Below are 55,837 nucleotides of genomic sequence, written 5' to 3'. Positions count from 1 at the left end.
CACCCACCCCCCGCCCGCTCCTCGCCCCGGTTCCCGTCAGCCGCCACGCCGACCACCACCGCGCCGGCGCACACCACCCCCGCCGCCGGCACCGCCCACTCCGTCAGCAGGGTGCAGGCCAGGACCAGCCCGGCCGCCACCGGCAGCACGCCCTGTCGCCAGCGCCTCGGGTCCACCTGGTACCGCCGCACGTGCAGCGCCCAGACCGACACCAGGTAGATCGCGGTCGGGACCGTCGCTGTCGCGGCCGCGCCCAGGCTGGAGATGGGAGCCTGGTCCACGACGTCCTCGACGGCGATCTCGATACCGGCGCCGATGCCCGCCACGGAGGCCAGGACGACGTAGTGGCCGTAGCCCCACAGGAAGGCGCGGCGGCTGGTGGTGAGGCCGGCGTGGACCGGGACCGCGAAGTAGATCCACCAGGCCGAGAAGACGATCAGCAGCCCACCGCCGGCCAGCGGCAGCAGCTCGGTCAGCGCGTCGTGCTCGTCCACCGCCGACTTGACCGCGATCGTCGCCGCCGAGATGGACTCGCCGAGCACGATGATGGTGAACAGGCCGTACCGCTCCGCGATGTGATGCGGATGCCAGGGCGTCATCGCGCTGCGCTCGGCCCAGTACGGAACGCTCAGCTCGCAGGCGGCCAGCGCGAGGAACACCCAGGGGCGCTGCCCGGCCGGCGTGAACAGCAGGGCCACCCAACCCGCCTGACAGGCCAGCACCCCGCACCCGTACCGCAGGGCGGTCCGCCGTTCCGGGCCTCGCGACGCGCGGGCCGCCCGGAACCACTGCGAGCTCAGCGCCACCCGCATGATCACGTACCCGACCCAGACGACGAGGTAGTCCTCCGCCTCGAAGGCGTGGCGTACCCCGGCCGCGAGTACCAGCACCCCGGCGATCTGCACCAGCGTCGTCACCCGGTACAGCACGTCGTCGTTGTCGTACGCCGAGGCGAACCAGGTGAAGTTCATCCACGCCCACCAGACGGCGAAGAAGACCATGGCGTAGTTGAGCAGCCCGGGCCCGATCCGCTCCTCGGCGAACGCGCTCACCAGCTCCGCCCCGGCCTGGCCCACCGCGACCACGAAGCAGAGGTCGAAGAGGAGCTCCAGGGGCGTCGCGACCCGGTGTTCCTCGTCGCGCCTGCGAGCGACCATCGGCAGCAACGGGGAGCGGAACGGCAGCGGGGGCGGCGACGTCATGGCGCCCACCCCAGCAGAGCGGCCCCCGACTGCCGTGGAGCCGCGCCAGGAGGCACCCCAGGGCGCGGGAGGGGAGGCGGGGCGCCGGCCGGGTCGACGACCGGGTGGACGGCCGCCCGCCCCGCCCTGGGCCGGCAGCCGAGGCCACCGCGTCCCGGGGTGGCGGACCACACCGGCGCACACCCCGGCGTGCGGGCCCCCGCCGGAAGTACGCTGGAGCCATGAGTACCGCCCAGACCCCCGACCCGCGCGATCCCAAGGACGTGCTGGACTTCGACGACCCGCTGAGCCGACCGTCCTCGGACGACACCGACCGGGGCTGGGGCGAGTCGCCGGCGAGCAGCGGTTCCGCGGCGGACCTGGCGCGCTTCCTCGACGAGAAGCCCCCGCACCACATCTGAGCCGGGGGCCCCGTGTGCCCGCCGCCGTCCCCCGAGCGCCCGCCCCGGCCACGCCGCCACCGGCCCGCCCGGCGGGCCACGGTGGTGGCGATCTCCTCGGCTGCCGCGAGTGCCGTGGCAGCCTCCCGGATCAGCCCTGCGGAGGCTGCGGCCCCGTGGTGCCGGGCCCGTCCTCGCGCGACGCCGGACCGGCGGTGCCCGAACGCTGGGCGACCAGCTCGTCCCGGATCTCCTTCAGCACCTCCAGCTCGCTGACCTCCATGGCCTCGGCGACGCCCTCCTTCTCCGCCTTGCGGGCGGCCTGGCGAGCCAGGTACTTCGCCATCGGCAGGACCATGAGGAAGTACACGACGGCCGCCGTGATGAGGAAGCTCAGGGTGGCGCTGAGGACGTTGCCCCACATGATCGGGATGCCCTCGACGACCTCCCCCGTCTCCTGGTTGTACTTGCACGGCCCGGAGAGGCAGGAGCTGTAGCGGTTCAGGTCCTGGGTGCCGATCGCGCCGACCAGGGGGTTGATGACCCCCTCGACGACCGAGTTGACGATCTTGGTGAACGCGGCGCCGATGACGACCGCGACCGCCAGGTCGATCACGTTGCCGCGCATCAGGAACGCCTTGAAGCCGTCCAGGAGGCTCGGTTCCTTCTTCTCGCTCACCACGGGGCCCTTCTTCGCTGACGGTTCTGGAGGAATCAGCTCCGCAACCTACGCCAGCGTTGGGCCAACCTGTCCAATCGCATCCCACGATCGAGGGACTTGACGAACAGGCGGTGAGCAGTACGTGAAGCACCCGCAGTGGGTTCAGCACACCGTCACCACCAACTGCGTCCCGGACCCGGCTCCGGAAGCCGCCGGCACACCCATCGCCGCGCCCGCCAACGCCTCCGCCGTCGCGCGACGTACCCGCAGCAGCACCAGCCCCTGACGAGAGCCACCGGGATCATCGAACTCCGGCCACGGCGCCTCGCCGGCCGACCCTTCCCCACTCGCCCCCGTCTCCCGCGAACCGTCGGGCACGGCGGCGCCCGGTACGCGCAGCACCTCCGCACAGGACGCGATCCGACGAGCCCTGGGCCCGCGACCGCCGCCCGCGTCGTCCGGCGGCGGAGCCAGCACGTCCACCCGGTCGCCGGGTCGCAGAAGGCCGGGCGTACCGCCATCAGCCAGGCGCACGGGCGCCGTCACGAAGCGCCCGGCAGCGGAAGCCGACGCGCCAGGGGCATCAGTCCCGGCCACCTCGACGCGCTCCGACGCCGTGGCGCCACCCGCCGCCTCCGCGCCCGGAGCGTCCCGCGACGCCTGAGCCCCCGGCACCGCCCACCACACGGCACCCACCAGCAGCCCCGCCACCAGGACCCACCCCCGCCACCGCCCCGCCACGCCAAGGCGCGCCCCGCCACGGACCCGCACCGGCGCGAAGGGAACGACCCGGCCGGGCGGTGGCACCCCGTACCCGGGCACGGCATGGGGCCCGTCGACGTACAGGGAGAGGTCACCGGTCGGCGGCGCCTGGGCAGGCGGCCCGGTCGGGGCGGACTGCGGAGAGCCATGAGCCTGCGGAAGCCGCCGCGCGGCCGAGGCGGGGGAGTGGCCGGGCCGGACCACAGCGTCGGCCGGACCGGGCGAACCGGGAGCCGTGGCCGAGGCGAGGGGCGCGAGGGCCACGGGAATGCTGTCGGGAGCGTAGGAGGGCACCGGAGGCACCGCCTTCCGTGAGGGGAACTGGCTCCCTCACGATGCGGCCCGGCCAAGCCCGCTGCCGGAGGTTGGGGACGGCGGCGGGATTGTGGACAACTCCGGCACCCGAACGGGACGTTCCGCCCCGCGCCCCCACTCGGCCCCCTCCCCAGCCCCGCCGACGCGCACACCCTGACGCCCGAGCCACCACCCGGACGAGCCACGCCCGGGTGGTGGCCACCCCGTCCCAGCCATACGCCCCGACTCGGACCCCGCTCTGCGTTTCGACGCGGACCCGGCTCTACGCCCCCAACCCGGACCCGGCTCTACGCCCCCAACCCGGACCCGGCTCTACGCCCCCAACCCGGACCCGGCTCTACGCCCCCAACCCGGACCCAGCTCTACGCCACCGACCCAGACTCAGCCCACCGTTCCCGGCCCAGACCCAACCCGGCGTCCCCACCCCGACCCAGCCCAACGCCCCGCCCCAAACCCCGACCGCCCCCGCCCTCAAGCCACCCCGATCCCCGTCTCCCGCCCCCCGAGCGCCCGCGCGCAAAGGCACCCCCGCTCCGGTCCCGCCGGCAGCTCCGCGACCGTGTCGAAGAGGACCGCGCGCAGTCGCTCGATGTTGGCGGCGAAGACCTCCAGGACCTCGTCGTGGGAGACGCCCTCGCCGGTCTCGGCGCCCGCGTCGAGGTCGGTGACGAGGGTCAGGGAGGTGTAGCAGAGCTCCAGTTCGCGGGCGAGGGCGGCTTCCGGGTGGCCGGTCATGCCCACCACGGACCAGCCCTGTGCCTGGTGCCAGAGGGATTCCGCGCGGGTCGAGAAGCGCGGGCCTTCGACGACGACGAGGGTGCCGCCGTCGACCGCGTCCCAGCGCCGGCCCTGGGCCGCCCGCAGTGCGGCCTTGCGTCCGACGGGGCAGTAGGGGTCGGCGAGCGAGACGTGGACGACCTCGGGGACCCGCTCCCCGCCGGGGGCCTGGGGGTCCTCGACGGGCAGGCCGTCGTAGTACGACTGGACGCGGTTCTTGGTGCGGTCCACGAACTGGTCCGGGACGAGCAGCGTGCCCGGCCCGTACTCGGGGCGCAGCCCGCCGACCGCGCACGGGCCGAGGACCTGGCGGACGCCGACCGAGCGCAGGGCCCAGAGGTTGGCGCGGTAGTTGATGCGGTGCGGCGGGAGGTGGTGGGCGCGGCCGTGGCGGGGGAGGAAGGCGATGCGCCGGCCGGCGACCTCACCGAGGAACAGGGAGTCGCTGGGAGCCCCGTAGGGGGTGTCGACCTGGACCTCGCGCACGTCGTCGAGGAAGGAGTAGAACCCGGACCCGCCGATGACCCCGATCTCCGCCAGGGGGGCCGTGCCGCCGTCGTCCGCTGTCGTCTGCGCCGTGTTCACCATGGCCGTACGGTAGCGGCCCGCAGGGCCGGGCACGCCGACGACCCCGCCCGCCGGGCCGGAGCCGGGCGGACGGGGTCGCGGGAAAGAATCAGGCGGTGGCCGTGCTGGTGGAGCCGGAGCCGGAGGAACCCGATCCGGACGAGGCCGAACCGGAGGACGACGCGGCCTTCTCCGAGGAGGAGGACGAGGAGGACGACCCGGAGGCGGCCTTCTCCGACTTCTCCGCGGGCTTCGACGACGAGGCGGGGGCGCTGCTGGACGAGGCTCCCCGGCTGTCGTTGCGGTAGAAGCCGGATCCCTTGAAGACGATACCGACGGCCGAGAACACCTTCTTCAGGCGGCCCTCGCAGCTGGGGCACACGGTCAGCGCGTCGTCCGTGAACTTCTGCACCGCCTCGAGGCCCTCGCCGCACTCGGTGCACTGGTACTGATACGTCGGCACTTGCTTCCTCCTGGCACTCTCACTCATTGAGTGCTAACGACGATCCATAGTGACGCATTCCGCGCCCTCAGTCCACTGCCGCCGGGGTTCGGTGACCGATACCACGCCCGGTTCCGCCGGACGCCACCGGCCCGCGCCCCGCGCCACCGGGCCTCGGCACCAGCCGGGAACGCAGCGCCACCAGCACCACGAGGGCCAGCACCGTCCCGCCCAGCGGCACCGCGAACCCGGCCCGTGCCCCGAAGGCGTCGGCCAGCGCGCCCGAGGCGGTGACCGCCCCGGCCTGCCCGAGGGCGACCGCGCCGGTCAGCCAGGTGAACGACTCCGTACGGGCGCCCGGCGGGACCAGGCTGTCGATCAGCGTGTAGCCGGTGATCAGGGCCGGGGCGACGCAAAGCCCGGTCAGCAGCCCCGCCACCGCCAGCGGCGCCAGCGAGGGCATCGCCCACAGGGTGGAGGCGGTGACGGCCAGGGCCGCGTAGCCCACCAGGAGGCGGCGCTGGGGCGGGGCCGACCAGGCGACCACGCCGTAGACGATGCCGGCGAGGGTGTTGCCCGCCGCGAAGACGCCGTAGAGCAGGCCGTTCATGCCCGGGTGGCCGGCTTCCTCGGCGAAGGCGGTCAGGGAGACCTGGAGGCCGCCGAAGACCGTGCCGATGCCGAGGAAGGCGACGGCGAGGACGCGGACGCCGGTGACGGAGAGGGCGGAGCGGGAGGCTCCGGCGGTCGCGGCGCCCGGGGCCGGGCGCGGGGTGACCTCGGGCTGGGTGGAGCGCTGGGCGGCGAAGAGGAGGCCGCCGAGGAGGGAGAGGGCGCCTTCGGCGGCGAGGCCGGCCGCCGGGTGGACGCCGGTGCAGAGCGCCGTGGCGATCACCGGGCCGAGGACGAAGGTCAGCTCGTCGGTGACCGACTCGAAGGCGGCGGCCGTCCCCGCGAGCGGGGTGTCGCCGAGCCGGGCCGCCCACCGTGAGCGGACCATCGGCCCGATCTGCGGCACCGAGGCACCGGTGGGGACCGCCGCCGCGAAGAGCGTCCACAGTGGGGCGCCGGTCAGGGCCAGCACGGTGAGGAGGGCGACCGCGGCCGAGTGCAGCAGGACGCCCGGTACGAGGACCGCGCGCTGCCCGAAGCGGTCGGCGAGCTTGCCCGCCTGCGGGGCGAGCAGCGCCATGGAGACACCGGCGACGGCGGCGACCGCGCCGGCCACGCCGTAGGAGCCGGTGGTGTGCTGCACCAGCAGCACCAGGGAGATCGTCAGCATCGCGAACGGCAGCCGGGCCGCGAAGCCCGGCAGCAGGAACGTCCAGGCTTTCGGGGTGCGCAGCAGCTGTCCGTATCCGGGGCGCTTCGTGGGGCGATCGCCGGAGGGGTCGACAGTGACCGTGGATTCCACGGCCCGTCCCTTTCTGCCGCCTGAGGGCGTGCCCGCTGGCGGGCGCCGAGAGCTGTCCACTAACGCGCGGAACTGCGGTAGATGCCGGGCCACCCGGTGGGGAGGACTCCACGGCCGCCATACGGTCGCGCCAGCTCCGCGTCAGGCAGAGTTGGTCGGTTCAGGGTTCGTTCATCGTACAGCCGGCGGCGGGGCAAACCTGCCCACAAGCCGCCGGTACGGGACCGGGCCCGCCCCTCGCCGGAGGCGGGCCCGGGGCTCACGTCTCCTTGCCGGAGGTGCCCAGCCAGCCCGCGAGCTTGCCGCCGCGGCCCACCGCCCGCAGCCGTTCCTCGGCCGAGTCGCGGACCGGGTCGGTGGCGACGACGAGGAGTTCGTCGCCGCGCTGGAGCAGGGTGGAGGGCGTCGGCACGAAGCTGTGGCCGTCGCGGACGACGAGGGTGACGGCGGCGCCGGTGGGCAGCCGCAGCTCGCTCACCTCCACGCCGTGCATCCGGGACTTCTCCGGTATGGCGACGGAGAGGAGATGGCCGCGCAGCCGCTCCAGCGGGGCCGACTCCACGCCCAGGTCGGCCGCCTCGGCCTGGTCGCCGAGGCCCAGCCTGCGCGCGAGCCACGGCAGGGTCGGGCCCTGGACGAGGGTGTAGACGACGACCAGGATGAAGACGACGTTGAAGAGGCGTTCGCTGCCGCGCACCCCCGCCACCATCGGGATGGTCGCCAGGATGATCGGCACCGCGCCGCGCAGCCCCGCCCAGGACATCAGCGCCTGCTCGCGCCAGGGCCGTTTGAAGGGCGTCAGGCTCACGAAGACGCTCAGCGGACGCGCCACGACCGTCAGCACCAGGCCGATGACGAGCGCCGGCAGCACGTCGCCCGCCAGTTCGTGCGGGGTGACCAGCAGCCCCAGCAGCACGAACATGCCGATCTGCGCGACCCAGCCGAGCCCTTCGGCGAAGCCGCGGGTGGCCGGGGCGTGCGGCAGCTTGGCGTTGCCCAGGACCAGGGCGCACAGGTACACCGCGAGGAAGCCGCTGCCGTGGGCCATCGCCCCGGCCGCGTAGGCGGTGGTGGCGATGGCGAGGACCGCGATCGGGTACAGGCCCGAGGCGGGCAGGGCGACATGGCGCAGGCCGACCGCGCCCAGCCAGCCGACGGCGAGGCCGATCGCGGCGCCGATCGCCAGCTCCAGCAGGATTTCGCCGATCAGGACGTACCAGTGCTCGATGGGGCCGGCGGTGCAGAAGGCGAGGACCAGGATGACCACCGGGGCGTCGTTGAAACCCGATTCGGCCTCCAGCGTGCCGGTGATGCGGGACGGCAGCGGGACCCGGCGCAGCACCGAGAAGACCGCGGCGGCGTCGGTGGAGGAGACGACGGCGCCGATGATGAGGGCCTGGCGCCACTCCAGCCCCGCCAGGTAGTGGGCGGCGCTCGCCGTCACGCCGACGCTCACCGCCACCCCCACCAGGGCGAGCGCGGCGGCCGAGGGCAGCGCCGGCCTCATCTCCTTCCAGGAGGTGCCCAGTCCGCCCTCGGCGAGGATGACGACCAGGGCCGCGTAACCGATGACCTGGGTCAGTTCCGCGTCGCTGAAGGAGAGATGGCCTATGCCGTCGACGCCCATCGCGACGCCGATGCCGAGATAGACGAGCAGGCTCGGGAGGCCGCTGCGTGAGGAGACCCGTACCGCCGCGACGGCGACGAGCAGCACGAGCGAACACAGGAGCAGAAGCTGGTTGAGATCGTGGACAGTCAGTGGCCGTTCCTTCCCTGCGGCGGAACCCTGCGGCGGACCCTGCGGCGGAACACAGTGCGCGAGGTAGTTCGTTACCTTACCTAATCGTTAACGGGTCCTTGACGGTGATTGCCGCGAATCGTGCGCCGGGGTCAACACCCCGCACAGCGCCCGCCGCCGCACGAGCCGCCCAACGACCGTCCCCACCTGGGGCGAACGGGTTCCCCACTCCGCGTCCTGCCCGCCCGGGCGCTGCGCCTATGGTTGCTCCAGCACTCCTCAGGCCCACGCGGACCGCATGCCGCTCGAAGGACAGCAAGGACAGCGATGCCCTCCACCACCACCGCCTCATCCGGCCATGCGCCCGGCAGGAGAAAGGGTCGCCGAGCCCGCCGAATCGTCCTCGTCCTGGTCCTCGCACTCGTCGCGGGTGTCGGGTACGGCGCGTACTGGGGCGTGAGCACGGTCCGGTCGGCCTTCCCCGAGACCAAGGGAAGCCTCGAACTCGACGGCCTCAGCGCCCCGGTCGAGGTCCGCCGCGACGGCAACGGCCTTCCCCACCTCTACGCCGACAGCGACGAGGACCTCTTCCGCGCCCAGGGCTACGTCCAGGCGCAGGACCGCTTCTGGGAGATGGACGTCCGCCGGCACACCACCGCGGGCCGCCTCTCCGAGATGTTCGGCGAGAGCCAGGTCGACACCGACGCCTTCCTGCGCACCCTCGGCTGGCACCGGGTGGCCAAGCAGGAGTACGACACCAAGCTGTCCAAGAGCACCAAGGCGTACCTGCGCGCCTACGCCGACGGCGTCAACGCCTACCTCTCCACGAAGAGCCCCGAGGAGCGCTCCGTCGAGTACGCGGCGCTCGGCTTCACCAACGACTACGAGCCCGAGCCCTGGACGCCCGTCGACTCGGTCGCCTGGCTCAAGGCCATGGCCTGGGACCTGCGCGGCAACATGCAGGACGAGATCGACCGCTCCCTGCTGACCAGCCGCCTCGGCCCGGCCGAGATCGCCGACCTCTACCCGGACTACCCGGTCGACCGGAACCAGCCCATCGTCGACAAGGGCGCCGTCGACCCCGCCACGGGCAAGTACGACCCGTCCGCGACCCCCACCGAGAACGCCGGGGACGCCGGAACGGGCGAGAACGCCGACGGCACCGGAAACGGAACCGGAACGGGGGCCGGAACGGGGGCCGGAACGGGGGCCGGAACTCCGGGCGCCGGTACGGGCACCGGAACCGGAACCGAGGGCGGGATAGACACCGGCGCGGACGCCGGTACCGGCACCGGCACCGACCCGGGCATGCAGAGCCAGCTCTCCGGCCTCTCCGACGTCCTGGACAACGTCCCGGCCCTGCTCGGCCCCAACGGCAACGGCATCGGCTCCAACTCCTGGGTCGTCGCGGGCGAGCACACCACCACCGGCAAGCCGCTGCTCGCCAACGACCCGCACCTCTCGCCGCAACTGCCGTCCCTCTGGTACCAGATGGGCCTGCACTGCCGCAGCGTCTCCGAGAAGTGCCAGTACGACGTCTCCGGATACACCTTCTCCGGGATGCCCGGCGTGGTCATCGGCCACAACGACCAGATCTCCTGGGGCATGACCAACCTCGGCGCGGACGTCACCGACCTGTACCTGGAGAAGGTCAGCTCCGGCGGCTACCAGTACGGCGGCAAGACCGTCCCGTTCGAGACCCGGCGCGAGACGATCAAGGTGGCCGGCGGCAAGAGCCGCACCATCACCGTCCGCGAGACCAACAACGGGCCGCTCGTCTCCGACCGCAACGACGAACTCGGCAAGGTCGGCAAGAAGGCGCCCGTCCAGTCCGCCGCCCCCGACCGCGGCGACGGCTACGGCGTCTCGCTCCGCTGGACGGCGCTGACCCCCGGCCGCTCCATGGACGCCGTCTTCGCCCTCAACAAGGCCACGGACTTCAAGGAGTTCCGCTCCGCCGCCGCCCTCTTCGAGGTCCCCTCGCAGAACCTGATCTACGCCGACACCGAGGGCAACATCGGCTACCAGGCGCCCGGCCGCGTCCCGGTCCGCGCCAAGGGCCACGACGGCACCCTCCCGGCCCCCGGCTGGGACCCGTCGTACAACTGGAAGGGATACGTCCCGCAGGACGCCCTGCCCTACGAGTACAACCCGGACCGCGGCTACATCGTCACCGCCAACCAGGCCGTCGTGGACGCGGAGAAGTACCCGTACCTCCTCACCGAGGACTGGGGGTACGGCGCGCGCAGCCAGCGGATCAACGACCTCCTGAAGTCGAAGACCAAGGACGGCGGCAAGATCTCCATGGGCGACATGCGCACCATGCAGCTGGACGACTCCAGCTCCATCGCCAAGCTGCTCACGCCGTACCTGCTGAAGATCGACGTCAAGGACAGCCACGTCCGCGAGGCGCAGAAGCTGCTGGAGGGCTGGGACTACACGCAGACCGCCGAGTCGGCGCCCGCCGCCTACTTCAACGCCGTCTGGCGCAACATCCTCAAGCTCGGCTTCGGCAACAAGCTGCCCAAGGAGGTCCGCGTCAAGGGCCAGTGCCTCAACGTCGAGCCGGCCAGCCAGACCGGTCCCGAGGACGAGACCCGCAAGGTCCGCGAGTGCGGCGAGCGCTCCGCCGACTCCGCGCAGCCCGACGGCGGCGACCGCTGGTTCGAGGTGGTCCGCCAGCAGCTGGAGAAGGAGGACAGCGAGTGGTGGCAGTCCCCGGCCACCCGCACCGACGACGCCACCAAGACCCGTGACCAGCTCTTCGAGCGGGCCATGGAGGACGCGCGCTGGGAGCTGACCGCCAAGCTCGGCAAGGACATGGACTCCTGGAACTGGGGCCGGCTCCACCAGCTGACCCTGAAGAACCAGACCCTCGGCACCAGCGGCCCGGGCCTGGTCCAGAAGATCCTCAACCGGGGCCCCTGGGACCTCGGCGGCGGCGAGGCCACCGTCAACGCCACCGGGTGGAACGCCGCCGCCGGCTACGACGTCATCTGGGTGCCGTCCATGCGGATGGTGGTCAACCTCGGCGACCTCGACAAGTCCGAGTGGATCAACCTCACCGGCGCCTCCGGGCACGTCTACAGCCCCCACTACACCGACCAGACGGAGAAGTGGGTCAAGGGCGAACTGCTGCCCTGGGCGTTCACCGACAAGGCCGTCAAGAAGGCCACCGAGGACACCCTGGTCCTCAAGCCCTGACCCCGAGCACCACAGGGCACCCGGAGCCCCCGCGGCCGTACGCCGGCCGTGGGGGCTCCGCGCGTGCCCGGACCGTCAGCCGCGCCCGCGTACGCGGTGCGCGCCGGAGGGCGTGACCACCACGTGCACCGGCCGGTCGTGCGGCTCCGCCGGCACCTCCACCAGCAGCTCGTGGTCGTGGAGCAGGACCAGCAGGGCCGGCTCGGCCCCCGCCGCCGCCAGCCGCGCCAGCACCCGGTCGTAACTGCCACCCCCACGGCCCAGCCGCGTCCCGGCCCGGTCCGCCGCCAGCCCCGGCAGCAGCACCACGTCCGCCCCGGTCACCGCCTCGGGGCCCAGCCGCGGGCCCGAGGGCTCGCGCAGCGTCATCCTCCCCGCCCGGCCCACCTCGGCCAGCGCGTCCGGGCCCTCGTACTCAGCCCAGTCCAGATCGTCGTCGGGGAGCAGGACCGGCAGCAGCACCCGGGTGCCGCGCCGCCGCAACTCCTCCAGCAGCGCCCCGGTGCCGGGCTCGCCGCCGACCGAGACGTAGGCCGCCACCGTCCGGGCCCCGGCCAGCTCGGGCAGGAGAAGGGCCCGCCCGGCCAGAACCGTGGCCACCTCCCGCGCGTCATCTCCAGTCAACCGGGATCTCACCTCCAGGAGCTCCCGGCGCAATCTGCGTTTGGCAGCATCGATTCCGCTCATACGTTCCCAACCTCCGCAATCGGTATGTATGCGCGCCATTTTGTCGGATCAGCAGATTTCCGGCACGCAGCGGTTATGGTGAGCGGCATGACTGAGTCGAACGCCAGGATCAGCAAAGCGGTCGTCCCCGCCGCCGGCCTCGGGACACGCTTCCTCCCCGCCACCAAGGCCACGCCGAAGGAAATGCTTCCTGTCGTCGACAAGCCGGCCATCCAGTACGTCGTCGAGGAGGCCGTTGCGGCCGGGCTCTCCGACGTCCTCATGGTCACCGGACGCAACAAGCGCCCTCTGGAGGACCACTTCGACCGCAACTACGAGCTGGAACAGGCACTCAGCCGCAAGGGCGACGAGGCCCGCCTCGCCCGCGTCCAGGAGTCCAGCGACCTCGCCACCATGCACTACGTCCGCCAGGGCGACCCGCGCGGCCTCGGCCACGCCGTCCTGTGCGCCGCCCCCCACGTGGGGAACGAGCCCTTCGCCGTCCTCCTCGGCGACGACCTGATCGACCCCCGGGACCCGCTGCTCGCCCGCATGGTCGACGTCCAGGAGCGCGAGGGCGGCAGCGTCATCGCCCTGATGGAGGTCGCCCCCGAGCAGATCCACCTCTACGGCTCGGCCGCCGTCGAGACCACCGGCGAGGACGACGTCGTCCGCGTCACCGGCCTGGTCGAGAAGCCCGACCCCGCCGACGCCCCCAGCAACTACGCCGTCATCGGCCGGTATGTCCTGGACCCCTCGATCTTCGGCATACTGCGACAGACCGAGCCGGGCCGCGGCGGCGAGATCCAGCTCACCGACGCGCTCCAGAAGCTCACCGAGGACGAGAAGGTGGGCGGCCCCGTGCACGGTGTGGTCTTCAAGGGCCGCCGCTACGACACCGGCGACCGGGGCGACTACCTGCGCGCCATTGTCAGACTGGCGTGCGAACGTGAAGACCTGGGCCCCGACTTCCGGGCCTGGCTCCGCAGTTACGTCACCGAGGAGATGTAGCACCTTGAGCAGCACGACTGAGCAGGCCACCGGCGCGCGCACCTGGTCGGTGGCCGAGCACCTCGACGACATCCTCACCGCGGTCCAGCCCCTGGAGCCCATCGAGCTGAACCTGCTCGACGCCCAGGGCTGCGTCCTGGTCGAGCAGGTCACCGTCCCGGTCGCGCTGCCCCCCTTCGACAACAGCTCCATGGACGGCTACGCGGTCCGCGCCGCCGACACCGAGCGGGCCTCGGAAGCCTCCCCGGCCGTCCTCACCGTCATCGGCGACGTCGCGGCCGGCTCCAGCGGCACCGAGCTGACCGTCGGCCCCGGCCGGGCCGCCCGCATCATGACGGGCGCCCCGCTGCCGCCCGGCGCCGACGCCGTGGTCCCCGTCGAGTGGACCGACGGCGGCACCGGCGCCGGGCCCGCCCGCACCATGGCCCCGCACAGCGCCTCGCCCCAGGGCTCCGGCGGCCAGGTCCGCGTCCACCGCCCGGTCACCCCCCACGCCCACGTGCGGGCCCGCGGCGGCGACGTCTGCGCCGGGGACGTCGCCCTGGAGGCCGGGACCGTCCTCGGCCCGCCGCAGATCGCCCTGCTCTCCGCCATCGGCCGCCCCGCCGCCCGGGTCCGGCCCCGCCCACGCGTCGTCGTCCTGTCCACCGGCAGCGAACTGGCCCAGCCCGGCGAGGAACTGGCGGCCGGCCAGATCTACGACTCCAACAGCTTCGCCTTGGCCGCCGCCGCCAAGGACGCGGGCGCCATCGTCTACCGCGTCGGGGCCGTCACCGACGACGCCGAGACCCTCCGCGCCACCATCGAGGACCAGCTCATCCGCGCCGACCTCCTCGTCACCACCGGCGGCGTCAGCGTCGGCGCGTACGACGTCGTCAAGGAGGCGCTCACCTCCGTCGCCGAGGAGGAGCCCGAGGAGCGGGAGGGCGAGGACGCCGAGGCCACCGAGGGCGCGGACGCCGAGCAGGCCGTGCACCGCGCCCACGTCGACTTCCGCACCCTCGCCATGCAGCCCGGCAAGCCCCAGGGCTTCGGCACCATCGGCCCCGACCGCACCCCGATCCTCACCCTCCCGGGCAACCCGGTCTCCTCGTACGTCAGCTTCGAGCTGTTCGTGCGGCCCGCGATCCGGGCCATGATGGGACTGGCCGACCTCCACCGGCCCGTCGTCCGCGCCACCCTGCTGCCGCCGCACGGCGCGGGGGACGAGGAGCCCGCGCCGCTCACCTCGCCCGAGGGGAAGCGGCAGTTCCTGCGCGGGACGTACACCGGCGGCGAGCGGCCCGAGGTGCGGCCCGTCGGCGGCTCCGGCTCCCACCTCATCGGCGCCCTCGCCCACGCCGACGCGCTCATCGTCCTCCCCGAGACGGTCACCAAGGCCGCCTGGGGCGGCGAGGTCGAGGTCGTCCTGCTCGGCTGACCGGCACCCGGTGCGGGTACGGTGGTCGCCCACACAGGCCGACATGGGCGCGGTGGGCCGCGGACCGGGAGTCGCACAGCACATGACAGCGTTTACGCCGGGGGAGACCCCCGGCCCCTCGCAGCAGGACCAGCTCACCCACCTCGACGAGGCCGGCGCGGCCCGCATGGTCGACGTCTCCGCCAAGGACGTCACCGCCCGCACCGCCCGCGCCTCCGGCCGGGTCCTCGTCGCGCCCCGCGTGGTGGAACTCCTGCGCGGCGAGGGCGTCCCCAAGGGCGACGCCCTCGCCACCGCCCGCATCGCGGGGATCATGGGCGCCAAGCGCACCCCGGACCTGATCCCGCTCTGCCACCCGCTGGCCGTCTCCGGCGTCAAGGTCGACCTCGCCGTCACCGACGAGGCGGTGGAGATCCTGGCCACCGTGAAGACCACCGACCGCACCGGCGTCGAGATGGAGGCGCTCACCGCCGTCACCGTCGCCGCGCTCACCGTCGTCGACATGGTCAAGGCCGTCGACAAGGGCGCCGTCGTCACCGACGTCCGCGTCGAGGAGAAGACCGGCGGCAAGTCCGGCACCTGGCAGCGCCCCGCCGAAGGCCCGGCCGCATGAGCGCCGCACTCCGCGCCCTCGTCGTCACCGCCTCCAACCGGGCCGCCGCCGGCGTCTACGCGGACACCGGCGGCCCCCTCATCACCGAGGCCCTCACCGCCCTCGGCTTCGCCGTCGACGGCCCCCGCGTCGTCCCCGACGGCGACCCGGTCGCCGAAGCCCTCGCCGCCGCCGTCGCCGACGGCTACGACGTGGTCGTCACCACCGGCGGCACGGGACTGAGCCCCACCGACCGCACCCCCGAGGCGACCCGCCCCCTGCTCGACCGCGAGATCCCCGGCATCGCCGAGGCCATCCGCGCCGAGGGCCTCGCCAAGGTCCCCACCGCCGCCCTCTCCCGGGGCCTGGCCGGACTCGCCGGACGCACCCTCATCGTCAACCTGCCCGGCTCCACCGGCGGGGTCCGCGACGGGCTCGCCGTCCTCGGCCGCCTCCTGCCGCACGCCGTCGACCAGATCCGGGGCGGCGACCACCCCGCCGGACCGCCCGCGCCGGGGAGGGCCAGCTGAACCCGCCGTACTGGCCGGTCGAACTCCGCGAGGGGGACGTCCTGCTCCGGCCGATCCGGATGCGCGACCAGCGCGCCTGGCGCGAGGTCAACCGCCGCAACCGCGACTGGCTGCGCCCCTGGGAAGCCACCATTCCGCCGCCCACCCCCTTCGGCCCCGTCATCCACCGCCCGACCTACCGTCAGATGGTGCGGCACCTGCACAAGGAGGCCGGGGCGGGTCGCATGATGCCCTTCGTCATCGAGTACCGGGGCCGCCTCGTCGGCCAGCTCACCGTCGCCGGGATCACCTGGGGCTCGATGTGCTCGGCCCACGTCGGCTACTGGGTCGACCAGGAGGTGGCCGGCCGGGGCGTGATGCCGACCGCCGTCGCCGCCGCCGTCGACCACTGTTTCCGCGGCCTCGGACTCCACCGGATCGAGGTGTGCATCCGCCCCGAGAACGGCCCGAGCCGCCGCGTCGTGGAGAAACTCGGATTCCGCGAGGAAGGGCTGCGTCCGCGCTATCTGCATATCGACGGAGCCTGGCGCGACCACCTGGTATTCGCACTCACGGCCGAGGAAGTGCCCGACGGGGTCCTGCGCCGCTGGCGCCGCGCCCGTCCGCACCCCACCGCCTGACCCGGGAAGCCGCCCGCGCCCGCCAAAACCGCACACCACGGCCATGATCCCGAGAATACGAATAAGCGTTCGAATTCTTTAGGGATCGATCACCCGACAGTCGCGGAGCGCATTCGTTCGGTCACATCTGTAGGAAAAAACTCTGGAGATATCAGCCGGATCGTGCGACACACCGGCCCAATTGGCGGATGGCCCCAACGAAACCCCTCTACCGTGTGAGTTGTGAGCAGCAGCGGCCTCATTTACGCAGTCATCGTGGGGGCCTGGGCCGCCTACTTGGTGCCCATGTGGCTCCGCCGGCAGGACGAGCTGAACGAAGCCCGGCCGACGGAACGCTTCAGCACCGCCATCCGGCTCCTGTCCGGACGTGCGGGGATGGAGCGGCGCTACGCCAAGGGTGCCGCCCAGGCCGCCGCCGGTACCGGCGAGCCCTCGGGCGAGGGCGAACCGGCCGACGGCGCGGCCCGCGCCCCGGACACCGCGACCGGTTCGGTCGACGTCCGGTCCTTCGCCATGCCCCCGGTACGCGAGGAGCCCGCGCCGCCGCGCCGCACCGCGCCCCGGCCGCCCGAGCCGGAACCGCAGGAGGACGACCCCGAGCCGCAGCAGGCCCCCGCCCGCCGTCCCGCCGCGGCCGGCGACACCGCGCGTGCCCGGCGCTCCAAGGTCCTCGCGCGCCGCCGCCGCACCACGATGCTGCTCTTCCTCGCCTTCACCCTCGGCGCGGTCGCCGCCGCCGTCGGCGGCCTCGCCCTCCTCTGGGCCCCCACCGTCCCCGCGATCCTCCTCAGCGCCTACATCGCCTACCTGCGCCGCCAGGAACGCCGCCGCTTCGTCTACGCGATGGACCGCCGCCAGGCCGAGGCCGCCGCCCAGCACCTGCGCGAACGGGGCCGCACCCAGCGCCACACCGCAGAGCCCGCCGACGAGGCCGACGAGCCCGCCCCCGCCCCCGACCCGGAGCGCACCGCGCTGGCCGCCGACCGCAGAGCACTGGTCGAGCAGACCGACCACGCCGAATGGGTCGACCAGCAGCGCGCCCGTCGCCTCCCCGCCGACGGCGAGAGCTGGGACCCCGTCCCCGTCCCGCTCCCCACCTACGTCACGGCCCCGGTCGCCCCCCGTGCCACCCCGCCCGTCGACCTCGGCGCCCCCGACACCTGGAGCTCCGCCCGCTCCAGCGCCGCCCCGGACGCCGCCGGAGGCGAGGCCCCCGCGGGCGAGCCCCCCGAGGAGCCCGCCGAAGCCGCCCCGGCCCGCCGCGCCGCCTCCGCCCGCCGCTCCCGCGAACGCGGCCGCACCCCCCTCTTCGACCAGTACGACGAGGGCGACCGCCCCCGCGCCGCCAACGAATGACCCCCACCCCCGGCCACCAGCCATCGGATTACCGACCACCCCGATCGGGGTGCTAAAGTTTCACCCGTTGCAAGGGCCTGTGGCGCAGTCCGGTAGCGCACCTCGTTCGCATCGAGGGGGTCAGGGGTTCGAATCCCCTCAGGTCCACGCAAGTAAGAGCCCCTTCCAGGGTTTCCTGGGAGGGGCTTTTTGCTGTGTGTGGCGGCAGTACTCGGTCCGGCCCCGTGCGGTGAGCCGAAGTGACATGCGGTGTCCGCCAGTGCACCAGCAGGTCAGGAAGTCGGCGTTTCACTTCCAGAACAGCAAGTCAGTTCTTGCCTGCGCGCTTCCGGATGTCCGTCGCCAAGAAGATCCCCAGCATCAGCACGGCCATGCTGATGCCGAAGGAGAGACTTTCGGACCAGGTGTCTTCCCGACCGGGCAGACCTTGCCGCCGTGGAGCACCGAAGGGGTGCAACCTCGCGAGCGACTGGGAGCGGTCCGTTGACCGCGTGAGTGACCGTTTCCGGCTGCCTTGCCGCCCGGGGCGGCAGCGCTCCGGTTCGGCTCGGTTCACAGGCTGCGGGGCGGGATCGCGCCGTCGCCCATGCGGAAGCCGAGGAGGCTGATGGCCTCCGCGTCGACGTCGTCCGGCTCCGGGTATCCCTCCTGGATAAAGCCGCAGAGGGAGCGGAGGGCGTCCTCGCCCAGCTCCAGAGGGTGGAAGGGGAGGGGATAGGGGTCTTGCTCCTCTCCCGGCCAGGGGATGACATCGGCGGGGCGGTCGCCGGCCCAGTAGGGCTGTTCGAAGGGGAGCGGGGTGCCGATGTTCTCGATCACGCCGCTGTCGGGGGACAGGCTCAGGGAGCGGAGCAGGTGGCCGTCCTCCCACACGGCGAAGGCGAGCCAGTCGACCACGCTGTGCATGGCGTGCAGTACGAGGCGCCGACCCGCGCCTGCCGCTACGAGGTGCTCTGGAAGCTGTGACGGGGAGTCGATCATCAGCCGCCGGTCGGCCAGGACGTCAAGGCCCGGCCAGCTGCCCGCGTAAGCCCTTCCGGGCGGTGGGTAGACGCCGTTGTAGAGGGTCGAGCCCTGCCACCGCTCGATCGCTGCGTCAGGGTACGAGCGCCGCACCAGTGCCGACGTGCGGTCGGGGCCCGGCGCTTCCGCGTGGCGCAGCAAGCCGGGTATGTCGCCGTCGGCGTACATGAGCAGTCCTGTCTTGGCTCCCATGGTTTCTCCTCGGGTCAGGCCGTGGGGCGGTCGTCGACCGCGTAGCCCAGCTCCCGCGCCCGTAGCGCCACCGCTGCGAAGTCGGCCGTGGGGGAGAGGGCGGTCACCGTCTCGCGGGTGAGGGGTACGCCGGACTGGATGGTGGCGACGGCGGCGCGGGTGACGGGGCGTTCGAAGTAGTCCTCGGCGTAGGCGACGTAGGTGTCCGGGGTGCCGTCGGTGAGGAGGTCGAAGAGCCAGTCGGCGCCGTCGGATTCGTCGGCGGTGAAGGTGACCGGGCCGCAGCTCCAGGTGGGGGCGTTCTTCTCGCGCCACACGCAGACCGTGGCGTCTAGGAACTCCTCGAACTGGAACTCCGGGTCCTCGGGGTAGTGCGCGAGGGAGGGCGGGAGGCCGTCGAGGAGGCCGGGCCAGTGGGCGCGGGGCCGTACGCGCCAGGGGGTGGCGGCGCACTCGTGGTCGAAGCCGTGGAGGAAGACGCCGGCCGGGTCGAAGGCGATGGCGTACTGGTCGCCGCTGCCGTTGTCCATGAGGGCGAGGTCGACGCCCGGGCGCCACTCGGGGAAGAACGTGTGGGTGGGGAGGTCCGGGTCGAGGAGGGCGTCGAGCAGGGCCAGGGCCCGGCAGCGGGCGCGCAGGACCTCCGGGTCGGGGAGCGCGGTCACCAGGGTGTGGACGGTCATGGTCCGCATTCAACCGGCGGGCACTGTCAGTGGGGCCTGGCAGGCTGGCCGCACTGAGCACGTGAGGGGGAGACCATGGGGACTTGGGGTGTCGGGCCGTTCGACAGTGACACGGCCGCGGACTTCTGCGGCGAGGTGGACGACGTGGCCGTGGGGGAACGGGAGCAGGCCGTACGCACCGCGCTCCTCGGCGCGGCCGACGTACCGGACGGCGTGGAGCTCGACGCGTGCGAGGCGGAGCGCGCGGTGGCCGCGGCCGCCCTCGTCGCCGCGCAGTGTCCGGGAGGGGAGCCCGCCGATTCCGCGTACGGGCCGGACGAGCCGCTTCCGGACCTCACCGGCCTGCGCGGGCTCGCCGTTCAGGCCCTCGGACGCGTGCTGACGGAGCCCTCCGAGCTGTACGAGCTGTGGGCCGAGTCGGGCGGCGAAGACTGGGTCGCGGAGGTGCGGCGGCTGGAGAACGTGCTGCTGCCGCAGCCGGCCGGGGAGCAGCCGGGGCTGTTCCGGTGAGCTGGGACGTGCTGTTGGTCCGTCTGCCCGGCGAGGTCACCTCGGTGTCCCAGATGGCTCACGACTACCAGCCGGCGCCGCTCGGCCCGCGTCATGACGTCCTCGCGACGGTCGCCGGGGTGCTCCCCGGGGCCGATCTGTCGGACCCGGCCTGGGGCGTGCTCTCCGGGCCCACCTGGTCCGTCGAGCTGAGCATCGGTGCGGCGGACCCGGTGGATTCGATGATGCTGCACATCCGGGGGGCGGGTGACGAGGTGCTGACCCCGGTCTTCGAGCTGGCCGGGGCACTCGGGTGCAAGGTGTTCGACTTCTCGGCGGGGGATCTCATCACGCCGGGAGGAACGTCCGGCTGGCACGGCTTCCAGCGGTTCCGGGACCGGGTGACGGGGGAGGGCCGGTGACCGGCGGAGGGGCCGGTCAGTCCTCCGCGTCCCTTACCAGCAGGGCGAGTTGGACGCGGTTGGCCGCGGACAGTTTGGTGAAGAGGGCGGTGGTGTGGGCCTTGACGGTGGCTACGGAGATGTGGAGGCGGGCGGCGATCTCGGGGTTGGAGAGGCCCTCGGCGATGGCGTGGGCGGTGTCGCGTTCGCGGTCGGTGAGGGTGGCGAGGCGGCGGCGGGCGGCCTCGCGGGCGGCGGTGCGGGCGTCGGAGGAGTGCGGGCCGGTGGCGGCGGCGATGACGCGGGCGGTGACCGAGGGCGAGAGGACGGGCTCGCCGGCCGCGACCGTGCGGACCGCCTCGGCGATACGGGCCGGCGGGGTGTCCTTGAGGACGAAGCCGAGGGCGCCCGCGCGCAGCGCGCCGAGGACCAGGTCGTCGGCGTCGAAGGTGGTGAGCATGAGGACGGCGGGCGGGGAGGGGCGGGTGAGGAGTTCCCGGGTGGCGTCGAGGCCGTCGCGGCCCGGCATCCGTACGTCCATCAGGACCACGTCCGGGCGGTGCAGTTCCGCCTCGGTGAGGGCGGTGTCGCCGTCGGTGGCCTCGGCGACGACGGTCAGGTCCGGTTCGCCGTCGATGACCAGGCGCAGGGCCAGCCGGACCAGTTGGTCGTCGTCGACGACCAGGACCCGGATCGGCGTGGTGGTCTGTTCCTCGTGGCCGGCCACGTCATGTCCTCTTCCCCCGGTGGTCCGGCCAGGGTAGCCGTGCGGTGAGGAGGTGGCCGCCGTCCGGGGCCGCGCGGTGGAGCAGTTCGCCGCCGGCGAGGGTGACGCGTTCGGTGAGGCCGAGGAGGCCGTAGCCGGAGCGGGGGAGGACGGCGGTCCGGGCGGTGGCGGCGGGGGAGTTGCGGACCGTGACGCGCAGGCCGTCGCCCGGGGCGCCTTCGACGGTGACGTGGACGCGGGAGCCGGGGGCGTGTTTGGCGGCGTTGGCCAGGCCCTCCTGGGCGACGCGGTAGCAGGTGCGGCCGGCGGTGTCGGGCGGTTCCCCCGAGACGGTGCCGGCCAGCGTGACGTCGAGGCCGGCTGCCTGGGCCTCGGCCACCAGGCCGGGGATCAGCTCCAGGGAGGGCTGCGGGGGTTCGGGGCGGTCCGGGTCGGAGCGGAGGACGCCGAGGACGTCGCGGAGTTCCTCCAGGGCCTGGTGGGAGCTGTCCACGATGGAGCGGACCAGGACGCGGTTCTCCTCGGCGGTGAGGTCGCCCCGGTGGTCCAGCACCCCGGCGTGCAGGGCGACCCGCGAGATCCGGTGGGCGACCACGTCGTGCATCTCGCGGGCGATCCGGGTGCGTTCCTGGGCGCGCGCCTGGGCGGCCCGCGCGCTCTGCTCGCGCTCCGCGCTCCGGGCCCGCTCCCGCAGCGAGGCGACCTCGGCGCGCCGGGCGCCGACGGCCAGCCCCACGGCGATGGCGATGCCCGCGCTCGCCGCCGTCAGCAGGAGCGGCAGCCAGGCCGGCGGGGGTGCGAGGCGGATCGGGTAGAGGTCGATGTTGTACTGGGCGGCCGCCACGTACGCCGCCGTGACCGTGGCGGTCCACGCCGTGCGGCGGTGGGCGGCGATCGAGGTGAGGGCGAGGAAGGCGGCGCCGGCGGCGAGCGTCGAGGCGGCCGAGGCGAGGACCACCACCAGGGCGACCGGGAGCGGGAACCGGCGCCGCCAGACCAGCGCGACCAGGCAGCCCACCGCCACCAGCGGATCGCCGACCGCGAACCAGTACCCGCCGTCCGTGACGTGGCCGCGCGGCAGCTGGCCCGCGGTCAGGAGCCAGAACGGGATGCCCAGCGCCGCTGCCGCCAGCAGCCGCCAGCTCTGCCGCAGGCCCCCGTGGCGGGGTGCGGCCTCGGAGGACGTCGTCACCATGCCGCCATTGTGGCGAGCCCGCCCGGCCCGCACAGCCCCCTTGAGGAGGGGCCGCCCTCGACCGAAGTCGTAGCCGCGTCCCGACCCGGGTCGGGGGTGGTCCGAGCCCGTCGGCCGATGTGCGCGGCGGGGTCCCGCCGCCACGCTCGTCGGGTAGCCCTGACCGATTCCTCGCCCCCAGGAGGTCCCGATGCCCTTGCGCAGAATCACCACGCTCGCCCTCGCCCTCTCCGCCACGGCGGCCACACTGACCGCCCTGCCGGGAGCCGCGGCGGCCCGCACCCCGGAGTCCCTGCGGTGGAAACCGTGCGCCGAGGAGCAGCGGCAACCGGCGGAAACGCCCAAGGACGGCCAGGACGCCAAGGGCGGCGAGGGCGCGGAGGTGCCCGAGTTGCCGCCGCTGGAGTGCGCGACGCTCGACGTCCCGCTGGACTACGCCGATCCCGGCGGGCGGCAGATCGAGATCGCCGTCTCCCGGCTGGCGAGCGAGAAGCCCGAGCGGCGCCGGGGGGTGCTGCTGACCAACCCGGGCGGCCCGGGCATCGGCGGGCTCGGTTATCCGGCCATTCTCGCCGCCTCCGGCCTGCCGCAGAAGGTGCGCGACGCCTACGACCTCATCGGCTTCGACCCGCGCGGGGTGGGCCGCAGCACCCCGGTGAGCTGCGGGCTGACCCAGGAGCAGCAGGACCGGGGCAACTTCCCCACCTGGGCGCACACCCCGGGTGACGTCGTCCGCGAGGCGGAGGGCGCCCGGGAGATCGTCGAACGGTGCGCCGCCTCCCCGTCGGCGCCGCTGCTTCCGCACATCGGCACCGCCGATGTCGCCCGCGACATGGACCGGATCAGGGCGGCCCTCGGCGAGGAGCGCGTCTCGTACCTCGGCGCCTCCTACGGCACGCAGCTCGGCACCGCGTACGCCTCGCTCTTCCCGGGGCGCGGCGACCGGATCGTGCTCGACAGCAATCTGGGCCCCGGCGGGTACGACCACCGGGCCATGCGGCTGTTCGCCCGGGGACTGGAGGACCGCTTCCCGGACTTCGCGGCGTACGTCGCCGCCCACCCCGAGTACGGGCTCGGCACCACACCGCGGCAGGTGCGGGCGACCTACCAGGAGCTGGCCCGGCGGCTGGAGCGGGAGCCGGTCCAGGGCTGGGACGGGACGGCCTTCCGGGGAGTCACCTTCGACCGGCTCTACGTCGACGCCAACATGCCGGAGCTGGCGAAGATCTGGCAGACGCTCGACACCGGCGGGCCGGTGCCGGAACAGCCGCCCTTCCCCGGCGTGGAGCCGTTCATGTCGGCGCGGTTCGCGGTGATCTGCGGCGACTCCCCGTGGCCGCGCACGATCCGGGAGTACCAGCGGGACGTGCGGGCCGACAGCAGGCGGTACCCGCTGCTCGGCGGCTCCACGGCCAACATCGGGCCCTGCGCCTACTGGCCGCGCTCCTGGGTCAAGGAGCCGGTGCGCGTCGACGACCAGGGTCCCTCCAACGTCCTCCTCGTCCAGAACGAGCGCGACCCGGGCACCCCGCTCGCCGGGGCGAAGGCGCTGCGGCGGGCCTTCGGCGACCGGGCCGTGCTGGTCACCGCCGACCAGGGCGGCCACGGGGTCTACCCGTTCGGCGTCAACGGCTGCGCCAACGACGCCGTGACCACGTACCTGACCACCGGGCAGCGGCCCGCGCGGGACCTCGCCTGCGCGGCCGAACCCGCCGAGTGAGAGGGAGCCACCGATGTTCGGGGAACGGCGGCGGCGCAAGGCCCTGCGCCGGGTGGAGCCCGGTGACGGGCGGGTACTGAAGCGGTTCCGCTGGTGGCAGCTGCCCTTCCGGGCTCTGCTCCACCTGCGGCTGACCGAGGCGGACGGCACGGTGGCGGTGTACTCCGTCGACGTGCGGCACGGGCAGAACCAGTCGTCCGGCGAGGTCAGGGCCGATCTGTACCGTGAGGGCCTGCGCCAGGCGCGGTGCCGGCTGCCCGCCGTCCTCCCCGTCCCCGGCGGCCACGTCGAGGTGGCGATGAGCGGCTTCGGCCTGAAGCGCTGCCACTACGTGACCGACGGCGGCGACGAACACCAGCTCACCCCCGATCCCGCCTCCGCCGAGGGCCGCCGGGCCCGCTTCGACCGGAGGCACCCCGCGCTCAGCCGGGGCGTGGGGTGGCTGTCGGCGGCCGTGCTCGGGGCGGCGCTGGTGCTCCTGCTCCTCCAGACGGCCGGCACGGTCTCGGAGGCGGAGCCGGTCGCCCGGCACCTCGGCACCTTCACCTCCCCGGTACGGCTGGGCTGGTGGGGCAATGGAGCCGTGGCCGTCACCAGCCTCGCCGCCGCCACCGAACGCGCCCTGCGCCTGCGCCACCACCGGCTGCTCGACGGGGCCGCCGGATAGCAGGCGCCTCATCTACGCTGCCCCCATGGGGACTTACGAGGTCGACGGTGTGAAGCTGGCGTACGAGGAGTGGGGCCCGGAGGGCGGGGTGCCGGTGGTGCTGGTGCATGGGCACCCCTTCGACCGGAGCCTGTGGCGGGCGCAGGCCCAGCGGCTGGCCGGGGCCGGCTGCCGGGTGGTCCTGCCGGACCTGCGCGGGTACGGGGAGAGCCAGGTGGTGCCGGGGGTGACGCCGTTCCCGGTCTTCGCCGGTGACGTGGTCGCGCTGCTCGACCGGCTGGGGATCGCGGACGCCGTGGTCGGCGGGGTCTCCATGGGCGGCCAGATCACCATGGAGATCCGCCGCCTGTACCCGGAGCGGGTGCGCGCCCTGGTGCTGGCCGACACCTCCTACCCGGCCGAGACCGAGGAGGGCCGCACCGGGCGGCTCGCGCTCGCCGAGCGGCTGCTCGCCGAGGGGATGGGCGGGTACGCGGACGAGGTCATCGGCAAGATGGTCGCGCCGTACAACGTCGAGGCGAAGCCGGAGGCGACCGCGCACGTGCTGCGCATGATGCGCGCCACCGACCCGGAGGGCGCCGCCGCCGCCCTGCGCGGCCGGGCCGACCGCGAGGACTACGAGGCGACGCTGGCCGGGGTGAGCGAGCCCGTGCTGATCGTGGTCGGCGCCGACGACGCGTTCACCACGGTCGCGGACGCCGAGGCGATCCGCCGCCTGGTCCCGCACGCCACCCTCACCGTGATCGACGGCGCCGGGCACCTGCCCCACCTGGAACAGCCGGAGGAGACCGGGCGGGCGCTGGTGGAGTTCGTCACGGGGCTGGGCTGAGCGGGCACCGCCCGGGTCAGGCCGTGGCCCCGGCCGGCTGCGGGCCTGCCGGGGCGGGCGCCGGGTGGAGCGGCTTGGCGTAGCAGCGGCTCAGTTCGTCGAAGCGGTACAGGCCGAACTTGGCGCACGGGGTGTAGCCGCTGGAGGCGTAGAGGTTCATCGCCTCCGGCTGCTTCGTGCCGGTCTCCAGGACCATGCGGGTCCGCCCGGCGGCCCGCGCGTCCTCCTCCAGGGCCGCGAGGATGCGCCGGGCCAGGCCGTGGCCGCGTGCCTCGCGGATGACGAACATGCGCTTCAGCTCGGCGTCGCCGTCGGCGTACGCCTCCTCGTTGGCGTCCTGGGAGCGCCAGCCGCCGGAGGCCACCGGGCGGTCCCGCTCGTCGTAGGCGAGCAGGTACAGGCCGCGCGGCGGGGCGAACATGCCCGGGTCGAGCCAGGTGGCGTCACCGTCGTCGCCGTACCGCTCGGCGTACTCGAGCTGGACCTCGTCGTTGAGCTTGACGGCGTCGGGGTGGTCGAAGGCGACCGGACGCAGGGTGTGCATGGTCATGCGGATCAGCGTACTTCTATGCGGGGGAGGCTGGGGATGCGGGGAGCCCGGAATGTCAGACCCCCTGGGTAGGGTTCCGGGATGCTCACCGTCACCACTGCGAATGTAAACGGCCTCCGCGCCGCCGCCAAGAAGGGCTATGTCGAGTGGCTCGCCGCCACCGACGCCGACGTCGTCTGCCTCCAGGAGGTCCGCGCCGAGGAGTCCCAGCTCCCCGAGGCCGTACGGGCTCCGGAGGGGTGGCACGTCGTCTTCGCGCCCGCCGCCGCCAAGGGCAGGGCCGGAGTGGCGTTGCTCACGCGGCGCGCGCCGGAGCGGGTGAGGACCGGCTTCGGCAGCGCCGAGTTCGACACCAGCGGCCGGTACGTCGAGGCGGACCTGCCCGGCGTGACGGTCGCCAGCCTCTACCTGCCCTCCGGCGAGGTCGGCACCGAGCGGCAGGACGAGAAGGAACGGTTCATGGCCGAGTTCCTGGAGTACCTGAAGGAGCTGCGGGCCAGGGCGGCGGCGGACGGCCGCGAGGTCGTGGTGTGCGGCGACTGGAACATCGCCCACCAGGAGGCCGACCTGAAGAACTGGAAGGCCAACCGCAAGTCCTCCGGCTTCCTCCCCGAGGAGCGCGCCTGGCTCGACCGGGTCTACGCGGAGGCCGGCTACGCGGACGTGATGCGCGCCCTCCACCCGGAGCAGGCGGGCCCGTACTCGTGGTGGTCGTACCGGGGGCGCGCCTTCGACAACGACTCCGGCTGGCGCATCGATCTGCACGTGGCCACTCCCGGCCTCGCCGCCCGTGCCGTCAAGGGCCAGGTGGAGCGGGCCGCGACGCACGAGGAGCGGTGGTCGGACCACGCGCCGGTGACGGTCGTCTACGGGTGAGGGCGGCGGGCGTCCGCGGGTGAGCGGGCGCCCTCGCTACGCGTCCCCGTCCGGCTTCGCCCCCGGCTCCCGCAGGGCGGCGAGGTGGCGGTCCATCGCCAGGGAGAGTTCCGCCTCGACCACGCTCTTGGCCAGCGGGCGGAGGCGGTCGAGGTCGGCGCCGGGGGCGTGGGTGGCCATCGTGTCCAGGAAGAGCGAGGCGAGGGCCTCGGCGTGGACCCGGACGCGTGAGCCGGCCTCCAGGACGGCCGCGAGCGGGACGCCCTCGCGGATCAGGGCGACCGAGACGTCCAGCAGACGGCGGCTGATGTGGACGATCTCGTCGCCGTCGGTGGCGAGGTAGCCGAGTTTCAGGGCCTCGGCGAAGTTCTCCGTGGTGACCTCGCCGGCGAAGGCGTCGGCCAGCTCCTCGGGGGAGAGGCGGACCGGGGTCTCCTCGGTCGGGGTGACGCCGAGCAGGGAGCCGACGTCCTGGCCCTCCTCGAAGGCGTTCATCAGCTCGGTGATTCCGCCGAGGGTGTGGCCGCGCTCCAGCAGCGCCGTGATGGTGCGCAGCCGGGCCAGATGGTGGTGGTCGTACCAGGCGATGCGGCCCTCGCGGCGGGGTGGCGGCAGGAGTTTGCGTTCGCGGTAGAAGCGCAGGGTGCGCACGGTGATGCCGGCCGCCCTGGCCAGCTCGGCGGTCCGGTACTCGCGCTCTCCTTGGTCGTCCACGCCGGAACCCTATGCCGTACCGCCGGTAACTTTCCTCCGTCGTACCCCTACCCATCGGTATGCCACTGCCCTACTCTCCCAATCATGCCAGTGATTGCTGGCGCGATGGCAGAAGTTGCGGGAGGCGAAGCCATGGCCGGGAAGAGCAAGGAACAGCGGACGGAACGCGGCGAGCACGTCAAGGTGGTCGTGATCGGCACCGGCTTCGGCGGACTCGGAGCCGCCGTCCGGCTGCGCCGCGAGGGCATCACCGACTTCGTCGTGCTGGAGCGCTCCGGCTCCGTAGGCGGCACCTGGCGGGACAACAGCTACCCGGGGTGCGCCTGCGACGTCCCCTCGCACCTGTACTCGTTCTCCTTCGCGCCCAACGCCGAATGGCCGCGCACCTTCTCCGGGCAGAAGCACATCCGTGCCTACCTGGAGCAGGTCACCGACACCTTCGGGCTGCGCCCGCACATCCGCTTCGACCACGAGGTCAGGATGATGCGCTGGGACACCGAGCGGCTGATCTGGGAGGTCGAGACCAGCCAGGGCACCCTCACCGCCGACGTGGTGGTCTCCGCGACCGGGCCGCTCTCCGACCCGAAGCTGCCGGACGTGCCCGGGATCGACACCTTCCCCGGGAAGATCTTCCACTCGGCCCGCTGGGACCACGACTACGACCTGCGCGGCAAGCGCGTCGCCATGATCGGCACCGGCGCCTCCGCCATCCAGATCGTGCCCGCCATCCAGCCCGAGGTCGGCAAGCTCACCCTCTTCCAGCGGACGCCCCCGTGGGTCATGCCCCGGATGGACCGCAAGGTCACCGGCGCCGAGCGCTGGCTGCACCGCAAGCTGCCCGTCACCGCCACCGCGCGGCGCGGCCTCCTGTGGGGCATCCGCGAACTGCAGGTGCAGGCGTTCACCAAGCGGCCCGGCGAGCTGGGCGCGGTGGAGACCCTGGCCAAGCGGAACATCGCCCGGGCGATCAAGGACCCGGCGCTGCGCGCCAAGCTCACCCCCGACTACCGCATCGGCTGCAAGCGCATCCTGCTGTCGAACACGTACTACCCGGCGCTCGCCCAGCCCAACGTCGACCTGGTCGCCTCCGGTCTCAGCGAGATCCGGGGCAACACGCTGGTCGGCGCCGACGGCAGCGAGGTCGAGGTCGACGCGATCATCTTCGGCACCGGCTTCCACGTCACCGACATGCCGATCGCCGAACGCGTCGTCGGCGACCAGGGCGAGACCCTCGCCGCCACCTGGAAGGACGGCATGAACTCGCTGCGCGGCGCCACCGCCGCCGGGTTCCCCAACTGGATGACGATCATCGGCCCCAACACAGGGCTCGGGAACTCCTCGATGATCCTGATGATCGAGTCCCAGCTCAACTACATGGCCGACTACCTGCGCCAGCTCGACGTGCTCGGCGGCAAGGCGGCCCTGGACGCCCGCGACTCGGCCGTCACCGCGTGGAACGTGAAGGTCCAGGAGCGCATGGAGCGCACCGTCTGGGCCACCGGCGGCTGCAACAGCTGGTACCTGGACGCCAACGGGCGCAACACCACCGTCTGGCCCGGCACCACCACCGAGTTCCGCAACGCCACCCGCCGCGTCGACCTCTCCGAGTACGAGGTGCTGCGCCCCGCCCCCTCGGCCGCCGACGGCAAGGGCCCGCGCGGCGAGAAGGCCGGGGTGAGCGCGTGAGCCCCCGCCCCGCGGCCGTCCCCTACCGGGAGCTGACCGTCGTCTCCGCCGACGGGTCGCGCCTCCACGTCGAGGTGCACGGCGCCGAGGACGCCCCCGCGATCGTGCTCTCGCACGGCTGGACCTGCTCCACCCGGTTCTGGGCCGCGCAGATCGCCGACCTCGCCCGCGACCACCGCGTCATCGCCTACGACCAGCGCGGCCACGGCGCGAGCCCGGTCCCGGCCACCTACGCCGCGTACTCGACCCGGGCGCTCGCCGACGACCTCGAAGCGGTCGCCGCCGCCACCCTCGCCCCCGGCGAACAGGCCGTCTTCGCCGGGCACTCGATGGGCGGCATGACGCTGATGGCCGCCGCCGACCGCCCCGGCTTCCGCGAGCGGGCCGCCGCCGTGCTGCTCTGCTCCACCGGCCCCGCCGACCTCGTCGCCGAGGCCACCGTGCTGCCGCTGAGGCCGGGCAGGGCCAGGACCTGGCTGACCGCCAGGGTGCTGGGCGCCCGCGCCCCGCTCGGCCCGGTCACCGCCATCTCCCGCAAGATCCTCAAGTACGGGACGATGGGCCCCGGTTCGGCACCGGACCGGGTGGACGCCTGCGCCCGGATCGTGCACGCCTGCCCGCGCCGGGCCCGGATCGGCTGGTCGAAGGTGCTGGAGACGCTGGACCTGCGGGCCGGGGTGCGGGCGCTGACCATGCCGGCCGCCGTGCTGGTCGGCACCGCCGACCGGCTCACCCCGCCGCCGCACGCCCGCGCGCTCGCCGAGGCGCTGCCCCACCCGCTGGGGCTGACCGAACTCACCGGCCAGGGCCACATGACGCCCATCGAGGCGCCCGAGGCCGTCACCGCCCGCATCCGCGAGCTGGCCGCCACGTACATCACTACCGGCAACACCCAGGTGAAGGAGGGGGCATGAGCAAGGTCAGCCTTGAGGGACAGGTCGCCGTCGTCACCGGCGCCGCCCGCGGCGTCGGCGAACTGCTGGCCCGCAAGCTGTCGGAGCGCGGCGCGAAGGTGGCGCTGGTCGGCCTGGAGCCGGACGAGCTGAAGGCGGTGGCCGGACGGCTGCCCTCGGACGCCGACTGGTGGTACGCCGACGTCACCGACCACGAGGCGCTCGCGCAGGTCGCGCGGGAGGTCAAGGCCCGGTTCGGCAAGATCGACATCGTGGTCGCCAACGCCGGTGTCGCGGCCGGCGGCCCCTTCGAGGAGTCCGACCCCGTCGCCTGGCGCCGGGTGATCGAGGTCAACCTCGTCGGCTCCGCCGTCACCGCCCGGGCCTTCCTGCCCGTACTGAAGGAGAGCCGCGGCTACCTCCTCCAGATCGCCTCGCTCGCCGCCATCACCCCGGCCCCGATGATGTCGGCGTACTGCGCCTCCAAGTCGGGCGTCGAGGCGTACGCCAACTGTCTGCGGGCCGAGGTGGCGTACCACGGGGTGAAGGTCGGGGTCGGCTATCTGAGCTGGACCGACACCGACATGGTGCGCGGTGCCGACCAGGACGACGTCATGCGCGAGCTGCGGCAGCGGCTGCCGTGGCCGGCCAACAAGACGTACCCGCTGCCGCCCGCCGTCGACCGGATCGTGGCGGGGATCGAGCGCCGGTCCGCCAAGGTGTACGCCCAGCCGTGGCTGCGCGGGATGCAGTCGATCCGCGGCTACCTGCCGGGGATCATCGCCACCGTCGGCAAGCGGGAGATCAAGCGGTTCGCGCCCCGGCTCAGCCAGGTCTCCACCGGCCTGGTCGGCTCGGGCGGCGCGGCCGACGAGAAGCACCGGGCGGGCTGAGCGGCCCCTCCCGGACAGCGCCGGGCCCGGTCCGTGGGGAGGACCGGGCCCGGCGTGCGCGCCGACGGGGGCGGCGTCACTGGTTGTGGTGGTGGCCGCGCTTCGGATGGCCTTCGTGGCCCTCGTGGGAGCGGCCGTGCCTGCCGTGCGAGCGCCCGGAGTCGTGCCGGCCGGCCTCCTTCGAGGCGTTCTCCTTCGAGGCGGCCATCTTCTCCTTCGCCTGGTCGGCGAGGCGCTCGGCCTTGTTCCTGAACTGGTCCATGAGGCCCATGACGAGTCCTCCCAAGGGGACATTCGGGGCATAGCTGAACACCTTCCAGCCTGGCACGCCCGCCCGCCGCCCGCATCCCCCGCCGCCGGACAGGCCCTACCCGTCCTGCGGCCTCGGCGGCAGCGGCGGCCGGGCCAGGTCCGGCACGCCGGAGTGGTCGGGCGGGCTCTTCGCGGGCTCCCGCTCCAGCAACTCCAGGGCGAGGCGGACCGCGTCGTCCAGGACTGCGTGGTGCCCCTCGGCCCAGTCCAGCGGCGTGCGCACCGCCTCCAGGTCCGGCTCCACCCCGTGGTTCTCGATCCCCCAGCCGTACGCCTCGAACCAGGCCGCGTTCATCGGCACCGTGATGAGCGTGCCGTCGCCGAGCCGGTGGCGTCCGGTGATGCCGACGACGCCGCCCCAGGTCCGCGAGCCGACCACCGGGCCGAGCTTCAGCAGCTTGATGGCGGCGGTGATCATGTCGCCGTCGGAGGAGGTCGCCTCGTCGGCCACCGCGACGATCGGGCCGCGCGGCGCGTTGGAGGTGTACGAGACGGGCTGCGCGTCGCGGGTCAGGTCCCAGCCGAGGATGGTGCGGGTCAGCTTCTCGATGACCAGCTCGCTGATGTGGCCGCCGGCGTTGCCGCGCACGTCGACGATGAGCGAGGGACGGGAGACCTCCATGCGCACGTCGCGGTTGAACTGGGCCCACCCCGAGCCGCCCAGGTCCGGGATGTGCAGGTAGCCGCACTGCCCGCCGGACAGCTCGCGGACCACCTGGCGGCGCCGGGCCACCCAGTCCTGGTACCGCAGCGGCCGCTCGTCGACCAGCGGCACCACGGCGACCCGGCGCGAACGGCCGCCCTCGGCCGCCCGGAAGGTCAGCTCGACGGTGGTGCCCCCGGCGCCCGCCAGCAGCGGGTAGGGCCCGGTCACCGGGTCGACCGGGCGCCCGTCGACGTGGGTGAGGGCGGCGCCCTCGCGGATGCCGGTGCCGGCCAGCGGGGAGCGGGCCTTGGTGTCGGAGGAGTCGCCGGGCAGGATGCGCCGCAGCACCCACTGGTCGCCGACGCGGACCAGGTTGGCGCCGAGCAGCCCCTGGGCGCGCTGGTAGTGCGGGGGGCCCTCGTTGCGGCGGGCCGGGGAGACGTAGGCGTGCGAGGTGCCGAGTTCGCCGAGGACCTCGCGGAGCAGGTCGGCGAACTCGTCCGGGGTCGCCACCCGCTCCACCAGCGGCCGGTACTGGTCGAGGACGCCCGGCCAGTCGACGCCGCACATGTCGGGGTCCCAGAAGTAGTCCCGGGTCAGCCGCCCGGCCTCCGCGTACGCCTGGCGCCACTCGGCGGGCGGGTCGACCTCGTGCAGGATGCGGCGCAGGTCGAGCCAGACCGAGGTGTCGTCGTCGCCCTGCTCGGTGGCGGGCATGGCGCGCAGCGCGCCCTCGTCCAGCACCACCAGCCGGGTGCCGTCGCCGCTGGGGGCGAACGAGTCGAGGTGGCGGACGAGTTCGGTGCGCCGGCCGCGGACGATGTCGAAGTGCTCCAGCGTGGGGCGGTCGGAGGTGTCGGCCGGGTTGGCGAAGGTCTCGCCGAGCGCCCCGGAGATCGGCCAGCGCAGCCAGACCACCCCGCCGCCCGCCACCGGGCAGAGCGAGGAGTACTTGGAGGCGGCCACCGGGAACGGCGTCACCCGGCTCGCCAGCCCCTCCACCTCGACCATGGCCGCCCCGTCCTCCGGGTCCGCGTCCGAGGGGTCCATGCCGCCCGCCGCCGGGCGCCCGTCGGGCAGCAGCGCGAACGGCGAGGGCGTCGCCGAGGAGAGCGGCACGAGGTACGGGCGGGAGCCGAGCGGGAAGGAGAGGTCGCCGGTGTGCACGTCGTAGACCGGGTCGAAGCCGCGCCAGGAGAGGAAGGCCAGGTAGCGGCCGTCCCGGGTGAAGACCGGGCTCTCGTCCTCGAAGCGGCCGTCGGTGACGTCCACGATCTGCGGGTCGGCGTCGGTGACCCGGGCCATCCTGATCTGGCGCAGGGAGCGCCCGATGCCCGGGTGCGACCAGGTCAGCCAGTGGCCGTCGGGGGAGAAGGCCAGGTCGCGGACGGGTCCGTTGAGCGAGCGGACCAGTTCGGTCAGCGGTGCCTCTTCCTCGATGACCACCTCGGCCTCCGGGGCGCGCTCGCCCTCGGGCGCCGGGGCCAGCACGGTGTCGCCGACCGGGTCGGTGGCGTCCAGGAGCAGCAGCCGCCCGTCGTTGGAGGCGAGCGCGATCCGCTCGCCCGCAGGGTCGGCGACGATCTCCAGGACGTGGCCGAGCCGTCCGCCCGCCAGGCGCCGCTTGGGCCTTCCGCCGGTGGCGCGCGGCAGGTAGGCGATCTCCACGGCGTCGTCGCCGCCCGCGTCGGTGACGTAGGCGACGGTGCCGCCCGCGCCGAGCATCTCCGGCAGCCGGGTGCGCACCCCGGGGGCGTCGGCGATGGTGCGGGCGGGGCCGTCGCGGTGGGTCAGCCAGTAGAGGCTGCCGCGGACGTTGACGGCGCTGGCCCGGCCGGTGGCGTCCACCGAGCTGCCGCGGACGTTCTGCGCGGCCGGGACCTGGTAGGGCCGCCGGCCGGTGCGCGGCCCGCCGAGGCGGACGTCGAGGCGGCGCGGGACGGAGCCGGGGGAGAGGTCGTCGACGATCCACAGGTCGCCCGCGCACTGGTAGACGACGCGGTGCCCGTCGCTGGAGGCGGTGCGGGCGTAGAAGGCGTCGTGGTCGGTGTGGCGGCGCAGGTCCGTGCCGTCGGGGGCGCAGGAGTAGAGGTTGCCGATGCCCTCGTGGTCGGAGAGGAAGGCGATGCGGCCGTCCACGATCATCGGCGACTCCAGGTGCCCGTCCAGACCGGGCAGGAGCCGCTCCCCGTGCAGCCACAGCCGCCCCTGCGCGCCGCCCCGGTACCGCTTCCAGTACGCCGGTTCGTGCGGCGGCGTCGCGGTCAGCAGCAGGGTGCGGTACTGGCCGTCCACCAGGCCGACGGTGAGGTCGGTGACCGGGCCCCAGGGGAGTTTGCTGCCCGGGGAGCCGTCGGTGAGCAGGCTGTACGCCCAGGTGACGTAGGAGAAGGGCTGGCCGTGCGAGGAGACGGCGATGATCTCGCCGACCGATTCGTGGCCCGGCGGGTACCAGCCGCGCACCCGGGTGTCCTGGTTCCCCCAGTAGGTGAGGCGGCGCACCGGGCCGCCGCCGGTCGGGGTCAGGTGGATCTCCGGGTCGAGGCTGCGCCAGGAGGTGTACGCGACCTGGCTGCCGTCCGGCGAGAAGCGGGGCAGGCCCAGGCGGGTGCGGTCGGCGGTCATCCGCCACGCCCGGCCCGGCGCCGCCTGCCCGGCTCCGGGCAGGTCGGCCAGCCACAGGTCGTCCTCGGCGACGAAGCAGAGACGGTCCTCGTGGAGGTCGGGGAAGCGCAGGTACGCGGCGTCGGCACTCACCACTCCATGCTTTTCCCGCCGCGCCGGGGCGGCAACTCGGGCCCCGGACCGCCGGCACGTGTGGCCCCGTGTGGCCGAGGGCACACGGAAGAGGGCGCCGCGGACTTCCCCCGCGGGGTACCGTCATATACGAGCTGTACGAAACCGTTTCGTTCACGAGCGGGGTCGGTACCGGCGTGCGCCCGCGCGCCCGGAGCCCCCCGGCAGGCGGCGAGGAGACACCGGCATGGCGGGTACGCGCTTCACACCCGAGCGGGAGGGCGAGCTGTACACGGCCGTCCTCGGCCTGCTCCGTGAAGTCGGGTACGACGCCCTGACGATGGACGCCGTCGCCGCCCGCGCCCACACCAGCAAGGCCACCCTCTACCGCCAGTGGGGGAGCAAGGCCGAACTGGTCGTCCGGGCGCTGAGATGCGAGAAACCCGTCTTCCTCGACGAGGTGGACACCGGCTCGCTCCGCGGCGACCTCGACGCCGTCCTGGAGATGACCGACGACGACCGCCTGGAGCAGGACACCGCGCTGATGCGGGGCCTGATGCAGGCCGCCTCGGCCAGCACCGAACTCCACGACGCGCTGATCAGCCAGCTGATCAACCCGGAGACCGACGGCGTCGACACGCTGCTGCGCCGGGCCGTCGACCGCGGCGAGGTCGCGGCCGACAACCCGGCACTCGGTTACGTACCGCACATGATGATCGGCGCGCTCGCCGCGCGGCTGCTCATCGAGAACCGGCCGGTGGACCGGGCCTTCCTCCGCCACTACGTGCACTCCGTGGTCTTCCCCGCCCTCGGAGTCTGACCGCGCCGCCCGCCCCGGCCAGGGACCGGGCGCCGCAACAACCGCACAGCCGCGTACGAACACGCCGCGCCCCCGGGTGCGGCAGGCACCCGCCCGCCCGTACCTGACCGACACGCCGCTCTCGTCGTCGGGCTGAGCACCTGTGTCCCGACCCCCTACGACCTGAACGGGAGTACGCCCTCCGTGGCCACTTTCCTGTATTCGATCGGACGGTTCGCCTTCCGGCGCCGCCGCCTCGTCGCCCTGGTGTGGGTGGCGCTGCTGGCGATCGCCGGCGTCGGCGCCGCCACCGCGTCCACCGCGACCTCCAACTCCTTCTCCATACCCGGCACGGAGGCGCAGCGCGCCTTCGACCTGCTGGAGGAGCGCTACCCGGGCCAGAGCGCCGACGGGGCCTCGGCCCGCGTCGTCTTCAAGGCGCCCGAGGGCGAGAAGATCACCGCGCCCGAGAACGCGGCCGAGGTCTCCGGCATCGTCAAGGAACTCCAGGACGGCTCGGACCAGATCGCGTCCGTCGCCGACCCCTTCGACAAGAAGGCCCCGGCGGTCAGCCAGGACGGCACCACCGCCTACATCTCCGTCACCTACGACGTCAGCTCCTTCGAGCTGACCGAGGAGACCCGCGACTCCCTCAAGAACGCCGGGAACGACGCCCGCGAAGGCGGCATGACCGTGGAGATCGGCGGTGACGCGCTGATGGTGATGCCGGAGACCGGGATCACCGAGGTCATCGGCGTGGTCGTCGCGGGCATCGTCCTGGTCATCACCTTCGGTTCGCTGGTCGCCGCCGGACTGCCGCTGATCACCGCGCTGATCGGCGTCGGCATCGGCGTCTCGGCGATCACCGCGCTCGCCTCCGTGATGGACCTCGGCTCCACCACCGCCACCCTCGCGATGATGATCGGCCTCGCCGTCGGCATCGACTACGCCCTCTTCATCGTCTCCCGCTACCGCGCCGAACTGGCCGAGGGCCGGGAGCGCGAGGAGGCCGCCGGGCGGGCGGTGGGCACCGCGGGATCCGCCGTGGTCTTCGCCGGCCTGACCGTGGTCATCGCCCTGGCGGGCCTGACCGTCGTCAACATCCCGATCCTGACCAAGATGGGTCTGGCCGCCGCCGGCACCGTCGTGCTGGCCGTCCTCGTCGCCATCACCCTCATCCCGGCCTTCCTCGGCTTCGCGGGTGAGCGGATCGTCTCACGCAAGGACCGCAAGGCCCGCAAGGCCGCCGCCGAGCAGGCCGCCGCCACCGGCGAGGTCCTCGTCGGCGACGCCCCGCGCGACAACGGCGGCACCCGCTGGTCCCGCTTCGTCCAGCGCCGTCCCGTCATGGTGCTGCTCGCCGGTGTGATCGGCCTCGGCGTCATCGCCATCCCGGCCGCCTCGCTGGAGATGGGCCTCCCGGACGACGGCGCCCAGCCCACCTCCACCTCGCCGCGCAAGGCGTACGACCTCCTCTCCGACGGCTTCGGGCCCGGCTTCAACGGCCCGCTGGTCGGCGTCGTCGACCTGAAGAACAGCGACGACCAGGACGCCGTGCTCCAGCGGATCACCGGCGAGATCCAGAAGAACGACCACGTCGCGATCGTGACGCCGCCGGCGCCGAACGATGCCGGCGACACCGCGACGTTCCAGGTCATCCCCAAGGACCGGCCGAACTCCACCGAGACCGAGACGCTCGTCCACGACATCCGCGACCTGGGCGACACGCTCAAGTCCGAGGACGGCGCCGAGGTCTTCGTCACCGGCGCCACCGCGATGAACATCGACTTCTCGGAGAAGATGAACGACGCGCTGCTGCCGTACCTGGCGCTCGTCGTCGGCCTCGCCTTCCTCCTGCTGATGGTGGTCTTCCGGTCGATCCTGGTGCCGCTCAAGGCCGCGCTCGGCTTCCTGCTCTCGGTGGTGGCCGCGCTCGGTGCCGTCGTCGCCGTCTTCCAGTGGGGCTGGCTCGGCGGGCTCTTCGGGGTCGAGCAGCCCGGCCCGATCATGAGCGTCATGCCGATCCTGATGGTCGGCGTGGTCTTCGGTCTCGCCATGGACTACGAGGTCTTCCTCGTCACCCGTATGCGGGAGGCGTACGTCCACGGGGAGTCGCCCTCGGAGGCGATCACCACCGGCTTCCGCCACGGCGCCCGCGTCGTGACGGCGGCGGCGGTCATCATGATCGCGGTCTTCGCCGGCTTCATCGGCTCCAGCGAGCAGATGATCAAGATGATCGGCTTCGGCCTCGCCATCGCCGTCTTCTTCGACGCCTTCGTGGTGCGGATGGCGATCGTCCCGGCGGTCCTCGCCCTGCTCGGCAAGCGCGCCTGGTGGCTGCCGCGCTGGCTGGACCGTGCCCTGCCCGACTTCGACGTGGAGGGCGACAAGCTCCGCAAGAAGCTCGACGGGGACGCCGCCGAGGGCGGCTCGGGCAAGGAGGAGCGGGAGACGGTCTCCGTCTGACGGCCTGACCGCCTGACCGCGCCCTGGGGGGAGCCCCGCACCGGGAGTCGGTGCGGGGCTCCTTCGCGTCCGGGGTCAGCCGGGGGCGCCGGTCGGGGTCGTCCCGGTGGTGGCGCTGGTCGCGGCGGCCGGCCCGGGCTCGTGCGGCTCGTGGGCGACGGCCGCCACCGCCGGCTCACCGGCCGGCCCCTCCGCGTGCGTACGCCGCAGGAAGCGGATGAGCACCACCGCGTCGAACTGGATGACCAGCGGTTCCTCGCCCGGAGCATGGAACTCCACGACCGTCTGCACCCGCCCGCACGGCCACACCCGGACCGCGCCCTCGGCGCAGGTCGTACGCAGCCCCGCCTCCAGCAGGGCGCGCGGAATCTCCCGGTCCGCGGAGGCGAAGCCGGCGCCGGGGAAGTGGAGGACGACGGGGCACTCCTCGCCCCGGGCCGCGTCGGGGTCGTACCGCAGCAGGACCGGGACGGCGAAGTGGTCGTTGCCGTCGGTGACGATGTACCCACGGGCGCGCTGCTCGACTGCGGCGGTCATCGGTGCTGTCCTCCTGAGGCGAAGGCGGGGCGGCGGAACGCCTGTACTCCTGGACTCCTGTGCTGCTCTTGCTGCTCCTGTGCTGTTATCGCCCAGAAGTGCGCCCCTTATGCGATGAATATCCCATAAAAAGGTGAAATCCTCCTGGCGAGGTCTTTGCTTTCCGCCCCTCCGTGTGCATGCGTACGCGCACGGTGACCCCACGACGCCGGCTCTCCCGGACCCCCGTCGGCCCCCGCCCCCGCATCTGTGACCATGGGACGGTGAACGACACCGCCGAGGCCACCGGCCACCCCGCCCCCGACGAACAGGACCCCGCGCCGGAACCCGTCGCCGTCCACGGCACGGTCGCCCCCGGCTACGAGCCGGTCCGTGACGCCTTCGCCCGCAACTTCGCCCAGCTCGGCGACCGCGGCGCCGCCGTCACCGTCCACCGCCACGGCACCCCCGTCGTCGACCTGTGGGCCGGCACCCGCGACCACGACTCCACCGACCCCTGGGAGCGCGGCACTGCGCAGGTCGTCCACTCCGTCACCAAGGGCGTCTCCGCCGCCGCCCTGCTCCTCCTCCACCAGCGCGGCCGCCTCGACCTCGACGCCCCGGTCAGCACCTACTGGCCCGAGTACGCCGCCGAGGGCAAGGAACGCACCCTCGTCCGCCACCTCCTCGCCCACCGCGCGGGCGTCCCCGTCCTCGACCGGCCGCTCACCCCCGACGAGGCCGGCCACCCCGGCACCGGCGCCGCCGCCGTCGCCGCCCAGGCCCCCGTCTGGGAGCCCGGCACCGAACACGGCTACCACGCGCAGACCTACAGCTGGCTCACCGGCGAACTCGTCCGGCGCGTCACCGGGATCTCCCTCGGCCGGTACGTCGCCGAGGAGATCGCGGGGCCGCTCGGGCTCGACCTGTGGATCGGGCTGCCGCCGGAGCGGAAGGACCGGGTCGGACGGTCCGGGGCCGTCTCCGCCCCCGAGCGGGGCGGGCTGCGGCTGCGGCCGCGCCGGAACGTGCAGGACGCCTACGGCGACCCCGCCTCCCTCACCCGGCGGGCCTTCGACGCCATCGACCCGCCCGTCGACGAGAACAGCCCCGCCTACCACGCGGCCGAACTCCCCGGCGCCAACGGGATCGCGACCGCCTACGCCCTCTCCCGCTTCTACGCCTCCCTGATCGGCGCCGTCGAACAGGGCCCGCGCCTCTTCGCTCCCGCCACCCTGGCGCTCGCTCGCACCGTGGAGTCCGAGGGGCCTGACCGGGTGCTCGTCGTGCCGACGCGGTTCGGGCCCGGGTTCATGCTGCACGGGGCTGCCTCGCCCCTGCTCGCGGACGGGTCCTTCGGGCACCCCGGGCGCGGGGGGTCGCTCGGCTTCGCCGATCCCGAGAGCGGGGTCGCCCTTGGTTACGTCACCAACGGGCTCCAGAAGACGGTCACCAACGACCCCCGGGCCCAGGCCCTCGTCCGTGCTGTCCGCGGGGTTCTCCAGGGGTAGCCCCTGCTCGGCGGGGCCCACTCGTCGGCCTGCGGCCGGGCTGGGCTGTCTTTGCCGTCCGGCGCTCCTGCCTGTGCCGTCACCGATGGCCTCAAGCGCCGGCCGGGCTGAAATGCGGCCTCAAGCGCCGGCCGGGCTGAAATGCGGCCTCAAGCGCCGGCCGGGCTGAAATGGGTGCGCTGGGGCTGGGCTTCGCCCCGTCCTTCCGGCCCCGCCCCTGCGGGTCACTGATGGCCTCAGTCGCCGGCCGGGCTGTCGGGGTTCGCGGGATTCCAGGCAGGAAAGAATGCCGTTCGGGCTCTGAAGGGACCCGCCTGATGGCAAGTCAAGAATGACGCCGAACTACTCGGCCACGGCAACGCCGGTGTTCTGACCGGCGGAGATCCACCACTGCCCGTCCCTCTTCACCAGCACCCACGTTCCCACATTGGCCCGCTTGTGCTCTGACACCACGATGGGCTGCCGGAAGAAGACCACGGCGACGTCCGGGGCCGGGAAAGTGATGCGCTCGATCTCGTACCAGGTGTTGATTCCCCCGGCGTGCCCTGTCAGGCGCTCGCTGTGATAGGCGTGAATCTTCTCCCAGCCGAAGAAGCGCGCACCGTTCACCGCCGTGAAGACCACGTCCGCGGTGAACCGTTCGTCGAACTTCGCAGCGTCATGCTCAGCGAAAGCCGACTCCAAGTCGGCGAATATCTCCTCGATAAGGCGCACATCATCCTTGTCGCTCTGACATTCCTGAGTGTCTGGGCGATCGGTCACTCGTCGCTCCCTCTGTCGGGACGGGTGTGGCCACGACTGATCATCGTGACTCGCGCGAACCGACGAAGAGGCGCCGACCGCGCCCCACAGCATAGATCCGCCCCCTTGTGAGGAGGTACCCCGGCGCGGCCCCGCCCCACCCCCGTGCCGGAGGAACCGCGAACCTGACAGCCCGGCCGGCGTTTGAGGCCATCTTTGACCGGCAGGGTCGATACGGAGCCCAGGCCCATGACAGCCCAGCCGGGCCGCAGCCCGATGAGCCGGCTGAGGTCAGCCCACGTGGAGCATGAGCCCGATCCCCGCGGCCATGACAGCCGCGGCAAGCAGCCGCGGCGCCCCGAACCGCTCTTTGAAGAAGAAGGCCCCGATGAGGGCACCGACGATGATCGAGGATTCGCGCAGCGCCGCCACCGGAGCGAGCGGCGCCCGCGTCTGCGCCCAGAGGACGAGCCCGTACGCGGCCATGGACAGCGCCGCCCCGAGCAACCCCCGCCCCGCATGCGGCCGAAGCGAGCCAAGAAGCCCCCGCCCCCGCCGGGCCAAGGCGTACGCGGGGATGGCGATCCCTTCCAGGATCATCAGCCAGGCGAGATACCCGACGGGACTCCCGGCGGCCCGCACCCCGGCCCCGTCGACGACGGTGTAGGCGGCGATGGCCAGCCCCGTCGCCACGGCAGCGGTGAGCGCGGCCCAGTCGGGCCGCCTGCCGGAGCTGCGGACGCCCCAGAGGGCGAGCCCCACCAGCCCGGCGCTGGCCAGCGCGACCCCCGCCCCCTGCCAGCGGTCGAGCCGCTCACCCAGCAGCACGGCGGCCAGCACGGTGACGACCAGCGGCGCGGTCCCCCGGGCGATCGGATACATCTGCCCGAAGTCGCCGAGCGAGAACGACCGCATCAGCAGCAACTGGTAGCCGACGTGCAGCGCCGCCGACACCAGCAGGTACGGCCAGGCCGCGGCGGCGGGCAGGCCCGTGAAGCAGGCGATCCCCGCGCCGATCACCGCGGCCCCGCCGCTGATCAGCGTGAACGCGGTCAGCTGGTCCTTGATGGCGTGGGCGAGGGCGTTCCACGCGGCGTGGGTGAAGGCGGCCAGCAGCACGGCCGCCGCGACCACCGGCGTCATTCGGACGACTCGCGCACGTCCACGAGGGTCGCCCCGGCATGGCGGACCAGCTCGGCCGGCGCCATCGGGAAGACGGTGTGCGGGGTGCCGGCGGCCGCCCACACCTCGGCGTGCGCCAGCAGCCGCCGGTCGGCCAGGACCGGGGTACGGGTGCGGTGCCCGAAGGGCGGGACGCCCCCGATGGCGTACCCGGTGGTCTCGCGCACCAGGTCGGCCTTGGCCCGGGTCACCTTGGTGGCGCCGAGCGCGTCGCGGACCTGGTCGAGGTCGGCGCGGGAGGCGCCGTCGAGGAGGACCAGCACGGGGACGGGGCCCTCGGTGCCGGGCAGGCCGTGGGCGGCGAAGATCAGGGACTTGACGATGGCGTCCAGCTCGCAGCCGACGGCCGCGGCGGCCTCCTCGGCGGTCCGGGTCGCCTCGGGGAACTTCCGTACGCGCGCCGTCACCTCACCCAGGCCGAGCGCCTGCAGGGCCTCGGCGAAGCGCGGGAGGACGACGGAGGGGGCCGCCTCCGTGGCGGCCGGCGCGGTGGTCTCGGATGTGCTCATGGTGCGCACGGTAGCGGTAGGTGTAGGCGCCACGCGAGGGTGTTCCCTGGTCGGGGCGGTGCGCGTCCGACGCGTCGATCATGGTTCCGGCCGGGCAGGGCAGACGGCGAGGAGAGGGACAGAGCCGTAGCTGAGGGGTGGGGTCGCAGATGATCGACGAGATGGTACCGGCGCGCGAACCGCTGGCCGAGGAGCCGATACCCGCCAGGGTGGTACGCGGGGGCGCACGCAGGCCCCGGCGGACGCGGCGGGCACGTCCGACGGTCCGCTCCGGCTCGCTGGCGGTGGTACTCGCCGCCGCGATCCTGACCGGACTCGCCCTGGCCTTCCAGGGGTTCGCCCGGTGGGCGGGGGAGCACCCCGGCTGGGCCGTCCTGCTGGGCCTCGCCGCCGTCCCCGTCCTCTACGCCCTGCTGCGCGGCATGCCCCACGCCCGCGACCTGCGCCGCGCCGCCCGCGCGGGCATGGCCGAGGCCGAGGCCGACGCACTGGCCGCCACCCGCACCGCCCCGCCCGTCCCGGTCGACGAGCCCGCAGACCCGCCCACCCGCACCCAGCAACCGCCCCTCCTGGCCGACGCGTTCCCGCCCGGCCCCGAGGAACCGACCCTCGCCGCCCCCTTCCACGACGGCCGCACGGCCCCACTCCCGGAACCCGAAGCCCCCGCCCCGTACGCCACAGAGCCGTACGCCCCCGACTGGGAACCGCAACTGGAACCGGAACTGGAACCGGAGCCGGAGCCGGAGGCGGAAGCGGTCGCGCTCACCGCGGCCGAGTTGGACGGTGTCGACCTCGCCACGCTGGACTTCGCCGCCCTGGACGCCGACACCTTCGAGGAGGCGGTCGCCGCCCTCTGCCGCCGCGACGGCTGCGCCGACGCCGAGACCGTCGGCGGCGCGGGCGACCTCGGCGCGGACGTCCTGGCCACCGCCCCCGACGGCCGGCGCGTGGTCATCCAGTGCAAGCGATACGGCCCGGAGAACAAGGTCGGCTCCCAGGACCTCCAGCGCTTCGGCGGAACCTGCTGGAGCGTCCACGGCGCCCAGCTCGCCGTCCTGGTGACGACCAGCGAGTTCACCGCCCCGGCCGAGGAGTACGCCGACTCCTGCGGCATCCGCTGCATCGACGGCACCGAACTCACCGCCTGGGCCGAAGGAACCGGCCCCGCCCCCTGGGGCCCCGGCGCAACCCTCGGCTGACCGCCCCCCCCCTTGGGGCGCGCACAACCGGCCAACCCTGCAACAGCATCCGGACAGGACTATGCGCAGGGCAACATGGCTATGCGCTCAGCCCGTACGGTGGCGCCAGCCCAGGAGGAGCTGAACCACTGTGTACGACCGCACCCTTGCCGCACCACGCGAGGAGCGGGGCCAGGCCGCGCCCCCGGTGAACATCGCCTGCTGCATGCGCTGCCACCGCCTCACCAGAACCCCCGTCCCCCTCCGCACCATCCGCAGCACCTGCGGCCCCGCCACCACCCTCTACACCTGCCCCACCTGCACACCCCCCACCTGACACACCCGCTGCCTCGTCCCACCCTCCGGCGGTCAGCCGCGTACGAGACCGTGGGGTGGGGCCGTGCCGGGGTGCCCCCGCAGCAAACTGCACACACGGCCGTCTTGAAGCGACTGACCCCGCACCCTGCAGTTTGTGAGGAGGCACCCCGGCACGGCCCCGCCCCACCCCCGTGCCGGGGGAACCGCGAACCTGACAGCCCGGCCGGCGTTTGAGGCCATCGGTGACCGGCGCGGCGGAGACGGAGCCCAGCCCCCACCAGCCCAGCCGGCACCTGAGGCCCCCTGGCCCGGGACAGGCCAGACGAGCACCCCCCCTCACCGAGGACCAGACGTCACCTAGTGGCGTCCACCCAAGCAATGGCCCCCGCCACAAGGGAAATAAGCACCAACCCCACCACAAGCGTCCCCAGCAGAATCACCTTGCGCACGGACCGCGCATCCACAAAGCACCCTCCAAAGGCAGGGAATCGAGCGAAGACCGAGCCGAAGCCGTGATGCCGGCCCGGCCCCGCTAACCCCTACCCCGTCAGGACCCGAGCAGCACCGCCCGCACCAACGGACCCGCCGAGGCCCCGCCCCGGCCCCCCTCCTGGATGACCGCCGCGGCCGCCACATCACCACGCCAGGCGGTGAACCAGCCGTTGGGCTTCTTCTGGTTGTCGACCTCGGCGCTGCCCGTCTTGGCGCCGACATCGGCCCCGAGCCCGGCCATGGGCTCGGCCCCGGACCCGGCGACGGCGGTGTGCGTGAGCAGGGCCTTGAGCTGGCTCTGCGCCGACGCGGAGAGCTTCCGCTCGGCCTTGGCCAGGGACCGGCCGTCGACCTCGGGCGAGACCAGGTAGGGCTGGTGGAACTCGCCGGTCTTGGCGGTGGCGACGACGGAGGCCATGTTCAGCGGGTTGGCGCGGACGCCGCCCTGGCCGATGAGCGAGGCCGCCATCGAGGCGTCGGACTGGACGGGCACGGCGCCGTCGAACGACGGGACGCCGATGGCCCAGTCGTCCTTGCCCAGCCCGAAGACCTGCTGGGACTGCTTGGTCAGGTCGTCGTCCTTCAGCTTCTTCGCCTGGCTGATGAAGGCCGTGTTGCAGGAGGCCCCGAAGCTGTCCCGGAACGTCCCCCCGGTGATCTTGAACTTCTCGACGTTCTGGAACTTCCAGCCGCCGTACGAGGAGTACTTGGGGCACGGGTGCTTCTTGTCGATGCCCGCCAGGTCCTTCTCCAGCAGCATCGAGGCGGAGACGATCTTCATCGTGGAGCCGGGGGCCAGCGAGCCCTGGAGGGCGACGTTGAACCCCTCCGGGTTGGAGTTGGCGAAGGCGAGGATCTCCCCGGTGGAGGGGCGCAGCGCCACCACGGACGCCTTCTTCCGCTCGGCCACCTCCTTCTCGGCGGTGGCCTGGGCCTTGGCGCTGAGCGTGGTCCGCAGCGTGCCCTCCTTGCCCTCGGCGAGGGTCAGCAGGGTCTTGTCGGGAAGCTCGTCGTCGTCCCCGGACTTGGCCTCGGTGCCGTCCGCCTTCTTCTCCTTCTCGGGCTTCTCGGCCCGCACGACGCGGAGTTCGACACCCGGGGTGCCGCCGGCCTTCTCGCCGTACCGCTCGCGCAGGCTGTCCAGGACGGCGCCGAGCGAGGGGTACTTCTCCTTGGTCAGCTCCCCGCCGTCCCGGTCCAGGGCGCGGATCGGGGGCGTGCCCGCCTCGCCGGTCACCAGCTGGTCGCCCTCGGCGAGGTCGGGGTGGAGGACGGAAGGCTGCCAGTGCACCAGCGGGCGGCCGTCGGCGGCGCGCCGCACCACGGTCAGCTCCGACTCGTACGCCCAGGGCTTGTCCGTCTTCTCCCAGGTGACCGTGGTGGCCACCGAGAACGGCACCTTCGCCTTGGCGCGCTTGCCCTTCTGGATCTCCACCGGCCCGGTCTTCGCGCTCTTCGCGTACGCGTCCAGGGCGGCCTGGGCGGCGGTGGGGGCGTCGGTCTGGCGGGCGGCCTCGGCGGGCTCGCCCGCCGCCCAGGCGTCGAGGAACTTGGTCGCGGCGCCCTTGACCTCGGCCGCCGTCAGCGGGCCGGTGGGTATCGCGTCGGCCTGGTCGGCCGCCTCGTCCCCGCCGGTGAAGGCCCAGGCGCCGACCCCGGCGCCTATCACCACGGCGGCGGCCGCACCGATCACCGCGTATTTCCTGGTGTTGTTGGTGCCCGGTTCGCGGCGCACCTCGCGTCGTCTCTTGCCCACAGTCCCCTCCGCAGCTCCGCCGCCCCCTCGGCACCGACGGGCCCCAGCGTAGTGCCGCCCGCGGACACCCCGTCCCCTGGCCGGTCGGCCGGGGGAGGGGCGCGCGGACGAGGTGGTTCCGTACGCCGGGTCAGGCGCCGGAGCGCAGGACGGCGGCGACGATCGGGCCCGCGCTCTCGCCGCCCCGGCCCCCCTGTTCGGCGACGGCGGCGACGGCCAGGTCACCGCGGTAGGCGGTGAACCAGCTGTTGGCCGTCGCCTGCCCGTCGACCTCCGCCGAACCGGTCTTGGCGCCGATGTCGCCGCCCAGCCCGGCCAGGGCGCCGGCGGCGCTGCCGGAGGTCGCGGTCCGGTGCATCATGGCGCGCAACTGCGCGGCCGTACCCGGCGCCAGCCCGCGCGCCTGGGCCAGCTCACCGTCGATCAGCTCGCGCGGTACGAGCACCGGCTGCCGGAACGCGCCGGTACGGGCGGTGGCGGTGACCGAGGCGAGGGTCAGCGGGTTCAGCTGGACCTGGCCCTGCCCGATCAGTGCGGCCGCCGTGTCGGGGCCGCCCGAGGCCGGGACCCTGCCGTCGAAGGAGGGCACGCCGATCCGCCAGTCGTCGCGGGCGAGGCCGAAGACCTCCTGGGCCTGGCGGGTGAGGTCGTCCACCTTCAGCTCGTCGGCGAACTTCACGAAGGCGGTGTTGCAGGAACGGGCGAAGCTGTCGGCGAGGGTGGCGTGCTCGTTGGGCGCGAGCCCCGGCAGGTTGTTGAAGGTCTGGCTCTGCCAGGTGGCCGAGGGCGGGCAGGGCGCGGCCCCTTCGGCGGCGGTCAGCCCCTTGTCGATGAGGAGCGAGGCCGAGACGATCTTCATCGTCGACCCGGGCGCGAGCTGGCCGAGGAAGGACGCGTCGAAGCCGTCCGCACGGTGGTCGGCCACGGCCAGGATCTCCCCGGTACTGGGCCGCAGCGCCACCACGGACGCCTCCGCCCGCCCGGCCACCGCCTGTTCGGCGGCGCGCTGGGCGGCGGCGGAGAGTGTGGTGCGCACGGTGCCGGGCTTGCCCTCGGCGAGGGTCAGCAGGGTCTGCCGGGGCGCGCTGCTCTCGGGGTCGATCCACAGCTCGACGCCGGGCTTACCGCCCGCCTGCTTGCCGTACTGGTCCCGCAGCTTGTCCAGCAGCGGCCCCAGCGAGGGGTGTTCGGAACGCTTCAGCTCCTGGCCCGCCCGGTCGACGAGGCGGATCGGCGGCACCTCGGCCTCCCCCGCCTGAAGGGTGTCGCCCGCCTGGAGGTCCGGGTGGAGCACCTCGGGCGCCCAGTCGACCAGGGGCCGGCCCGTCGTCTCCCCCCGGACGACCTCCAGTTCACCCTCGTACTTCCAGGTGCCCCGGTGCTCGCCGACGGAGACGGTGGCCTCGACCGCGTAGCCGACGGTGCGGCCGACCGGCTCCTCGGCGGTGACGCGCACGTGGCTGACGTGGGCGGCCTCGAAGTAGTCGGTCAGCGCGGTACGGGCGGCCACGGCGTTGTCGGTGAGCTGCGCCGCCTCGGCGGTGTCCCGGCGCGACCAGGCCGCGAAGAACGCCTTGGCCGCCTTGGCCGCCTCGGCCCGGGTCGGCGGCCCGGCCGGCTTCTCGGCGGCGGCCGCCTCGACCCCGTCACCCCCGCCCCCCACATCGCCGACCAGTTCGTAGACCCCGAACCCGGCGGCCCCCACCATGCCCAGAAACACCCCGCCCACCAGCGCGGCCTTGGCTCCGTTACGCACGGAATCGTCCCCTCCCCGTCTCCCCGGCAGCCGCGTGAACGACGATTTGAACGTGTTCAAACAACTACCCTCCGGTGCACTCTAAGCACAGGAGTGGTCATGTGGAGGCAAAAATGCGGCGAACGTACTCCGGAATAGGCCATTCCGTCATGAGCCCTCCCGCCTCGGCCACTTCGCCACCACGGGGGACCGGCCGGGCGCCCGACGCCCACCCCGCTCCCCCCTGAGCCGGAACCCTTCCTCCCGCTTCAGCCCCCAGCGGACACCCACCCCTTCCGCCGCCCCCCTTGCCAGGCTCACCCGCGTAAGCGCCCGCCACCGAGCCGAAAGGCCCCCATGCCCGCCTACGCCATCGCCCGCCTCCAGGACGCCGCCCCGCACCCCGACATCGCCGAGTACCTCGACCGCATCACCGCCACCTTCACCCCGTACGGCGGCCGCTTCCTCGTCCACGTCACCCCGCACGAGACGGTCGAGGGCACCTGGCCCGGCGCCGTCGTCATGATCGGCTTCCCCGACCTCCCCCAGGCCCGCGCCTGGTGGAACTCCCCGGCGTACCAGGAGATAGCTCCCCTCCGCTCCCGCCACATCGAGGGGGACATCATCCTGGTCGAGGGCGTACCGGACGGATACGACCCGAGCGGCGCGGCGACGGCGGTCCGGGAGGCGGCCGCGGGCGAGTAGGGCTCACCTCGCCCTGCCCGCCCTCCCTATCGCCAGGTCGGACCGCGCCGCCTCGTGCAGCCCGTTGAGCGCCTCCACCAGAGGGATGTCGAGCTGCGCGGTCCCGTTGCCGGGCTCCCGGGCGGCCCGCAGCAACTCCCAGGTCCGCCGGTTGACCGCGTGTGCGGCGGTGGCGGCGGCGTCGTGGCTCAGCAGGACGAACGTCTCGAAGAGCACCGACCGCTTGTTCTCGCTCGCCTCCATCGCCCACAACGCCTCGGCCGGGTCCCTGCCCTCGTCACGGGCCCGCCCTGCGTCCCTGGCGGCCCGGCTGATCTCCTTGATGCACGTGACGTACTCGATGTACGTCTCCAGCTTCCGCTCGTCCCACCGCGTGGTCATCTCCCGCCGGAACTTGGCGCGTTCCACGGACGCGGTCGCGAAGTAGGAGGTGAGGGCGCCTATGAGCACGCCGACGAGGGTGAGGATCTGGGTGGCCATGGCGGACAAGGTAGCGGCGGGCGGCTACTGCGAGCCCGCCGCCGGTCCCCCTAGACCCACGTATCCAGCCACATCCTCCGCTGCCACTGGTCCACCGGGATCGGCTCCCCCGTGTACAGCGGCCAGAAGTAGATGAAGTTCCACAGGATGAGGAGGACGATGACGCCTGCCGTTGCCGCGCCTGCCATGCGGCGGCGTTCCGAGGAGCCTGGGGGGCCGATGATCGCGCCGAGGAACATGGCGAGGGCGAGGCAGAGGAAGGGGACGAAGACGACGGCGTAGAAGACGAAGATGGTGCGTTCCTGGTAGGCGAACCAGGGGAGGTAGCCGGCGGCGACGCCGCAGAGGAGGGCGCCGGCGCGCCAGTCGCGGCGCAGGCCCCAGCGCCAGAGGCAGTAGGCGACGGCGAAGCAGGCGGCCCACCACAGGGCGGGGGTGCCGAGGGCGAGGACCTCGCGGGCGCACTTGTCGACGGTGTCGGCGGGGCAGCCGTCCTTGCCGGGGGCCGGGGACTCGTAGAAGTAGGAGACGGGGCGGCCGGCGACCAGCCAGGACCAGGGGTTGGACTCGTAGGTGTGGCCGGAGTTCAGGCCGACGTGGAAGTCGTAGACCTTGTTCTCGTAGTGCCAGAGGCTGCGGAGCCAGTCGGGGAGCCAGGCGAAGGAGCCGCCCTGTCCGGCGCCCGCCGCCCAGTCGCGGTAGTAGCCGCCGGTGCCGTCGGCGGGGGAGGCGATCCAGGCGGCCCAGGAGGCGACGTAGGTGGCGACGGCGACCGGGACCGTGGAGACGAAGGCGGGGAGGATGTCGCGGCGGAGCACCGCCGTGTACGGGCGGCGGGCCCCGGCGACGCGGCGGGCGCCGACGTCCCAGGCGACGGTGAGGAGGCCGAAGGCGGCCAGGATGTAGAGGCCGTTCCACTTGGTGGCGAAGGCGAGGCCCAGGCAGAGCCCGGCGGCGAGGCGCCAGGGCCGCCAGCCCAGGCGCAGGCTGCCCGCGACGCCGGAGTCGGGGCGCACGACGCCGTCCGCGCCGGCCGGGAGGGCGGCGGCCAGCCGGGCGCGGGCCTTGTCGCGGTCGATGAGCAGGCAGCCGAAGGCGGCCAGGACGAAGAACATCAGCACCAGGTCGAGCAGGGCGGTGCGGCTCATCACGAAGTGCAGGCCGTCCACGGCCAGCAGCAGACCGGCCAGGCAGCCGAGGAAGGTCGAGCGGAAGAGGCGGCGGCCGATGCGGCAGAGCATCAGCACGGAGAGGGTGCCGAGCAGGGCCGTCATGAACCGCCAGCCGAACGGTTCCAGGCCGAAGAGCCACTCGCCGATGCCGATGACGTACTTGCCGACCGGCGGGTGGACGACGTAGGAGGCGTCGGTGGGGATCTGGACCGAGGACGGGTCGGCGAGGATCGAGGCGTCGGCGTTCTTCGGCCAGCTCACCTCGAAGCCGCGGTGGATGAGGGCCCACGCGTCCTTCGCGTAGTACGTCTCGTCGAATATCACCGCCTTCGGGCTGCCCAGGTTCCAGAACCGCAGCACCCCGGCGAAGAGCGCCACCAGCAGCGGGCCGCCCCAGGCGGAGAGCGCCACCAGCCGCCGCGCCGCCGCCTCGCCGACGCCCAGGCCCTTCCAGAGCCGCGGGTCGGGCTCGTTGTACGGCGGCACCAGCCGCTCCCGCACCCCCTGCCGCGGGCGCGCGGTGTACCCGAATCTGCGCAGCCGCTGCGGCCAGGGCTGCGCGGTCGCGTCGGGCCGGTCCGTGGGGGCCCCGGTCGAGGAGGCGGTCTTGGTCACCGGGTCATCGTAGGGAACGGTCCCGGACAGGTCCCGCCCCCGTGCCGGTACCTCCCCATCTGGGGCATCCCGTCCCCCGGGAGCCGTGCGGCGGCCGGGCGGAAACGTCCCTTCCGTCCGGCCGCGGGCGCGGGTGCGGGCGGCTGCGAGGATGGAGCCGTGACAGGAACCGGAACCCTCGTACTCGCAGGCACCCCCATCGGCGACACCGCCGACGCCCCGCCCCGGCTCGCCGCCGAGCTGGAGCGCGCCGACGTCGTCGCCGCCGAGGACACCCGCCGGCTGCGCCGCCTCACCCAGGCCCTCGGCGTCCACACCACCGGACGCGTCGTCTCCTACTTCGAGGGCAACGAGAGCGCCCGCACCCCCGAACTGGTCGAGGAGCTGGCCCAGGGCGCGCGGGTGCTGCTGGTCACCGACGCGGGCATGCCCTCGGTCTCCGACCCCGGGTACCGCCTGGTCGCCGCCGCCGTCGAGCGCGGGCTGCGCATCACCGCCGTGCCCGGCCCGTCCGCCGTGCTGACCGCGCTCGCCCTCTCCGGGCTGCCCGTCGACCGGTTCTGCTTCGAGGGGTTCCTGCCGCGCAAGGCGGGGGAGCGGCTGGGGCGGCTGCGCGAGGTGGCCGGGGAGCGCCGCACCCTCGTCTACTTCGAGGCGCCGCACCGGCTCGCCGCCACCCTGGAGGCGATGGCCGAGGTCTTCGGCGCCGACCGCCGCGCCGCCGTCTGCCGTGAGCTGACCAAGACCTACGAGGAGGTCCGGCGCGACGGCCTCGGCGCACTGGCCGCCTGGGCCGCCGAGGGCGTACGCGGGGAGATCACGGTCGTCGTCGAGGGAGCGCCCGAGGCCGGGCCCGCCGACCTGGACGACGCGGAGCTGGTGCGCCGGGTCCGCGACCGCGAGGAGGCGGGGGAGCGGCGCAAGGAGGCCATCGCCGCCGTCGCCGCCGAGGCGGGGCTGCCCAAGCGCCAGGTCTTCGATGCCGTCGTGGCGGCAAAGAACGCGGAACGAAACGGCCCGAAGTGAGGTAAAGGGCTAGCCTGAAAGGTAAAGCGGGGGGCATCGGTGAGGCCGCCCCGCCATGGCGGTCCCAAATCCCGTCCATGATGCGACCGGCTCCGATGCGCCCCGGTCCCCACAGGAGTCCACTGGTGGGAGACGACCGAAGGAGTCGGCATGAGCCAGACATCGCGGACAGGTACCCCCTCCGGTACCTCCAGCCCGACCTCCGAAGCCCCGATACCCCGCGCGCCCGTCGACACCGTGCACGAGGCGTACTCGTTCGCCTGCATGCGGTGCGGGCACGGCTGGGAGCAGGAGTACGACATCCAGCACTTCAGCGACCGCGACGGGCACGAGTTCTTCCTCTACCTCGCCGACGGCCACCGGGTGCCCTCACCGCTCTCCCGGCCCACCTGCCTCAACTGCGGGGGCCACGTCGTGCGCATCATGCAGGCCGGCCGGGTGGCCGCCGCCCAAGCCGCGATGCACGGCACCGCCTCCGGCGAATCCGTCGCGCGGGGCGGCATGGCGGCCCACGTGCCCAGCGAGCGGTCCGACACCGGCGCCGCGCGGGCCGGTGGGCGGCGCTCGATCTGGTCCCGGATCTTCGGGCACGGATAGCCCCGGCCGGAACCGGGCGGTGGTGGAGCGGGCGCGGGCGCGTTCCCTTGACGAGGCGTAGGTACGGCGGGACGCTCCTGGGGTCCGAGTGACTGGTCGAGACCACCAGGAGTACGAGACCACCAGGAGTTGTCGTGCCTCGTCGTCGTCACCGCTCCACCAGCGCCTGCCTGCTCACCGCCACGGCCCTGGCGCTCACCGCCCTCACCCCCGCCCAGGCCGGTCAGGCCGCACAGCCTCCCGACCGCCTGCCCCGGGTCACTCCCGAGCCCCAGTCCCTGCGGCCCACCGGCGCCGACGCCCGCGTCACCCGCCGGGTCACCGTGGTCGCGGACGACCGGACCGACCCCGCCGCCCTGCGCCGCCTCGTCCGGGAGCTGGAGGACCACGGGGCCGCCCGCGTCGACGTGACCGCCCCCGACGCCGTACCCCGCGCCACCGGCCGCCTGACCGTACGCCTCGGAGCCGCCGGCCGCCCCGACCTCACCCGCGCCCTCGCCGGCACCGCCGTACCCGACCGGGCCGAGGGCTACGCGCTCCGGGCCGAGGCCGCTTCCGTGGCCTTGGCGGGCGCCGACGCCACCGGCCAGTTCTACGCCGTCCAGAGCCTGCGCCAGCTCCTCCGGCGCATTGGCACCACCTGGCACGTGGCGGGCGCCGCCGTCTCCGACCACCCCGCCATGCCCCTGCGCGGCACCGTCGAAGGCTTCTACGGCACGCCCTGGACCCACGCCGAACGCCTCGACCAGATGGACTTCTACGGCGACGTGAAGGCCAACACGTACATCTACGCGCCCAAGGACGACCCCTACCACCGCGACAAGTGGCGCGAGCCCTACCCCGAGGACAAGGCCGCCGAACTGGGCGAACTGGTGGAGCGCGCCGACGCCAACCACGTCCGCTTCACCTTCGCCGTCTCCCCGGGCACCTCGATCTGCTACTCCGACCCGGACCACGTCCAGGACCTCACGGCCAAACTCCAGGCCCTCTACGACCTGGGCACCCGCTCCTTCTCGATCCCGCTGGACGACATCAACTACACGGCCTGGAACTGCGAGGCCGACCGCGCCGCCTACGGCGAACCCGGCCGCGCCTCGGCCGCCCGCGCCCAGAGCGACCTCCTCAACCACGTGCAGCGCGCCTTCGTCGCCACCCACGAGGGCACCCGCCCGCTCCAGACGGTCCCCACCGAGTACGGCGACCTCACCGACACCGCCTACAAGCAGACCCTCCGCGACGCGCTGGACCCGGAGGTCGAGGTGATGTGGACCGGCACCGACGTCGTCCCGCCGGAGATCACCAACGACCAGGCCGAAGCCGCCTCCGCCCTCTTCGGCCGCAAGGTCTTCGTCTGGGACAACTATCCGGTCAACGACTTCGGCAACACCAGCGGCCGCCTCCTCCTCGCCCCCTACGACCGCCGCGAGCCCGGCCTCTCCGACCACCTCACCGGCATCGTCGCCAACCCCATGAACCAGCCCTACGCCGGCAAGGTCGCCGTCCTCGGCGCCGCCGCCTTCTCCTGGAACGACACCGCCTACGACGCGAAGGCCACCTGGCACGCCGCCCTCTCCTACCTCGCGGACGGCGACCCCCGCGCCACGAAGGCCCTCCTCCTCTTCGCCGACCTCAACCACCTCGCCCCCACCTTCGGCGACACCCCCTGGCAGCCCCAGGCCCCCGAGCTGTCCCGCCGCACCGCCGCCTTCTGGCAGAGCTGGGACGCGGGCGACGAGGCGAAGGCCGTCCGCACCCTGCGCCCCTACGCCGACGCCCTCGCCCAGGCCCCCGCCAAGATCCGCTCCGGCAAGGTCCAGCCCGGCTTCCTCACCGACGCCGCCCCCTGGCTCGACGCCACCGCCCTGTGGGGCCGGGCCACCGTCACCATGACCGACGCCCTCGACGCCTGGCACCGCGGCGACCAGGACCGGGCCCGAGAACTGGCCGAGGAGTCCCGGGACCTCCAGGACCAGGCCCGCGCCGTCCGCGTCGACCCGCCCCGCAACTCCTGGGGCAAGGTCCAGCCCAAGATCGCCGACGGCGTCCTCGACACCTTCCTGACCGAGGCGGCCGCCCGTCTGACCTGACGGCTTCGTAGGATCGGAGCCATGAGTCGTGAGGGACGCAAGGGTCAGGGTCAGGACGCGCCGCCGCTGCCGGAGGCGCTGACGGTCGAGGTCGCCGACAGCCACACCCACGTGGACATGCAGGCGGACTCGATGGAGGAGACCCTGGCCAAGGCCGCCTCGGTCGGCGTGACCACCCTGATCCAGGTCGGCTGCGACCTCGCGGGCTCCCGCTGGGCCGCCGAGGCCGCAGCCGCCCACGACCGGGTCCACGCCGCCGTCGCCCTCCACCCCAACGAGGCCCCCCGCATCGTCCTCGGCGACCCCGACGGCTGGTCCCGCCAGGGCGAACGCCCCGCAGGCGGCGAAGCCGCCCTCGACGAGGCCCTCGACCAGATCGAGGCACTGGCCGCCCTCCCCCACGTCCTCGGCGTGGGCGAAACCGGCCTCGACCACTTCCGCACCGGCCCCGAAGGCATGGCCGCCCAGGAACGCTCCTTCCGCGCCCACATCGAACTCGCCAAGCGCCACGACAAGGCCCTGGTCATCCACGACCGCGAGGCCCACGCCGACGTCCTGCGCATCCTCCGCGAGGAAGGCGCCCCCGACCGCACCGTCTTCCACTGCTTCTCCGGCGACGCCGACATGGCCAGGACCTGCGCCGACCACGGCTACTACATGTCCTTCGCCGGCAACATCACCTTCAAGAACGCCCACCCCCTCCGCGAAGCCCTCAAGGCCGCCCCCCAGGAACTCCTCCTCGTCGAAACCGACGCCCCCTTCCTCACCCCGGCCCCCCACCGAGGCCGCCCCAACGCCCCGTACCTCATCCCCCTCACGGTCCGCGCCATGGCCGAAACCCGCGAGGAACCCGTGGAGGAACTGGCCAAGGCCCTCGCCACCAACACCTCCCAAGCCTTCGGCTACTCCCTGAACCACTGACGGCCTACGCCCCCCCACCGGCGGCCCGACGCCGACGAGACGCAAGGGCGGGGACGGGTCGGGGTGCCCCCGCAGCAAACTGCACACACGGCCGCCTTGAAGCGACTGACCCCGCACCCTGCAGTTTGTGAGGAGGTACCCC

51 protein-coding genes and 1 tRNA gene are annotated in these 55,837 nt (G+C 73.4%); 28 read left to right on the top strand and 24 right to left on the bottom strand.

Translation table 11 applies throughout. The features are described 5' to 3' along the window. On the bottom strand, positions 1 to 1,202 hold a 1,202-nt coding region (locus IF45_RS0128460; protein ID WP_030310376.1), incomplete at its 3' end, for a low temperature requirement protein A. A 221-nt stretch (positions 1,203 to 1,423) separates the two neighbouring features. Here IF45_RS0128460 and IF45_RS0128455 point away from each other — a divergent pair. Further along, positions 1,424 to 1,603, top strand: a complete 180-nt coding sequence (locus IF45_RS0128455) for a hypothetical protein (RefSeq protein ID WP_003950217.1) — start codon at positions 1,424 to 1,426, stop codon at positions 1,601 to 1,603. Positions 1,604 to 1,733: 130 nt separating this feature from the next. On the opposite strand, the gene mscL is transcribed toward IF45_RS0128455, so the two are convergent. The 6 genes from mscL to IF45_RS0128425 form a co-directional block, all read right to left on the bottom strand. Continuing rightward, positions 1,734 to 2,261, bottom strand: a complete 528-nt coding sequence (gene mscL / locus IF45_RS0128450) for a large conductance mechanosensitive channel protein MscL (RefSeq protein WP_003950218.1) — start codon at positions 2,259 to 2,261, stop codon at positions 1,734 to 1,736. Positions 2,262 to 2,405: 144 nt separating this feature from the next. Then, positions 2,406 to 2,954, bottom strand: coding sequence for an RcpC/CpaB family pilus assembly protein (locus IF45_RS34135; protein WP_242536789.1), 549 nt, complete (start codon positions 2,952 to 2,954; stop codon positions 2,406 to 2,408). An 837-nt stretch (positions 2,955 to 3,791) separates the two neighbouring features. Further along, complete coding sequence (locus IF45_RS0128440) at positions 3,792 to 4,685, bottom strand: S-methyl-5'-thioadenosine phosphorylase (RefSeq protein ID WP_018471685.1); 894 nt, start codon at positions 4,683 to 4,685, stop codon at positions 3,792 to 3,794. Between the two features lie 88 nt (positions 4,686 to 4,773). Next, positions 4,774 to 5,127 (bottom strand): FmdB family zinc ribbon protein, encoded by a 354-nt coding sequence (locus IF45_RS32710; protein WP_003950221.1) that lies wholly within the window; start codon positions 5,125 to 5,127, stop codon positions 4,774 to 4,776. Between the two features lie 67 nt (positions 5,128 to 5,194). Further along, positions 5,195 to 6,520, bottom strand: coding sequence for an MFS transporter (locus IF45_RS0128430; RefSeq protein WP_030310370.1), 1,326 nt, complete (start codon positions 6,518 to 6,520; stop codon positions 5,195 to 5,197). Positions 6,521 to 6,779: 259 nt separating this feature from the next. Beyond that, positions 6,780 to 8,234 (bottom strand): potassium/proton antiporter, encoded by a 1,455-nt coding sequence (locus IF45_RS0128425; RefSeq protein ID WP_030310369.1) that lies wholly within the window; start codon positions 8,232 to 8,234, stop codon positions 6,780 to 6,782. Positions 8,235 to 8,585: 351 nt separating this feature from the next. Here IF45_RS0128425 and IF45_RS0128420 point away from each other — a divergent pair, with 351 nt between their 5' ends. Further along, positions 8,586 to 11,462 (top strand): penicillin acylase family protein, encoded by a 2,877-nt coding sequence (locus tag IF45_RS0128420; protein ID WP_030310367.1) that lies wholly within the window; start codon positions 8,586 to 8,588, stop codon positions 11,460 to 11,462. Between the two features lie 75 nt (positions 11,463 to 11,537). Here IF45_RS0128420 and IF45_RS0128415 read toward each other — a convergent pair whose 3' ends face one another. Then, the gene (locus IF45_RS0128415) at positions 11,538 to 12,149 is read right to left on the bottom strand and encodes a 5-formyltetrahydrofolate cyclo-ligase (protein ID WP_030310365.1); all 612 of its coding nucleotides are present in this window, start codon (positions 12,147 to 12,149) and stop codon (positions 11,538 to 11,540) included. Between the two features lie 87 nt (positions 12,150 to 12,236). On the opposite strand from IF45_RS0128415, the gene galU reads away from it, so the two are divergent. From galU to IF45_RS0128380, 7 genes are all read left to right on the top strand, one after another. Continuing rightward, positions 12,237 to 13,139 (top strand): UTP--glucose-1-phosphate uridylyltransferase GalU, encoded by a 903-nt coding sequence (galU, locus tag IF45_RS0128410; protein ID WP_003950226.1) that lies wholly within the window; start codon positions 12,237 to 12,239, stop codon positions 13,137 to 13,139. A gap of 4 nt (positions 13,140 to 13,143) precedes the next feature. Next, complete coding sequence (gene glp, locus IF45_RS0128405; protein WP_030310363.1) at positions 13,144 to 14,559, top strand: molybdotransferase-like divisome protein Glp; 1,416 nt, start codon at positions 13,144 to 13,146, stop codon at positions 14,557 to 14,559. Positions 14,560 to 14,641: 82 nt separating this feature from the next. Then, a complete protein-coding gene (gene moaC / locus IF45_RS0128400; protein WP_018896331.1) occupies positions 14,642 to 15,172 on the top strand; it encodes a cyclic pyranopterin monophosphate synthase MoaC in 531 nt (176 codons plus the stop codon). Then, positions 15,169 to 15,681 carry a MogA/MoaB family molybdenum cofactor biosynthesis protein gene (locus tag IF45_RS0128395; protein ID WP_030310361.1) on the top strand — a complete coding sequence of 171 codons (513 nt, stop codon included), beginning with the start codon at positions 15,169 to 15,171 and terminating at the stop codon, positions 15,679 to 15,681. Before moaC ends, IF45_RS0128395 begins: the two co-directional genes overlap by 4 nt. Positions 15,682 to 15,722: 41 nt before the next feature. Next, positions 15,723 to 16,301 (top strand): GNAT family N-acetyltransferase, encoded by a 579-nt coding sequence (locus IF45_RS0128390; protein ID WP_255246265.1) that lies wholly within the window; start codon positions 15,723 to 15,725, stop codon positions 16,299 to 16,301. 222 nt (positions 16,302 to 16,523) lie between these two features. Continuing rightward, positions 16,524 to 17,657, top strand: a complete 1,134-nt coding sequence (gene sepX / locus IF45_RS0128385) for a divisome protein SepX/GlpR (protein ID WP_030310358.1) — start codon at positions 16,524 to 16,526, stop codon at positions 17,655 to 17,657. A 73-nt stretch (positions 17,658 to 17,730) separates the two neighbouring features. Further along, a tRNA-Ala gene (locus tag IF45_RS0128380) sits at positions 17,731 to 17,804 on the top strand. A 405-nt stretch (positions 17,805 to 18,209) separates the two neighbouring features. Here the strand turns inward: IF45_RS0128380 and IF45_RS0128375 are convergent. Continuing rightward, on the bottom strand, positions 18,210 to 18,872 hold the full coding sequence (locus IF45_RS0128375) for a DUF6928 family protein (RefSeq protein ID WP_030310356.1): 663 nt from the start codon (positions 18,870 to 18,872) through the stop codon (positions 18,210 to 18,212). Positions 18,873 to 18,886: 14 nt separating this feature from the next. Beyond that, complete coding sequence (locus tag IF45_RS0128370) at positions 18,887 to 19,555, bottom strand: hypothetical protein (RefSeq protein WP_030310353.1); 669 nt, start codon at positions 19,553 to 19,555, stop codon at positions 18,887 to 18,889. A 75-nt stretch (positions 19,556 to 19,630) separates the two neighbouring features. Between IF45_RS0128370 and IF45_RS0128365 the strand changes: the two genes are divergently transcribed. Continuing rightward, entirely contained in the window at positions 19,631 to 20,065 is a 435-nt protein-coding gene (locus IF45_RS0128365; RefSeq protein ID WP_015507286.1) for a DUF4259 domain-containing protein, read from the top strand. 8 nt (positions 20,066 to 20,073) lie between these two features. Continuing rightward, positions 20,074 to 20,466 carry a hypothetical protein gene (locus IF45_RS0128360; RefSeq protein WP_235617820.1) on the top strand — a complete coding sequence of 131 codons (393 nt, stop codon included), beginning with the start codon at positions 20,074 to 20,076 and terminating at the stop codon, positions 20,464 to 20,466. 16 nt (positions 20,467 to 20,482) lie between these two features. Here the strand turns inward: IF45_RS0128360 and IF45_RS0128355 are convergent, their stop codons facing one another. Together IF45_RS0128355 and IF45_RS0128350 are read right to left on the bottom strand one after the other, a co-directional pair. Continuing rightward, the gene (locus tag IF45_RS0128355) at positions 20,483 to 21,172 is read right to left on the bottom strand and encodes a response regulator transcription factor (RefSeq protein ID WP_030310350.1); all 690 of its coding nucleotides are present in this window, start codon (positions 21,170 to 21,172) and stop codon (positions 20,483 to 20,485) included. Position 21,173: 1 nt separating this feature from the next. Next, positions 21,174 to 22,367 carry a sensor histidine kinase gene (locus IF45_RS0128350; protein WP_008413136.1) on the bottom strand — a complete coding sequence of 398 codons (1,194 nt, stop codon included), beginning with the start codon at positions 22,365 to 22,367 and terminating at the stop codon, positions 21,174 to 21,176. Positions 22,368 to 22,557: 190 nt separating this feature from the next. On the opposite strand from IF45_RS0128350, the gene IF45_RS0128345 reads away from it, so the two are divergent. From IF45_RS0128345 to IF45_RS0128335, 3 genes are read left to right on the top strand one after another with little or no spacing between them, the layout of a single operon-like run. Further along, positions 22,558 to 24,087 (top strand): alpha/beta hydrolase, encoded by a 1,530-nt coding sequence (locus IF45_RS0128345; RefSeq protein WP_030310348.1) that lies wholly within the window; start codon positions 22,558 to 22,560, stop codon positions 24,085 to 24,087. A 13-nt stretch (positions 24,088 to 24,100) separates the two neighbouring features. Next, positions 24,101 to 24,754, top strand: coding sequence for a hypothetical protein (locus IF45_RS0128340; RefSeq protein WP_030310346.1), 654 nt, complete (start codon positions 24,101 to 24,103; stop codon positions 24,752 to 24,754). Between the two features lie 25 nt (positions 24,755 to 24,779). Then, on the top strand, positions 24,780 to 25,583 hold the full coding sequence (locus tag IF45_RS0128335) for an alpha/beta fold hydrolase (protein WP_008413144.1): 804 nt from the start codon (positions 24,780 to 24,782) through the stop codon (positions 25,581 to 25,583). Positions 25,584 to 25,599: 16 nt separating this feature from the next. Here IF45_RS0128335 and IF45_RS0128330 read toward each other — a convergent pair whose 3' ends face one another. Beyond that, entirely contained in the window at positions 25,600 to 26,133 is a 534-nt protein-coding gene (locus tag IF45_RS0128330) for a GNAT family N-acetyltransferase (RefSeq protein WP_015507281.1), read from the bottom strand. A gap of 81 nt (positions 26,134 to 26,214) precedes the next feature. On the opposite strand from IF45_RS0128330, the gene IF45_RS0128325 reads away from it, so the two are divergent. Then, the gene (locus IF45_RS0128325; RefSeq protein ID WP_003950241.1) at positions 26,215 to 27,009 is read left to right on the top strand and encodes an exodeoxyribonuclease III; all 795 of its coding nucleotides are present in this window, start codon (positions 26,215 to 26,217) and stop codon (positions 27,007 to 27,009) included. Between the two features lie 36 nt (positions 27,010 to 27,045). Here the strand turns inward: IF45_RS0128325 and IF45_RS0128320 are convergent, their stop codons facing one another. Beyond that, complete coding sequence (locus IF45_RS0128320) at positions 27,046 to 27,723, bottom strand: MerR family transcriptional regulator (protein ID WP_003950242.1); 678 nt, start codon at positions 27,721 to 27,723, stop codon at positions 27,046 to 27,048. A 132-nt stretch (positions 27,724 to 27,855) separates the two neighbouring features. Between IF45_RS0128320 and IF45_RS0128315 the strand changes: the two genes are divergently transcribed. Genes IF45_RS0128315 through IF45_RS0128305 form a run of 3 tightly spaced genes read left to right on the top strand, consistent with a single transcriptional unit; the run spans position 27,856 to position 31,195 of the window. Continuing rightward, positions 27,856 to 29,409, top strand: coding sequence for a flavin-containing monooxygenase (locus IF45_RS0128315; RefSeq protein WP_030310343.1), 1,554 nt, complete (start codon positions 27,856 to 27,858; stop codon positions 29,407 to 29,409). After that, positions 29,406 to 30,323 carry an alpha/beta fold hydrolase gene (locus IF45_RS0128310; RefSeq protein WP_030310341.1) on the top strand — a complete coding sequence of 306 codons (918 nt, stop codon included), beginning with the start codon at positions 29,406 to 29,408 and terminating at the stop codon, positions 30,321 to 30,323. Before IF45_RS0128315 ends, IF45_RS0128310 begins: the two co-directional genes overlap by 4 nt. Further along, positions 30,320 to 31,195: an SDR family oxidoreductase gene (locus tag IF45_RS0128305; protein WP_008413152.1), complete on the top strand. Its 876-nt coding sequence runs from the start codon at positions 30,320 to 30,322 to the stop codon at positions 31,193 to 31,195. Before IF45_RS0128310 ends, IF45_RS0128305 begins: the two co-directional genes overlap by 4 nt. Before the next feature lie 76 nt (positions 31,196 to 31,271). Here IF45_RS0128305 and IF45_RS0128300 read toward each other — a convergent pair whose 3' ends face one another. Next, positions 31,272 to 31,466: a hypothetical protein gene (locus tag IF45_RS0128300; protein WP_008413155.1), complete on the bottom strand. Its 195-nt coding sequence runs from the start codon at positions 31,464 to 31,466 to the stop codon at positions 31,272 to 31,274. 96 nt (positions 31,467 to 31,562) lie between these two features. Further along, the gene (locus tag IF45_RS0128295; protein WP_030310340.1) at positions 31,563 to 34,913 is read right to left on the bottom strand and encodes a S41 family peptidase; all 3,351 of its coding nucleotides are present in this window, start codon (positions 34,911 to 34,913) and stop codon (positions 31,563 to 31,565) included. A gap of 223 nt (positions 34,914 to 35,136) precedes the next feature. Here IF45_RS0128295 and IF45_RS0128290 point away from each other — a divergent pair, with 223 nt between their 5' ends. Further along, the gene (locus tag IF45_RS0128290) at positions 35,137 to 35,709 is read left to right on the top strand and encodes a TetR/AcrR family transcriptional regulator (RefSeq protein WP_003950248.1); all 573 of its coding nucleotides are present in this window, start codon (positions 35,137 to 35,139) and stop codon (positions 35,707 to 35,709) included. 183 nt (positions 35,710 to 35,892) lie between these two features. Next, complete coding sequence (locus IF45_RS0128285) at positions 35,893 to 38,154, top strand: MMPL family transporter (protein WP_008413161.1); 2,262 nt, start codon at positions 35,893 to 35,895, stop codon at positions 38,152 to 38,154. Positions 38,155 to 38,229: 75 nt separating this feature from the next. Here the strand turns inward: IF45_RS0128285 and IF45_RS0128280 are convergent, their stop codons facing one another. After that, positions 38,230 to 38,691 carry an SsgA family sporulation/cell division regulator gene (locus tag IF45_RS0128280; protein ID WP_008413163.1) on the bottom strand — a complete coding sequence of 154 codons (462 nt, stop codon included), beginning with the start codon at positions 38,689 to 38,691 and terminating at the stop codon, positions 38,230 to 38,232. A 263-nt stretch (positions 38,692 to 38,954) separates the two neighbouring features. Between IF45_RS0128280 and IF45_RS0128275 the strand changes: the two genes are divergently transcribed. Next, on the top strand, positions 38,955 to 40,181 hold the full coding sequence (locus IF45_RS0128275) for a serine hydrolase domain-containing protein (RefSeq protein ID WP_030310337.1): 1,227 nt from the start codon (positions 38,955 to 38,957) through the stop codon (positions 40,179 to 40,181). Between the two features lie 342 nt (positions 40,182 to 40,523). Here the strand turns inward: IF45_RS0128275 and IF45_RS0128270 are convergent, their stop codons facing one another. The 3 genes from IF45_RS0128270 to IF45_RS0128260 form a co-directional block, all read right to left on the bottom strand. Beyond that, positions 40,524 to 40,943: an SgcJ/EcaC family oxidoreductase gene (locus IF45_RS0128270; protein WP_030310334.1), complete on the bottom strand. Its 420-nt coding sequence runs from the start codon at positions 40,941 to 40,943 to the stop codon at positions 40,524 to 40,526. Positions 40,944 to 41,213: 270 nt separating this feature from the next. Beyond that, complete coding sequence (locus IF45_RS0128265; protein ID WP_008413171.1) at positions 41,214 to 42,065, bottom strand: EamA family transporter; 852 nt, start codon at positions 42,063 to 42,065, stop codon at positions 41,214 to 41,216. Continuing rightward, positions 42,062 to 42,613: a YbaK/EbsC family protein gene (locus IF45_RS0128260; protein WP_026235440.1), complete on the bottom strand. Its 552-nt coding sequence runs from the start codon at positions 42,611 to 42,613 to the stop codon at positions 42,062 to 42,064. Before IF45_RS0128260 ends, IF45_RS0128265 begins: the two co-directional genes overlap by 4 nt. A 149-nt stretch (positions 42,614 to 42,762) precedes the next feature. On the opposite strand from IF45_RS0128260, the gene IF45_RS0128255 reads away from it, so the two are divergent. Beyond that, a complete protein-coding gene (locus tag IF45_RS0128255; RefSeq protein WP_030310332.1) occupies positions 42,763 to 43,812 on the top strand; it encodes a restriction endonuclease in 1,050 nt (349 codons plus the stop codon). Positions 43,813 to 43,942: 130 nt separating this feature from the next. Further along, positions 43,943 to 44,128, top strand: a complete 186-nt coding sequence (locus IF45_RS0128250; RefSeq protein ID WP_008413177.1) for a hypothetical protein — start codon at positions 43,943 to 43,945, stop codon at positions 44,126 to 44,128. A gap of 528 nt (positions 44,129 to 44,656) precedes the next feature. Here IF45_RS0128250 and IF45_RS0128240 read toward each other — a convergent pair. Both IF45_RS0128240 and IF45_RS0128235 read right to left on the bottom strand, forming a co-directional pair. Next, complete coding sequence (locus IF45_RS0128240) at positions 44,657 to 46,357, bottom strand: penicillin-binding transpeptidase domain-containing protein (protein ID WP_030310330.1); 1,701 nt, start codon at positions 46,355 to 46,357, stop codon at positions 44,657 to 44,659. 130 nt (positions 46,358 to 46,487) lie between these two features. Further along, complete coding sequence (locus tag IF45_RS0128235; RefSeq protein ID WP_030310329.1) at positions 46,488 to 48,113, bottom strand: penicillin-binding transpeptidase domain-containing protein; 1,626 nt, start codon at positions 48,111 to 48,113, stop codon at positions 46,488 to 46,490. 336 nt (positions 48,114 to 48,449) lie between these two features. Between IF45_RS0128235 and IF45_RS0128230 the strand changes: the two genes are divergently transcribed. Next, positions 48,450 to 48,797 (top strand): DUF1330 domain-containing protein, encoded by a 348-nt coding sequence (locus tag IF45_RS0128230; protein WP_030310327.1) that lies wholly within the window; start codon positions 48,450 to 48,452, stop codon positions 48,795 to 48,797. A gap of 3 nt (positions 48,798 to 48,800) precedes the next feature. Here IF45_RS0128230 and IF45_RS0128225 read toward each other — a convergent pair whose 3' ends face one another. Together IF45_RS0128225 and IF45_RS0128220 are read right to left on the bottom strand one after the other, a co-directional pair. Continuing rightward, a complete protein-coding gene (locus IF45_RS0128225; protein WP_026282452.1) occupies positions 48,801 to 49,277 on the bottom strand; it encodes a hypothetical protein in 477 nt (158 codons plus the stop codon). Positions 49,278 to 49,327: 50 nt separating this feature from the next. Next, positions 49,328 to 51,064, bottom strand: coding sequence for a dolichyl-phosphate-mannose--protein mannosyltransferase (locus IF45_RS0128220; RefSeq protein WP_008413189.1), 1,737 nt, complete (start codon positions 51,062 to 51,064; stop codon positions 49,328 to 49,330). Positions 51,065 to 51,223: 159 nt separating this feature from the next. Between IF45_RS0128220 and rsmI the strand changes: the two genes are divergently transcribed. The 4 genes from rsmI (at position 51,224) to IF45_RS0128200 (ending at position 55,695) form a co-directional block, all read left to right on the top strand. Continuing rightward, positions 51,224 to 52,090: a 16S rRNA (cytidine(1402)-2'-O)-methyltransferase gene (gene rsmI / locus IF45_RS0128215; RefSeq protein ID WP_003950263.1), complete on the top strand. Its 867-nt coding sequence runs from the start codon at positions 51,224 to 51,226 to the stop codon at positions 52,088 to 52,090. A 150-nt stretch (positions 52,091 to 52,240) separates the two neighbouring features. Continuing rightward, on the top strand, positions 52,241 to 52,687 hold the full coding sequence (locus IF45_RS0128210; protein WP_003950264.1) for a hypothetical protein: 447 nt from the start codon (positions 52,241 to 52,243) through the stop codon (positions 52,685 to 52,687). A gap of 134 nt (positions 52,688 to 52,821) precedes the next feature. Then, entirely contained in the window at positions 52,822 to 54,774 is a 1,953-nt protein-coding gene (locus IF45_RS0128205; RefSeq protein ID WP_030310324.1) for a glycoside hydrolase family 84 protein, read from the top strand. A gap of 21 nt (positions 54,775 to 54,795) precedes the next feature. Next, entirely contained in the window at positions 54,796 to 55,695 is a 900-nt protein-coding gene (locus tag IF45_RS0128200; protein WP_008413197.1) for a TatD family hydrolase, read from the top strand. Positions 55,696 to 55,837: the final 142 nt, after the last annotated feature.

Origin of the sequence: Streptomyces albidoflavus (assembly GCF_000719955.1) — a bacterium.
GTDB lineage: Bacteria > Actinomycetota > Actinomycetes > Streptomycetales > Streptomycetaceae > Streptomyces > Streptomyces albidoflavus.
The sequence above is the reverse complement of the archived record's forward strand: the minus strand, read 5'-3'. Positions and strand labels throughout refer to the sequence as shown.

Excerpts from the sequence above, each read along its gene's own strand:
- IF45_RS0128455 (WP_003950217.1), top strand. The coding sequence starts at position 1,424 with ATGAGTACCGCCCAGACCCCCGACCCGCGCGATCCCAAGGACGTGCTG.
- IF45_RS0128440 (WP_018471685.1), bottom strand. The coding sequence starts at position 4,685 with ATGGTGAACACGGCGCAGACGACAGCGGACGACGGCGGCACGGCCCCC.
- IF45_RS0128420 (WP_030310367.1), top strand. The coding sequence starts at position 8,586 with ATGCCCTCCACCACCACCGCCTCATCCGGCCATGCGCCCGGCAGGAGA.
- IF45_RS0128415 (WP_030310365.1), bottom strand. The coding sequence starts at position 12,149 with ATGAGCGGAATCGATGCTGCCAAACGCAGATTGCGCCGGGAGCTCCTG.
- galU (WP_003950226.1), top strand. The coding sequence starts at position 12,237 with ATGACTGAGTCGAACGCCAGGATCAGCAAAGCGGTCGTCCCCGCCGCC.
- moaC (WP_018896331.1), top strand. The coding sequence starts at position 14,642 with ATGACAGCGTTTACGCCGGGGGAGACCCCCGGCCCCTCGCAGCAGGAC.
- IF45_RS0128395 (WP_030310361.1), top strand. The coding sequence starts at position 15,169 with ATGAGCGCCGCACTCCGCGCCCTCGTCGTCACCGCCTCCAACCGGGCC.
- IF45_RS0128375 (WP_030310356.1), bottom strand. The coding sequence starts at position 18,872 with ATGGGAGCCAAGACAGGACTGCTCATGTACGCCGACGGCGACATACCC.
- IF45_RS0128370 (WP_030310353.1), bottom strand. The coding sequence starts at position 19,555 with ATGACCGTCCACACCCTGGTGACCGCGCTCCCCGACCCGGAGGTCCTG.
- IF45_RS0128365 (WP_015507286.1), top strand. The coding sequence starts at position 19,631 with ATGGGGACTTGGGGTGTCGGGCCGTTCGACAGTGACACGGCCGCGGAC.
- IF45_RS0128350 (WP_008413136.1), bottom strand. The coding sequence starts at position 22,367 with ATGGTGACGACGTCCTCCGAGGCCGCACCCCGCCACGGGGGCCTGCGG.
- IF45_RS0128345 (WP_030310348.1), top strand. The coding sequence starts at position 22,558 with ATGCCCTTGCGCAGAATCACCACGCTCGCCCTCGCCCTCTCCGCCACG.
- IF45_RS0128340 (WP_030310346.1), top strand. The coding sequence starts at position 24,101 with ATGTTCGGGGAACGGCGGCGGCGCAAGGCCCTGCGCCGGGTGGAGCCC.
- IF45_RS0128335 (WP_008413144.1), top strand. The coding sequence starts at position 24,780 with ATGGGGACTTACGAGGTCGACGGTGTGAAGCTGGCGTACGAGGAGTGG.
- IF45_RS0128330 (WP_015507281.1), bottom strand. The coding sequence starts at position 26,133 with ATGACCATGCACACCCTGCGTCCGGTCGCCTTCGACCACCCCGACGCC.
- IF45_RS0128325 (WP_003950241.1), top strand. The coding sequence starts at position 26,215 with ATGCTCACCGTCACCACTGCGAATGTAAACGGCCTCCGCGCCGCCGCC.
- IF45_RS0128315 (WP_030310343.1), top strand. The coding sequence starts at position 27,856 with ATGGCCGGGAAGAGCAAGGAACAGCGGACGGAACGCGGCGAGCACGTC.
- IF45_RS0128305 (WP_008413152.1), top strand. The coding sequence starts at position 30,320 with ATGAGCAAGGTCAGCCTTGAGGGACAGGTCGCCGTCGTCACCGGCGCC.
- IF45_RS0128300 (WP_008413155.1), bottom strand. The coding sequence starts at position 31,466 with ATGGGCCTCATGGACCAGTTCAGGAACAAGGCCGAGCGCCTCGCCGAC.
- IF45_RS0128290 (WP_003950248.1), top strand. The coding sequence starts at position 35,137 with ATGGCGGGTACGCGCTTCACACCCGAGCGGGAGGGCGAGCTGTACACG.
- IF45_RS0128280 (WP_008413163.1), bottom strand. The coding sequence starts at position 38,691 with ATGACCGCCGCAGTCGAGCAGCGCGCCCGTGGGTACATCGTCACCGAC.
- IF45_RS0128265 (WP_008413171.1), bottom strand. The coding sequence starts at position 42,065 with ATGACGCCGGTGGTCGCGGCGGCCGTGCTGCTGGCCGCCTTCACCCAC.
- IF45_RS0128260 (WP_026235440.1), bottom strand. The coding sequence starts at position 42,613 with ATGAGCACATCCGAGACCACCGCGCCGGCCGCCACGGAGGCGGCCCCC.
- IF45_RS0128255 (WP_030310332.1), top strand. The coding sequence starts at position 42,763 with ATGATCGACGAGATGGTACCGGCGCGCGAACCGCTGGCCGAGGAGCCG.
- IF45_RS0128230 (WP_030310327.1), top strand. The coding sequence starts at position 48,450 with ATGCCCGCCTACGCCATCGCCCGCCTCCAGGACGCCGCCCCGCACCCC.
- IF45_RS0128225 (WP_026282452.1), bottom strand. The coding sequence starts at position 49,277 with ATGGCCACCCAGATCCTCACCCTCGTCGGCGTGCTCATAGGCGCCCTC.
- IF45_RS0128210 (WP_003950264.1), top strand. The coding sequence starts at position 52,241 with ATGAGCCAGACATCGCGGACAGGTACCCCCTCCGGTACCTCCAGCCCG.
- IF45_RS0128200 (WP_008413197.1), top strand. The coding sequence starts at position 54,796 with ATGAGTCGTGAGGGACGCAAGGGTCAGGGTCAGGACGCGCCGCCGCTG.